Here is a 57671-nt window from a genome sequence, read left to right as displayed (position 1 = left end):
GCTGGTGTCGTCGTCGCTGATCGACCGCGTCGTCGCCGGGCTGGGGCGGCGGCTGGTCGAGGTGCCGGTCGGGTTCAAGTGGTTCGTGCCGGGGCTGCTCGACGGGTCGGTCGGCTTCGGCGGCGAGGAGTCCGCGGGGGCGTCGTTCCTGCGCCGCGACGGCGGGGTGTGGACGACGGACAAGGACGGCATCCTCCTGGCGCTGCTGGCCGGCGAGATCCAGGCGGTGACCGGCAGCTCGCCGTCGCAGCTGCACGCGGAGCTGACCGGGCGGTACGGCGCGTCGGCCTACGCGCGGGTGGACGCCCCGGCGAACCGCGAGCAGAAGGCGGCGCTGGGGAAGCTGTCGCCGGAGGACGTCACGGCCACCGAGCTGGCGGGCGAGCCGATCACCGCCAAGCTCACCCGCGCGCCGGGCAACGACGCCGCGATCGGCGGGCTGAAGGTGGTCACGGAGAACGCCTGGTTCGCCGCCCGCCCGTCGGGGACCGAGGACGTCTACAAGGTCTACGCGGAGTCCTTCCGCGGCCCCGACCACCTCGCACAGGTGCAGGAGGAGGCCCGCGCCGTCGTCGGCGCCGCCCTCGGCGTCTGACCCGAGCGGGCGGCAGAAATGGCCATTTCTGCCGCCCGGGTCAGGCGGGCAGCGCCGCCCGGACACGCCGGATGACGGCGTCCAGGACGCGGAGGTCGGCCGCGCTGAGGCGGATGACCCGCCAGCCGGCCGCGGTCAGCCGCGCATGGCGCTCGTCATCGCGGACGATCTGGACGCCGTCGAAGTGGTGCTCGCCCTCGTACTCGATCGCGAGCCGCGCCTCGGGGAAGGCGAGGTCGACCCGGGCGACGAAGCAGCCGGCGTGCCGGACCTCGAACTGCGGTTCGGGCGCGAGGCCGGCCGTCACGAGCGCCACCCGCACCCGGGACTCCGGACCTGACTCGGCCCGCGGGTCGACCAGGGACACCGCCCGGCGGACCCTGGTCACGCCCCACCGTCCCGAGCCCGCGCGCACGCCGGCCGACAGGTCCGCGCAGGAGACGGAGCCCGCCCTGACCATCGCGTCCAGGGCGGCGACCGCGGTCCCCGGGGGCTCGAGCGCGGCGACGTCCCAGGACGTGCGCAGCGCGGTGCTGAGCGGGATGTCGTCACGCACCTCGACCTCGTCGGGGCCGACCGACGTCCGGTGCACCCGCACCCCACGAGGGCCCTTCCACTCGACGTCGGCGGGCCGCAGGACGGTGACGGGGTCGTTCGGCCCGGGCCACGGAGCGCCGTGCCAGCCCGCTGCCGAACTGCCGCCGATGACCGCGCCAGGAGGCAGCAGGAGGGCCACCGCCTCACAGCGCAGCCGGTGGTCGAACGGCAGCGCGGGATCGGCGTAGACGCCCTGGACGACGCGGCGGAACGACCGCAGCTGCCGCGGCGTCAGGTCGCCGCTGGCCACGGCGTGGCTGCCGACGAAGACGCCGGTGACGAAGCGGGCGGCGCTGGGCACCGGGAGAGGGTGGACCGACCGGCCCACTCCTTGCTGCCGTCGTCCACAGGTGCGGCAGAAATGGCCATTTCTGCCGCTCTCGGGTGTGGACACGGGGCCGGGAGCGGAGGGCGCGGGTGCGGCGGCCGCAGACTGGGCGCATGACCGGTCAGCCGTACGAGCAGGAGTGGGACGTCGTCCCGCCCGGGTCCGTCCCCCCGCCCCCGCCGCCCGCGTACGGCAACCAGCCCACGTACGGCGCCCAGCCGCTCTACGGCGCCCACCCTCCCTACGGCGCACCGCCCCCGTACGGCGCCGTGCCGCCCTACGGGCAGGTCCCGCCCTCCCTGCCGCCGGCCCCGTACGGCCCCGGCTGGGCGGCGGTGCCGCTCGCGCCTCCGGCGTGGCCGCACGGCCCCGGGCGGCCGGGGACGGCGACCACCGCGGCCGTGCTCGGCTTCGTCACCGGCGGCCTGACCGCGCTGGTCTCGCTGGCCTTCCTCGTCGCGGTGCTCACCGGCGCCGAGGACGACCCGATCACCGTCACGCTGCTGCTCGGGCTCCCCTGCGCGGCCGGGCTGGTCACCGGGGCGGCGCGGCTGCTGGGCCGGCACTCCCCCACGGTCCTGTTCGCCTCCGCGCTCGCCTCGGTCGCCGTCCTGTTCCTCGCCCTCGTCGTGGGGGCCGCGTCGCAGGACGCCGACGACATCGCCGGCTTCACCGTCTTCCTCGTGCTCGCGCTGCCGCTGCCGGTGCTGACCGCCGTGTTCGCCCGGCTGCCCGGCACGGTGGGCTGGGCCGGCTCGCGCGCCTGAGGGAGCCGCGCGCCCGAGGGGCTCAGCGGCGGCGGGCCTTGTCGGCGTACATCGCCGCGTCGGCCTCCCGGACCACCACCTCCTGCGCCTCCTCCGGGTCCACGCCGCCGTCGACCGAGCCGATGCCGATGCTCAGGCCCACCCGCACGGTGGTCGAGCCGATCGACAGCGAGCCGGGGAAGGCCTCCCGCAGCCGCGCGGCCAGCACCTCGGCGTCGGCCCGCTCGGTGTTCTCGCAGACGACGGCGAACTCGTCGCCGCCCAGCCGGGCCGCGGTGTCGCTGGCCCGCAGCACCGAGGCGAGGTGCCCGGCCACGGCCACGAGGACGGCGTCACCGACCGGGTGACCGAACTGGTCGTTGACCGCCTTGAACCCGTCGAGGTCGAGCACGAGCACGCAGGTCGGCGTGTGCTCGCGGTGCCCGCGCTCGAGCGCGTGCCGCAGCCGGTCGCGGAACAGCAGCCGGTTGGGCAGCCCGGTGAGCGGGTCGTGCGCCGACAGGTGCAGCAGCCGGGCCTCCATCGCCTTGCGCTCGGTGACGTCCTCGACCACGAGGACCAGGTGCGGCGCGGTGACGCCCGGGGTGCCGTCGACCCAGGACGACGTCACCTGGACCGGCACGACCTCCCCGCCGGACCGCACCATCCGGCACTCGTGCCGGGCCCGGCCGCGGCTCTCCTGCAGGCCGGCGCAGACGGCGACCGCCCCGGCCACGTCCTCGGGGTGGGTGACGGCGAACAGCGTCGTGCCGCGCAGCGTCCCGGGGTCCCGGCCGAGCAGCTCGCCGAGCGCGGCGTTCGCCTCGATCAGCACACCCTCCGGGGTGCTCAGCGCCACGCCCATCGGCGAGTTCGTGAACGCGCTGCCCAGGTCGGGGGGCGGCAGGGTGCCCGTGGCACCACCCAGGTCCACGGCGCCTCCCTCCCGCACCTCGGCTCGGTGTACCGACCCCAGTCATTACCTCCTGCGTTCCACGTGGAACCCCAACACGTAGCAGGATGGTCGGGTTCCCCCGTCCGGGCGAGCAGACAGGAGGGCAGCGGTGCCGTCGGACTTCGACCTGGTGCTGCCGACGGCGGTCGACGTCCGCGAGGTCGGCATGCGGGACGGGCTGCAGCTGGAGGCCCCCGTCCCGCTCGAGGGCAAGCTCGCGATGCTGGAGGCGCTGGTCGCCACCGGCGTCCGCCGCATCGAGGTGACCTCGTTCGTGTCGCCGAAGGCCGTCCCGGCGCTGGCCGACGCCGACCGGGTGGCCGCCGAGCTGTCCCGGTGGCCGGGCGTGCACTGGTCGGCACTGGTCGCCAACCCCCGCGGCGCGGTCCGCGCGGTCGACGCCGGCCTCGCGCACCTGGAGCTGGTCGTGTCCGCCTCCGACGGGCACAGCCGGGCCAACGCCGGCCGCTCCACCGCCGAGGCGCTGGCCGGCGTCGGCGAGGTGGCCGCGCTGGCGCACGGCGCCGGCGGCTCGCTGGAGGTCGTCGTCGCCACCGCGTGGGACTGCCCGTTCGACGGGCGCACCCCGATCGCCCGCACCGTCGACGTCTGCCGCGCCGCGGTCACCGCCGGCGCCGACGCCCTGTGCCTGGGCGACACCATCGGGACGACGACGCCGGCGCGGGTGGTCCGCCTGCTGCACGCCGTCCGCCGCGCCTGCCCCGGCACGCCGGTCGCGGTGCACTTCCACGACACCCGCGGCACCGGCCAGGCCAACGCGCTGGCCGCCGTCCAGGCCGGGGTGACCCAGCTCGACGCCTCCGTCGGCGGGCTCGGCGGCTGCCCGTTCGCGCCCGGCGCGAGCGGCAACATCGCCACCGAGGAGCTCGTCTACTGGCTGGAGGAGTCCGACGTGCGGACCGGGATCGACCTGGACACGCTGCTGGCGGCCGCGCGGGTCACCGAGTCCGCGGTCGGCCACGAGCTGCCCAGCTCCCTGTACCGCGCCGGCGGCCGCTCGGTCCCCCGGGCGGCGGCCGGGACGACGGCGTGAGCGGTCCGGCGGAGGTCGTCGACCCGCGGGTCATGCGGGACGTGCTCGGCCACTTCGCCTCCGGCGTCACCGTCGTCACCGCGGACAGCGACGGCGGCCCGATCGGCTTCACCTGCCAGTCGTTCAGCTCGCTGTCGCTGGACCCGCCGCTGGTGGCGCTCGCGCCCTCGCGCACGTCGAGCACCTGGCCGCGGCTGCGGGACATCGGCCGGTTCTGCGTCAACGTCCTCGCCGAGGACCAGTCCGGGCTGTCGGCGGCGTTCGCCCGCTCGGGCGTCGACAAGTTCGCCGGCGTCCCGTGGCGGCCGAGCCGGCACGGCTCCCCCGTGCTCGACGGCGTCGTCGCGTGGATCGACTGCACGCTGTGGGCGGAGTACGACGGCGGCGACCACACCATCGTCGCGGCCCGCGTGCTGGACCTCGGCGCCGACCCGGGCCGCCGCCCGCTGCTGTTCCACCGCGGCCGCTACGGGTTCGTGGAGGACAACGGGGGCTGAGCCCGCGTCGGGGCGGGCGGGACCCCGCGCCTAGCCGAAGCGGACGGCGATGAGCGCGACGTCGTCGCGGCCGTCGAGGGTGCCGCTGACCGCGGCGTCGCACAGCTCGCGGGGCGAGGCGTCGGCCGGGGTGGCCGACAGCCGCTCCACCAGCGCGGCGATGCCCTGGTCGAGGTCCGAGCCGGGGGTCTCCACCAGCCCGTCGGTGTAGGCGAGCACCGTGGAGCCCGGCGGCAGCCGCAGGGTCCGCGTCCGCCGCTCGGCGCTGGCGTCGACGCCGACCAGCAGGCCGGTCACGCCGTCGACCGGCGTCACGGACCCGTCGGGTGAGCGCAGGAGCAGCGGTGGGTGGCCGGCGTTGGCCAGCTGCGCGGTCCAGGCGCCGCCGGGCCCGTCCGGCGGGAGGGCGCGCAGGTAGGCCATCGTCGCCAGCGAGGCGACCCGCAGCCCCTGCACCAGCCGGTCCACGCGGGTGAGCACCGTGCTCGGGTACGGGTCGGGAGCGTCCCAGAGGCAGGCGCGGATGAGCCCGCGCAGGTGCCCCATCGCGGCGGCCGCGGCGACGTCGTGGCCGACGACGTCGCCGACGACCATCCCGACCGACCCGTCGGGCAGCTGCAGCAGGTCGTAGAAGTCCCCGCCGACGTCGGCGGCGGTCGAGGCGCTGACGTAGTGCGCGGCGGCCTCGAGCCCGGGGATCTCCGGCAGGTCCGGCAGCAGGGACCGCTGCAGGGTGTCGGCGACGGCGTGCTCCTGCTGGTAGAGCCGCACGTTGTCCATGACCAGGGCCGCCCGGCGGGCGAGGTCCTCGACCAGCCCGACGTCGTCGGGGGTGAACGGGCGCTCCGGCGAGGTGCGCACCAGCGTGATCGCCCCGCGGGTCCGGCGGCGGGCCACCATCGGCGCGCTCAGCGCCGACGCCGCGCCCAGCCGCCCGGCGATCTCCTGGGCCACGGGGGAGGCGGTGGCGTCGGCCAGCCGCTCGGGCAGCCGCTCGACCAGCACCGCGCGCGAGGTGGTGATGCTGCGCTGGCTCGGCGAGTCCGGCGGCAGCCGGAGGGCGTGCCCGGCGTCGAAGCGGCGCAGGTCGGTCCGCTGGTGCTCGCGGTCCCGGGAGACCAGCTCGCGGACCTCGCCGGACTCGTCGACGAGCGTGATGACCGTCCAGTCGGCCAGCTGCGGCACGCAGAGAGCGGCCAGCCGGTCGAGCACGTCGGCGATGTCGAGGGTGGCGATCAGCGCGCTGGTCGCCTCGGCCATCAGCGCGAGCCGGGCCTGGGCGCTCTCGGCGTCGCGCTGCGCCTGCTCGGCGTCCCGCTGGGCCTGCTCGGCGACCGACCGGGCGAGCTCGGCCTCCTGCCGGGCGGACTGCTCGGCGGCGAAGGCGGCCTCCCGCTCGGCCTCCACCCGGACCCGCTCGGTGACGTCGGTCTGCACGCCCACGAAGCTGACCAGCTCGCCGTCGCCGTCGAACACCGGGCTGATCGCGAGCTGGTTCCAGAAGGCGGTGCCGTCGCGGCGGTGGTTGAGCAGCGTGACGGTGACCGCCTCCCGCGTCCGCAGCGCCGCGCGGATCCGCTCGACGGTCGCCGGGTCGGTGCTGGGGCCCTGCAGGAAGCGGCAGTTGCGGCCCACCGACTCCTCGTAGGAGTACCCGGTGATCCGGGAGAACGACGGGTTGACCCAGACCAGCGGGTTGTCCGGCTGGCGGGGGTCGGTGATGGTGAACGCGATGTCGGTGGCCACCACGGCCCGCTCGCGCAGCGCCTGCAGCTCGGCGTCGGCGTCCTCGCCGCCGGCGTTCTCGACCTCCAGCAGCACCACCAGCGACAGCCGCCGACCGCTGCCCGGCTGCGACAGCGGGAAGCCGGTCACCCACAGCAGCCGGTCCGCGTCGCCGTCGTCCTCCCGGGCCCGGCCGGCGTCGGTGCTGCGGCCCGGCGAGAGCCGCACCGCCTCGCCGGTGACCGGCTGGCCCTGGGCCACCAGCGACAGGGGGCCGCTGGTGCGCGCGAGCGGCGCGCCGCCGAGGTCGGTGAGGCCGGCCGACGCGCCCCAGGTGTCGACGTCGACCGGGAGGCGGACGTTGCCGGCCATCTCGACCGCGGCGGTGTTCGCGTAGGTGACCGCGCCCGACTCCTGGTCGATGAGCAGGACCGCGACCGGGACGTCGGCCAGGACCGCGGGCAGGGCCGTGGAGGCGGAGTGGTCGCCGCGGTGCTCGGAGACGACGGCGGTGGCGGCGCTGACGATGCCGGCCTGCCGGTCGCCGGCGCCGTCACCGGCGGCCGCCGTGGCCTCGGCCACGGCGGCGCGGGTGCGCGGGGGGATGCCGTCACCGGGCGGGGAGTCGGTGGGACCGGTCGGGCCGGGGAGCACGCCGGGGGGCGGGCCCTGCCCCTCCCGCGGTCGGTGGCCGTCCGGTCGCACGCAACGAATCTACCGGCTGTCGACGGCGGACCGCTCCCGACCGGCAGGTGACCTGCCCGGACAGGTGTGCCCGGCGCCCTCATGGGCACCCCTCCGTGGACCACTCGGGAGGGAGACGCCATGGGACTGCTCGACCGGCTCCTCGGCCGGCGCCGCGCGCCGGAACCCCCGGCCTACGGGGGCTACGACGGCTACGCCACGCCCGCCGCACCGCCCGCCGCACCGCCCTCGCCCGCCGCCCCGCGGGCCTCCGGGGACCGCCCGCCGACCGACCAGCAGGCCATCGAGCGCTACCGCTACCTGCTCAGGACCGCACCGCCGGACCAGATCGAGCAGGCGCACGCGGAGGCCTTCGCCCAGCTCACCCCGGAGCAGCGGCAGGAGGTGCTCACCCAGCTCGCGGCCGGCGTGCCGGCGTCCGAGCGCCCGCGCAGCGACGACGCCCAGACCCTCGCCCGGGTCGCCACCCGCGCCGAGCTCCGCCAGCCGGGGTTCCTCGAGCGGACCTTCGGCGGCTACGGCGGGCCCGGCTACGGCGCGGGCTACGGGCCCGGCCCCGGCTACGGGGGCGGCGGGTACGGCTACGGCGGCGGCTACGGCCCCCGGATGGGCGGCTTCGCCGGCTCGATCGGCGGCAGCATGCTCGGCACCATCGGCGGCCTCGTCGTCGGGACGGCGGTCGCCGACGCGCTGTTCGACACGGGCCTCGGTGACGGCGGCCTGTTCGGCGGCGGCGACGAGGAGGCCTACGGCGAGGGCTACCAGGACGGCGCCGAGGCCGGCGACGGCGGCGGCGACTACGCGGCCTCCGAGGGGGACTACGGCGGCGACCCCGGCGCCGACTTCGCCGGCGGGGCCGACAGCGGCTACGACGGCGGCGGGGACTTCGGCGGGGGCGACTTCGGCGGCGGGGACTTCGGCGGCGACTTCGGGGGCGGCGACTTCTGACCGCTCAGGACCGGCCGGGACCGTCCTCGGGTACGGTCCCGGCCGCCTCCTCCCCCGCCGCCACCTCGGCCTGGTGGCGCAGCCACAGCAAGCCGAGCACCGGCAGCACCAGCGGCACGAACCCGTAGCCGCGGCCGAACGCCGACCACACCGTCTCGTCGGGGAAGGCCGCCCGGTCCAGCAGCGACAGCACGCCCACCACCAGCACGCCGGCCAGCTCCACGGAGCACGCGACGACGGCGGTCCGCCGTCCCGCCCGCCCGCCGCGGGCCAGCCCGACCGTGGCGACCACGTAGACCACCGCGGCCAGGGCCGACAGCAGGTAGGCCACCGGCGCCTCGTCGAAGCGGGTGGCCAGCTGCACGCCGGCGCGCGCGCCGGCGGCCAGCGCGAAGACCGCGTAGACGGCCACCAGCACCCGCCCGGGCCCGGCGGCGGTCCCGCCCGGCGAAGTGCCCCGCGCGTCCCGCTCAGGCACCCGGGGCCTCCCAGAGCTGCACCAGCCGCCACACCATGACCGCGGTGACCAGCGACGCCACGGCCAGCACCGTCCCCGCCCAGCGGCTGGGCTCGGTGCGCGACCACAGCACCCCCGCCACCGGCAGCAGGACGACGCCGGCCAGGTAGCCGACGAACGTCGCCGTCTCCGGGGGCCGCTGCCCGCCCGCCAGCGCCACCGCCGCCACCACCGCCTGGACGACGAGCAGCACCTCGAGCACCGCGGCGCCGGCCAGGTGCAGCAGGCCGATGCGCCGGCGGGCGAGGGTGGACGCCAGGCCGGCGAGGGCGACCAGCAGGGCCACCGCCGTGGCCGACCAGACGAGGAGGGCGTTCATCGCCTCCCATGATCGCGCGCCCTCCGGGGGAGCCGGGACCGGGCGCGGGGTAGGCATGGGGCCATGACCGTCCGCGACCTGCTGGTGGACCTGTGCACCGAGCACCTGGACGCCGTCACCGGCGACCCGGTGCCGCTGCAGGCCCTGGTCGGCCTCCTCGCGGCGTGCGGGGTGGCCGAGCCGAGCACGCGGGTCGCCACGTCGGCACTGCGCCGCGCCGGCTGGCTGTCCGCGTCCCGGCGCGGGCGGGAGACGCTGCTCGCCCCGACCGCGGCGCTGCGCGCGGCGATCGCCGCCCGCGACGAGCGGGTCCGGCGGCGGCTGGAGCCGTGGGACGGCGCGTGGCGGATGGTCGTCTACGGCGTCCCGGAGACCGACCGCGCGGCCCGCGAGCGGGTGCGGCGCGCGCTGGCCCGCGCCGGCTTCGGCCCCCTGGCGCCGGCCACGTGGGTGTCGCCGCACGCCGTCGCGCTGGAGGAGGTGCGCTCCGAGCTGGCCGGCGAGCGCACCTCCCGGCTGGACCTGCTCACCGCGCACGTGGCCGACCCGCGGCTGTCCGACGCCGACCTGGCCGCCCGCTGCTGGGACCTCCCCCGGCTCGGCGCCGCCTGGGTGCGCGTGCTCGACCGGCTGCGCGCGGTCGCCGGTGCGCCGCCCGAGGGCCCGGCCGCGCTCGGGTGCCACCTGCAGCTGCGCGCGGAGATGCGGGCGGTGCTCACCGGCGACCCGCTGCTGCCCCCGGCGCTGCAGCCGGAGGCGTGGCCGGCGCGCGAGGTCCGCGACGCGTGGGCCGACGTCGGCGCCCGGCTGGCCGCCGCCGCCCGCGCCCACGTCACCGACGTGCTGGGGACCGTCATCCCTCGCGCCGTCGCGTAGTCCGGCCTCCCTGCAGGGGCCCGCCGCGAGCGTGCGAGCGGTGGGGGGCAGGGAGGTCCTTCGTCACCGGTGGACGCCGGACATGTCCGGGTAGCGGTCGCCGACCGCGGCGCCGACCGGGGCGGCCTCGTCGAGCCGGCGCAGGTCGTCGTCGGAGAGGTCGACGTCGGCGGCCGCGGCGTTCTCCTCCAGGTAGCGCACCCGCTTGGTGCCCGGGATCGGCACCACGCCCGGGTTGCCCCCGCGGTCGCTCTGCGCCATCACCCAGGCCAGCGCGAGCTGCGACGCCGTCACGCCCTTCTCGTCGGCGATCTCCCGCACCCGGTCGACCAGGCGCAGGTTCTGCTCGAACGCCTCGCCCTGGAACCGCGGGTTGTGCCGGCGGAAGTCGTCGGGCGCGAGGTCGTCGACGCTGCGGATCCGGCCGGAGAGGAAGCCGCGGCCGATCGGCGAGTAGGCGACGAACCCGATGCCGAGCTCGGCGCAGGTGGCCAGGACGCCGTTCTCCTCGGGGTCGCGGCTCCACAGCGAGTACTCGGTCTGCACGGCGGTCACCGGCTGGACGGCGTGCGCGCGGCGGATGGTCTCCGGTGCGGCCTCGGAGATCCCGACGGTGCGCACCTTGCCCGCCTGGACCAGCTCGGCCAGCGCGCCCCAGGTGTCCTCGACCGGGACGGTGGTGTCCACCCGGTGCTGGTAGTAGAGGTCGATGACGTCGACGCCGAGCCGCTCGAGCGAGGCGTCGCAGGCCCGCCGCACGTAGTCCGGCCTGCCGTTGACCCCGCGGAACGAGCCGTCCTCGCCGCGCTCGTTGCCGAACTTGGTCGCCAGCACCACCTCCTCCCGGCGGCCGGCGATCGCCTTGCCGACCAGCCGCTCGTTGGTGAACGGGCCGTACATGTCCGCGGTGTCGAGGAAGGTGACGCCGAGGTCGAGGGCCCGCTGGATGGTGCGCTCGGCCTCGGCCTGGTCGCCGGTGCCGTAGAACTCGCTCATCCCCATGCAGCCCAGCCCCATGGCGGGGACGGACAGGGACCCGAGGGTGCGTGTCTGCATGCGCCGCTCCTGCCCGCCGGGGGACGGGGACAACCGGCCGCCGGCAGACCTCGCCGTTCCGTTGCTCCACCGGCTCCGGCAGGTCGGGCCGGTCCCACCCAGGGCAGCCGCGCTGCGCCAGGCCCGTCGACGTCCGCGAGATCGACGGCCGGCCGGTCGCCCTCTCCTACGGCTGAGCGCGCGCGGTGTCGACCTGCTGTCGCCTCCGCGCGCGGGAGGGGACAGCAGGTCGACACCCGGTCACGCCCAGCGGGCGAGGGCCGTGCTGGTCCCCGGGTCGACCACGGTGAAGCCCGCGTCGACCACCTCGACGTCCGCCCGCGGGCGCAGCGCCGTCCACCGCACGACGTCGGGGTGCTCGACCACCACCGGGAAGCCGGCAGCCGCCCACGCGTCGAACCGCCCGTCGGGCATCCGCATCGCCGACAGCTGCGCGGCGTGACCGCAGGCCGCGGCCGCCTTGCCCAGCGGGAGGAACGGCTCCGGGCAGACCGAGACGACGAGCGGGCCGCCCGGCTCCGGGTCGACCGCCGGCCGGGCGCCGGGGTCGTCGAGCTCGCTGCCGGTCAGCTGCAGCTTCGCGACCTCCGGGGGGATGGCGTCGGTCGGCCCCGGCACCAGCGCGCGGACCTCGGCGCCGGCCACCGCGGCGGTCACGCCCGGGAGCGTCCCGACCCGCTCCCAGGCCACTCCCCGGGCCCGCCGGCAGTGCTTGCGGATGGCCCCGTCGGTCCAGCGGCGGACCAGCGGCTCCCACTCCCCACCCGGCAGCGCCCGGTCGTCGGCGAGCAGGCGCACGACCGCCGTCGCCGCGGCCTCGCAGACGGCCGTGCGGGCCGGCGGCCCGACCCGCTCCACGCGCGCCACCAGCTGCATCGCCCAGGGCGCCTCTCCGGGCGGGTCGTCGTACACGCGCCCACCCTGACGGACGGGCGCGGCGCCCCCGGTACCCGGAACCCGACGACACGCCCGGGTGTCGCGCCGGCGTGACCGTCGTCGCACCCGCTCGTTTCCTCAGGTCGCACCGACCCGCCCTCGAAGAGGAGAGCCCATGAACCGGTCGTCCCGCCGCGTCCTCGGGGGAGGGAGCGTGGCCGCGTTGCTCGCCGGCGCGCTCCTGGCCTCCCCCGCCCAGGCCGCCCCGGGCCCGCTCGCCCCCGTCCAGGACTTCCTGGCCGACCAGCTGGCCGGCCTGGCCGGCGCCGACCCGACCGTCGTCCTGGTGCACGGCACCGACGCGCAGGCCGCGCGGGACGCGGTCGCTGCCACCGGGATGCGGACGGTCACCGAGTTCGAGCGGATCGGTGTCGTGGTCGCCCGCGGGACGGCCGCGCAGGTGGAGGCGGCGCGCAGCGAGCCCGGCGTCATCTACCTCGAGGGCAACACCCCGATCGAGTTCAGCCAGGAGACCTCCAACACCGCCACCCGCGGCGCCGAGGCGATCACCACGTTCACCGGCGCCAACGGCCAGCCGCTCGACGGCAGCGGCGTCTCGGTCGCCGTCATCGACTCCGGCGTCGACCCCACGCACCCCTACTTCCGTGAGGCCGACGGCAGCAGCGCCGTCGTCGCCAACCTCAAGAGCGTCTGCCTGGTCGAGACCAACACCTCCTCCGACTGCGTGGTCCCGGTCCCCGGCGTCGTCGACACCGACACCCTGGCGGCCGGCGGGCACGGCACCCACGTGAGCGGCATCGTCGCCGGCCGGCCCACCACGCTGACCGACGGCGGCCGGCTGCAGGGCGCGGCGCCCGGCGCGACCCTGGTGTCGATCGGCACCGGCGCGGTGCTGCTCATCGTCGGCGCCGACTCGGCGCTGAACTGGGTGCTGGAGAACCACGAGCACCCCTGCGGCGCCGACGTCCCGGCCGCCGAGTGTCCGCCGATCAGGGTCACCAACAACTCCTACGGCCCCTCCGGCGGCGGGGAGTTCGACCCGAACTCGGCGACGGTGAAGCTGCAGCGGGCGCTGGCCGCTGAGGGCGTGGTCACCGTCTGGGCCGCCGGCAACGACGGCGGTGACGGCTCGGCGTCGCTGACCAACCCGCCGGGTCAGGACCCGACCGGCGGCATCCTCTCGGTGGCCTCCTACTACGACCAGGACACCGGCACCCGTGACGGCGTGGTCAGCGAGTACTCCTCGCGCGGCGCCTCGGTCGACCCCTCGACCTGGCCGGACCTCTCCGCACCCGGTGAGAACATCACCTCGGCCTGCCGGCTGACGCTGCCGATCTGCGGCACCGGCCTCGACCCGCGCAACGGCCCCGGCCCGCTCGACATCGGCACGTTCAACACCATCAGCGGGACCTCGATGGCCGCGCCGCACATCGCCGGCATCGTCGCCCAGCTGTTCCAGGCCGATCCGACGGCCACCCCGGCCGAGGTCGAGGCCGCGCTGAAGTCGACGGCCTACCGCTACACCGACGGCGCGGCCTACACCGCGGTCGGTGGCTACACGACGTCGTTCGACAAGGGCACCGGCCTGGTCGACGTCGTCGCGGCGGTCCGGGCACTGACCGGCACGACGCCGGCGGCGACCGGCACGCACCCCCGCAAGCCGGGCAAGCCGCGCGGCTGATCCGCACCGGGAGGCGCACCGCCTCGGCCCGACACGGCCCGGTTCCACGTGGAACCGGGCCGTGTGACCTTCCTGTGAACTCCGCCGATCGCGTCGCGGTGATCGTCGGGCTGGGGTTGGATCGAACCCATGTGCGGCCTCTCCGGCGAGATCAGGTTCGACGGCTCCCTGGCCGACACCACCGCGGTGGCGCGGATGGTCGAGGCGCTGGTCCCCCGCGGGCCGGACGGCCAGGGTCAGTGGAGCGCCGGCCGGGTGGCGTTCGGCCACCGCCGGCTCTCGGTCATCGACCTCTCCCCCAGCGGCTCCCAGCCGATGGTGGACAGCGAGCTGGGCCTCGAGGCGGTCTTCAACGGCTGCATCTACGACTACAAGGAGCTGCGCGCCGAGCTCGAGGGCCACGGCTACCGCTTCTTCTCCACCAGCGACACCGAGGTCCTGCTCAAGGGCTACCACCACTGGGGCCTGGACTTCGTCGACCACCTGCACGGCATGTTCGTCGTGGTCATCCACGAGCGGGACACCGGCCGCGTCGTCATGGCCCGCGACCGGCTGGGCATCAAGCCGCTGTACCTCGCCGAGACGCCGGGCCGGCTGCGGTTTGCCTCCTCGCTGCCGGCCCTGCTGCGCGCCGGCGACGTCGACACCTCCATCGACCCGGTCGCGCTGCACCACTACCTGACCTGGCACGCCGTCGTCCCGGCGCCGCGCACCCTGCTCAACGGCGTGCGCAAGCTGCCGCCGGCCACCGTGCGGGTGATCGAGGCCGACGGCACCAGCCGCGAGCACCGCTACTGGGAGCCCACCTACGAGCGGCGCCCCGAGCACTCCGGCTGGTCGGACCGCGACTGGGAGGACGCGATCGAGGAGGCGCTGCGGGTCGCCGTCCGCCGTCGCCTGGTCTCCGACATCCCCGTCGGCGTCCTGCTCTCCGGCGGGCTGGACTCCAGCCTGATCGTCGGCCTGCTCGCCCAGGAGGGGCAGAGCGGCCTGGCCACCTACTCGATCGGCTTCGAGACCGTCGGCGGGCACGCGGGCGACGAGTTCCGCTACTCCGACGTCATCGCCGAGCGGTTCGGCACGGACCACCACCGCATCCGGGTGTCCTCCGACGAGCTCGCCGCCGCGCTCGGCCACGCCATCGGCGCGATGGCCGAGCCGATGGTCAGCCACGACGTCGTCGCCTTCGACCTGCTGTCCGAGCGGGTCAGCCAGTCGATCCGGGTGGTGCAGTCCGGGCAGGGCGCCGACGAGGTCTTCGCCGGCTACCACTGGTACCCGCCGCTGGCCGACGTCGGCCGCGAGGAGGCCGTCGAGCGCTACGCGGCGGCGTTCTTCGACCGCGGCGCGGAGGACGTGCGCGCGCTCGTCGGCGAGCGGTACGCCCTCGACGGCGACCCGAGCCTGGAGTTCGTCCGCGACCACATGTCCCGCGCCGGCGCGCAGACCGCCGTCGACGCCGCCCTGCGGCTGGACAGCGAGGTCATGCTCGTCGACGACCCGGTCAAGCGGGTGGACAACATGTCCATGGCGTGGGGCCTGGAGGCCCGGGTGCCCTTCCTCGACCACGACCTGGTCGAGCTCGCGGCCCAGTGCCCGCCGGAGCTCAAGCTCGCCGACGGCGGCAAGGGCGTGCTCAAGGCGATCGGCCGCCGGATCATCCCGCCGGAGGTCATCGACCGGCCCAAGGGCTACTTCCCGGTCCCGGCGATCACCCACCTGGAGGGCAAGGTGCTCGGCCTGGTGAAGGACGCGCTGTCCAGCGAGGCGGCGCGGGAGCGGGCGCTGTTCCGCCCCGAGTACGTGTCCCGGCTGCTCGAGGACCCCAACGGGGAGCTCACGCCGCTGCGCGGCAACAAGCTCTGGCAGCTGGGCCTGCTGGAGCTGTGGCTGCAGAACCACGGGGTCTGAGGAGGCGCACCGTGGCACCCCGGCTCGCCGGGCACCGCCGCCGCAGCGCGGTGGCCGGCATCCCCGACCTCACCGGACGCAACTGGACCAGGCCCTCCGAGCACCAGCTCGAGGGCATGGACGCCGACGTCGTGCTGGACCTGGCGTGGGGGCGCCTGGTCTTCGGCCAGACGTTCACCGAGATGCGCGACATCCTCGCCGCGCTGCGCGCCGAGGAGAGCGGCCAGCGCGACATCTGCATCTACGCCCGCGACCCGCACGTCCTCGTCGGCCTCGCGCCCGACGAGCTGTTCATCGACCCCAGCTACACCTACCGGCTGGACCTCTACCGCTACCGGCCCCGGCCCGAGCTCATCCGCGGCGTCTTCGTCCGCACGGTGACCTCGCTCGAGGACATGGTGGCGATCAACGAGATCTACGCCCGCAACGGCATGGTCACCGGCGACCCCGAGACCATGTGGGCCAACCACCGCACCCGCGCCTTCACCTACCTCGTCGCCGAGGACACCCGGACCTCCCGCATCGTCGGCACGGTCACCGGCGTCGACCACGTGTTGGCGTTCGGCGACCCGGAGAGCGGCACCAGCCTGTGGTGCCTCGCCGTCGACGGGCAGAGCGCGCCGCCCGGCGTCGGCGAGGCACTGGTGCGGGTGCTGGCCGAGCGGTACGTCGGCCGCGGCCGCTCCTACGTCGACCTCTCGGTCCTGCACGACAACAAGGGCGCGATCGCGCTCTACCGCAAGCTCGGCTTCGTGCGCGCGCCCGCGGTCTGCGTCAAGCGCAAGAACCCGATCAACACGCCGCTGTTCGCCGCCCGCCCGCCGGGGCTGACCCAGCTCAACCCCTACGCGCGGATCATCGCCGACGAGGCGCTGCGGCGCGGGATCCGCGTCCAGGTGACCGACGCCGAGTTCGGCGAGATGCAGCTGTCCCTCGGCGGCCGCCGGGTGCTGACCCGCGAGTCGCTGTCGGAGTTCACCACCGCCGTCGCGATGAGCCGCTGCGACGACAAGCGGGTCACCCGCCGCATCGTCGAGGCCGCCGGGGTGCGCGTGCCCCGCGGCGTGACCGTGCCCGGCGGCGACCTCGGCCCCGCCCGCGAGCTGCTGGCCGAGGCCGGGGAGCTGGTGGTCAAGCCCGCCCGCGGCGAGCAGGGCAAGGGCATCACCGTGGGCGTGACCAGCGAGGAGGAGCTCGGCCGGGCCGTCGACGCCGCGCGGCTGTTCTGCCCGGACGTGCTGGCCGAGGAGCTCGTCGACGGCGAGGACGTGCGCGTCGTCGTCATCGACCACGAGGTGGTCGCCGCGGCGGTGCGCAAGCCCGCGGAGGTCGTCGGCGACGGCCGCAGCACCGTGGCCCAGCTGGTCCGCGAGACCAGCCGACGGCGGGAGCGGGCCACCGGTGGCGAGTCGCGGATCCCGCTGGACGACGTCACCACCGACGTCGTCCGGGCGGCCGGCTACGCGATGGACGACGTCCTGGCCAACGGGCAGCGGCTGCGCGTGCGGCGGACGGCGAACCTGCACACCGGCGGCACCATCGAGGACGTCACCGACCGGCTGCACCCGGCGATCGGGCAGGCGGCGGTGCGGGCCAGCCGGGCGATCGGCATCCCGGTTACCGGTGTCGACTTCCTCGTCCCCGACATCGAGGGCCCCGACGCGGTGTTCGTCGAGGCCAACGAGCGCCCGGGGCTGGCCAACCACGAGCCGCAGCCCACCGCCGCCCGGTTCGTCGACCTGCTGTTCCCCGAGACCCGCCGGCGGTGAGGTCCCCGACGGCGGCCTATCCCCTGGCGGCGGTCGGCGGGGCGCTGGGGGCGCTGGCGCGGTGGGGCGTCGCCGAGGCGCTCCCCTCTCCCGACGTGGGGTGGCCCTGGGCGACGCTGCTGGTCAACCTCACCGGGTGCCTGCTGATGGGTGTCCTCCTCGGCCTGTTCACCACGGGCCCGGAGCCGGCGTGGGTGCGGCCGTTCCTCGCCGTGGGCGTGCTCGGCGGCTACACGACGTACTCCGCGTTCGCCGTCGAGGTCGTCGAGCTCACCGACCTCGGCCGGGTCCTGCTCGCCGCGGCCTACGTGGCGGCCTCGGTGCTCGGCGGGGTGCTCGCCACGGCCGCCGGGCTGCTCGGGGTGCGGCGGAGGCGGCCGTGACGCCGCTGCTGGTCGCGGCCGGCGCGCTGGTCGGTGCGCCGCTGCGGCTGCTCGCCGTGCGCCTCGCGGGCCGTGCGGGACGGGACCCCTCGGCCGGCACCCTGGCGGTCAACGTCGCCGGCTCGGCCGTGCTCGGCGTGCTGCTGGGTCTCGGCGACGCGCCCGCGGCGGTGGTCGCGCTGGTCGGCACCGGGTTCTGCGGGACGCTGACCACCTTCTCCAACTTCAGTGCCGACGTCGTCCGGCTGGTCGAGGAGCGTGCCGTCGGCCGGGCGGCCGGATACCTCGCGGCCACGCTGGTGCTCGGCCTCGGGGCCGCGGCCGCCGGGTACGTACTGGCCCGCTGACCCGGCCCCCGGGTGACGTGGCCGCGGCGCCTCAGTAGGGTCGACGGCGTATGGCCAGGACAGGCGCGGGAGACGTGGGGGCGGACAGTCCCGTCGTCGTGGTGGCCAACCGGCTGCCGGTCGACCAGGTGACCGACCCCGACGGGACGACGCGGTGGCAGCGCAGCCCCGGCGGCCTGGTGACCGCGCTCGAGCCCTTCGTCGCCGGCCGCGGCGGCGCGTGGGTGGGCTGGTCCGGCTCGGCCGGCGAGGCGCCCGAGCCCTTCGAGTCCGGCGGGATGTCGCTGATCCCCGTCGAGCTCTCGGAGGAGGAGGTCGACCGCTACTACGAGGGCATGTCCAACGCCTCGCTGTGGCCGCTGTACCACGACGTGGTCGAGAAGCCGGAGTACCACCGCACCTGGTGGGACACCTACGTGCAGGTCAACAAGCGCTTCGCCGAGCGGACCGCGGAGGTGGCCGCCGAGGGCGCGATCGTCTGGGTGCACGACTACCAGCTGCAGCTGGTGCCCGCGATGCTCCGGCAGCGCCGGCCCGACCTCACGATCGGCTTCTTCCTGCACATCCCGTTCCCGCCCTACGAGCTGTTCACCCAGCTGCCGTGGCGGTCGGCGATCGTCGAGGGGCTGCTGGGCGCGGACCTGGTCGGCTTCCAGCGGCCGAGCGCGGCGGCGAACTTCGTCCAGCTGGCCCGCCGGCTGCACGAGCTGCCCACCCGCGGGGCGACGGTCGAGTACGACGGGCGCACGGTGACCGCGCGCGCGTTCCCCATCTCCATCGACGTCGCCGCCTTCGACGAGCTGGCCTCCTCGCCGGAGGTGGTCAGCCGGGCCGCGGAGATCCGCGCGGAGCTGGGGAAGCCCGACAAGATCATCCTGGGCGTCGACCGGCTGGACTACACCAAGGGCATCAGCGTCCGGCTCAACGCCTTCCAGGAGCTGCTCGAGGACGGCGCGGTCGAGGCGCCCGGGACGGTCATGGTCCAGGTGGCCACGCCCAGCCGCGAGCGGGTCGAGCACTACGTGCACATGCGGGAGACGATCGAGCAGCAGGTCGGCCACATCAACGGGGTCTTCGGCTCCATCGGCGGCCCGGCGGTGCACTACTTCAACCAGTCGATGCCCCGCGAGGAGCTCGCCGCCCTCTACCGCGCGGCCGACGTCATGCTGGTGACGCCCTACCGCGACGGCATGAACCTCGTGGCCAAGGAGTACGTCGCCGCCCGCGGCGACCTCGGCGGCACGCTCGTCCTGTCCGAGTTCGCCGGCGCCGCGGCCGAGCTCAAGCAGGCGTTCCTGGTCAACCCGCACGACATCGCCGGCGTGAAGAACCAGCTGCTGCGCGCGCTGCGGATCGAGCCGGACGAGGGCGCCCGCCGGATGCGCGCCATGCGCCGGTACCTGGCCAAGCACGACCTCGACCACTGGGCGTCGTCCTTCTTCGACGCCCTGCGCGCCCAGGCGTGAGCGTCCCGGAGGGGACGGCGGCCGCGCTGGCGGCGGTGGCCGCCCGCCGTCCGCTGCTGGTCGCCTCCGACTACGACGGCGTGCTGGCCCCGCTGGTCGGCGACCCGAGCGCGGCGGTCCCCTCCCCCGGCACCGCCGAGGCCCTCGCCCGGATCGCCGCCGCCGACGGCGTGACCGTGGCGCTGGTCAGCGGCCGCGGGCTCGAGGACCTGCGGACGGTCAGCGGCCTCACCGGTCCCTACCGCTGGGTGGGCAGCCACGGCGCCGAGTTCGACGGCCCGCTCACCGGCGAGCTGGCCGGCCGCCGGGACGTCCTCGCCGGGCAGCTCGCCCCGCTGGTGGCCGCCGTCCCCGGTGCGCGGCTGGAGGTCAAGCCCGCCAGCGTGGCCGTCCACGTCCGGCAGGTCCCCGATCCCGCCGCGGCCACCGCGCTGCTGGAGTCCGCGGATGCGATCGCGGATCCGTCACTGACGAAGAAGCCGGGCAAGGCAGTGCTCGAGCTCGTCCTCGTGGATGCCGACAAGGGCAGCGCCGTGCGCCGGCTGCGCACCGAGCTCGGCGCCGCCGCCGTCGTCTACCTCGGGGACGACCGCACCGACGAGGACGTCTTCCGCTCCCTCGGCCCGGACGACCTCGGCGTCAAGGTCGGCGAGGGCGAGACGGCCGCGACGCAGCGGGTGGCCGACCCGGCCGCCGCCCTCGCCCTCCTCCGGCTGCTCGGCGACCTGCTCGCCTGACCCCCGCCGCGGCGCGTCGCGCGGCGGTCCGGGACGACCGCTCCCCCGTCGCGCGGTCACCGCCCGCGGCGGGTCGACACGGCGCCCCTCCCCCGCTCCGACCAGCGCGGACGCCCGCCGAGCCGACCGGTCACCCCCGACGTGCGTCGACTCGGCGACGGCACCGCGGGTGGTCACCGCCTCTTCCGCAACGATCCGTCCCGGGGCGTTTCCGGCAGCCGGGCGCGGGCACCGGCCGCCGCCACCATTCCTGCTGCACGCCCGTCACACCCGTCGCAGCGTGCACAGGAAGCCCAGGAGGCTCTCGTGGACGCCACATCCCGCCCGCGTGCCGGTTGGTTCGCCGACCGCCCGCTGTCCGTCAAGTTCGGCGCGCTGGTCGCCGTCGGCACGCTGTCGCTCGGGGGGCTGCTCGGCGCGACGCTGCTCGGCAACGCCGCCGTCCGCGACGCCCAGGAACGCGTCGAGGCGCTGGAGGAGGCGCAGGAGCTGGTGCTCCAGCTGGACACCCGGGCCAGCGAGCTCAAGGTCGACGGGTTCAAGGCGATCGTCCGCGAGGACCCGGCCGAGCAGCTGGCCGAGCTCGCCGACGACGTCGCCACCCCGCGGGAGCTGCTCGCCGGGCTCGGCGGGATCGAGCTGACCGGGGACAGCGCCGCCGCGGTCGCCGCGCTGCAGGACACCTACGGCGACTACACCGACGCGATCACCGTCTTCGTGAACGGCGCCGTGGCCGACCAGGCCGGCGCGCGGGTGCGCTGGGAGGACATCCAGGCCGCCAACGACCTCACCGACGCCGCCGTCGGCACCGCCGAGGACACGCTGGAGACGGAGGCGGAGGCGGCCCAGGGCGAGCTGCAGGACACCGTCTCCCGCTACGAGACGATCGCCCTCGTCGTCGCCGGGCTGGGCTTCCTGCTGCTGGTCCTGCTCAGCTGGCTGACCGCCCGCTCGGTGATCCGGCCGGTGCGCACCGTCCAGGCCTCCCTCGAGGCGCTGGCGCAGGGCGACCTGACCCGCAGCACCGGCATCCGGTCGCGCGACGAGGTCGGCCGGATGGCCGACGCCCTCGACCGCGCCCAGGGCAACCTGCGCGAGGTGCTCGACGCCGTGGCCGCCTCCGCGGACGCGGTGGCGGCCTCCAGCGAGGAGCTGTCGGCGTCCTCCGCGCAGATCTCCGCCTCGGCGGAGGAGACCTCCGCACAGTCCGGCGTGGTCGCGGCGGCCGCGGACGAGGTGTCGCGGTCGGTGCAGACGGTCGCGGCCGGCGCGGAGCAGATGGGCGCCTCCATCCGGGAGATCGCGACCAACGCCGCGGAGGCGTCGGCGGTGGCCGCCCGGGCGGTCACGGCGGCGGAGACGACGACGGCGACCGTGGCCAAGCTGGGCGAGTCCTCGGCCGAGATCGGCAACGTCGTCAAGGTCATCACGAGCATCGCGGAGCAGACCAACCTGCTGGCGCTCAACGCCACCATCGAGGCGGCCCGGGCCGGGGAGGCCGGCAAGGGCTTCGCGGTCGTGGCGAACGAGGTCAAGGAGCTCGCGCAGGAGACGGCCAAGGCGACCGAGGACATCGCCCGCCGCGTCGAGGCGATCCAGAAGGACACCGGTGCCGCCGTCGGGGCGATCGGTGAGATCAGCCAGATCGTCGCCCAGATCTCCGACCGGCAGACGACCATCGCCTCCGCCGTCGAGGAGCAGACCGCCACCACGAGCGAGATGTCCCGGTCGGTCGCCGAGGCCGCCCAGGGCTCCGGCCAGATCGCCGACAACATCTCCGGCGTCTCGGCCGCGGCCGACTCCACCACCCAGGCGCTGGCGCAGACCCGGGTCGCCGTCGACGAGCTGTCCCGCATGGCCGCCGGCCTGCGCACCAGCGTCAGCCGCTTCACCCACTGAGACCCCACAGAACCTCCGGAAAGGCACCACCGTGCACCTGTCCTGGCTCTCCTCCCTGCGGATCGGCCGCCGGCTCGCCCTCGCCTTCGGCGTGGTCGGCGTCCTGGTCGCCGTCAGCGCCGGCGCCGGCCTGTCGGCCGTCGCCGAGCAGCGCGACCTCGCCGGGGAGCTCAGCCGCGCCGACGCCGTCCTGGCCGAGGCCGAGACCGCCCGCTTCCAGATCGCCGACGTCACCGGGTGGCAGGGCCTGGTGGTCGCCGACGCGGTCACCTTCGGCCCCGGGGTCGCCCTGGCGCCCGACGCCTACAACCGCTCCGGCCTGCTGGAGGCGAAGGACGGCGTCTACGCCTGGTTGGGCGACGTCGACACCTCCGCCATGAACGAGGAGGAGGCCGCCGCCTTCGCCGGGCTGCGGCCGGCGTGGGACGACTACTTCCGGTGGGACGACCAGGTCGTCACCTGGCTGTCGACCGGCACTCCCGAGGGCTACCGCACCGCGCTGGAGAGCATCAACGGCGGTGAGGCCGGCGAGGGCTACGGCGCCGTGCTCGACCTGGCCGACCGGATGCAAGCCTCGGCGACGGAGCGGGCCGCGCAACTGCGTGCCGAGCAGGACTCCGCGCAGACCCGCGCGACGGTGCTGCTGAGCGTCGTGGGGCTGGCTGCGCTCGTGCTCGCCGGGCTGTGCGCGGTGCTGGTCGGGCGGTCCGTCGTCCGCCCGCTGCGCCGGGTGCAGGTGGTGGCGGCCTGCCTGGCCGCGGGTGACCTCACGGCGCGCACCGGCATCGAGCGGGGCGACGAGGTCGGTGACGTGGCCCGCGCCCTCGACGCCGCCCAGGACGAGCTGCGCGCGGTGCTGTCCGCCGTGGCCGCCTCGGCCGACGCCGTCGCCGCCTCCAGCGAGGAGCTGTCCGCGTCCTCGGCGCAGATCTCCGCCTCGGCCGAGGAGACGTCGGCGCAGTCCGGTGTGGTGGCCGGCGCGGCGGAGGAGGTGTCGCGGTCGGTGCAGACCGTGGCCGCGGGCGCGGAGCAGATGGGGGCGTCCATCCGGGAGATCGCCACGAACGCCGCCCAGGCCAGCGCCGTCGCCGCGCGTGCCGTGACCGCCGCGGAGACCACCACCGCCACCGTCGCCAAGCTGGGCGAGTCCTCCGCGGAGATCGGCAACGTGGTCAAGGTCATCACCTCGATCGCGGAGCAGACGAACCTGCTGGCGCTCAACGCCACCATCGAGGCCGCCCGGGCCGGCGAGGCCGGCAAGGGCTTCGCGGTGGTCGCCAACGAGGTCAAGGAGCTCGCCCAGGAGACGGCCAAGGCGACCGAGGACATCGCCCGCCGGGTGCAGGCGATCCAGGGCGACACCACCGCCGCGGTGGCCGCGATCGGTGAGATCAGCCAGATCGTGGCGCAGATCAGCGACCGGCAGACCACCATCGCCAGCGCGGTGGAGGAGCAGACGGCGACCACGAGCGAGATGTCGCGCTCGGTGTCGGAGGCCGCGCAGGGCTCGGGCCAGATCGCGGACAACATCACCGGCGTGTCGACGGCGGCGGACTCCACCACGCAGGCGCTCACCCAGACGCGGACCGCCGTCGACGAGCTGTCCCGCATGGCCGCCGAGCTCAGGACGAGCGTCGGCCGTTTCACGCACTGACCCGTGGTCACCGGTCGCCGGGAATGGTCATCCGTCCCGGCGGCCGGTGACCACGGTCCAGTCCGGTGCCATTCCCGCGACAATGTCGACGGCGTCGGCGGCTGCCCCTGCCCGGAGCGGCAGAAATGGCCATTTCTGCCGCTCGCATGCACCGTCACCTGCGCGGATGTCTTGTCGACTTGGTCGTCCGCGCTGGTCGTCGCGGCTGTGCCGCTTGTCGACTTGGTGCCGGGAATGGTCCCGGCGTCGCTTCTCGCACCCCATTACGGCCGTGTTCGGATCGTTACCGACACGCCATTTCCGGACGACGTCAGTTCCTTTTCGGATCCGTCACTCTCCTGTCCCGAGAGCGCCCGCTTCCCCACCCCCCGGCCACACCCAGAACCCAGGAGCACTCCCCATGAGCACGCAACGCGCCGGCCGCACCGGCGGCTGGTTCGCCGACCGCCCGGTCGGTGTCAAGATCGGCGCCGCCGTCGCCGTCCTCGCGCTGGTCGCCGTCGCGATGACCGTCCTCGCCGTCAACCGGCTGTCGGCGGTCCAGGACGCGGCCGCCCGGATCAACGACAACGTCGTCCGGCTGTCCGACCTGGCCGACATCCAGCGCTCCTGGCAGGGCGACCGGTCGCGGTACAACACGTACCCGATCGCGGACGCCCAGCAGCGCGCCGCCCTGCGGGCCGACCTGAGCGAGCGCCGGGACACCATCGACGGCCAGCTCGACGCCTATGCCGAGGTGACGGTCAACAAGGAGGCCTTCGAGGAGTTCCGCGGCACCGTCGAGGACTACTACAGGATCGCCGACACCCAGCTGCTGCCCGCGGCCGACGCCGGGAACCTGGCCGTCGCGGCCGCCGTCATCACCGGCCCGCTGCAGGACCGCTCCGACGTCCTCATGGACCAGTACAACGCCATGCAGGAGCGGCGGGTCGACGCCGGCCAGGCCGACACCGACGACGCCGTGGACATCGTCTCCTCGGCCACCACCACCCTGTGGGTCTCCCTGGTGCTGGGCACGCTGGTCGCCGGCGGGCTGACCGTCCTCGTCGTCCGGCGGCTCGTGGGCACCGTCCGCTCGGTGCAGCGCTCGGTCGAGGCCCTGGCGGCCGGCGACCTCACCGTCACCCCCGAGGTCCGCGGGCGCGACGAGCTCGGCCGCATGGCCGCCGCCCTGGGCGAGGCCCAGGAGAACCTGCGCGCGGTGCTGTCCGCCGTGGCCGCCTCGGCCGACGCCGTCGCCGCCTCCAGCGAGGAGCTGTCCGCGTCCTCGGCGCAGATCTCCGCCTCGGCCGAGGAGACCTCGGCGCAGTCCGGCGTGGTGGCCGGCGCGGCGGAGGAGGTCAGCCGGAACGTGCAGACCGTCGCCGCAGGTGCCGAGCAGATGGGCGCCTCGATCCGCGAGATCGCCACGAACGCCGCCGAGGCGTCGGCGGTGGCCGCCCGCGCGGTGACCGCGGCCGAGACGACGACGGCGACCGTGGCCAAGCTGGGCGACTCGTCGGCCGAGATCGGCAACGTCGTCAAGGTCATCACGAGCATCGCCGAGCAGACCAACCTGCTGGCGCTCAACGCCACCATCGAGGCGGCCCGGGCCGGGGAGGCCGGCAAGGGCTTCGCGGTCGTGGCGAACGAGGTCAAGGAGCTCGCCCAGGAGACCGCCAAGGCGACCGAGGACATCGCCCGCCGCGTGCAGGCGATCCAGGGCGACACCACCGCCGCGGTGGCCGCGATCGGTGAGATCAGCCAGATCGTCGCGCAGATCAGCGACCGGCAGACCACCATCGCTAGCGCGGTGGAGGAGCAGACCGCCACGACCAACGAGATGAGCCGGTCGGTGTCGGAGGCCGCGCAGGGCTCGGGCCAGATCGCGGACAACATCACCGGCGTGTCGACGGCGGCGGACTCCACCACGCAGGCGCTCACCCAGACGCGCACCGCCGTCGACGAGCTGTCCCGCATGGCCGCCGACCTGCGCACCGGCGTCGCCCGCTTCACCTACTGACCGGCCCTCCCGTGGCCGGCCGCTCCCGGCCGGCCACGGGAGGCACCCGAGCACCCCCGCGGCCGCCCGGCGCTCACCTTGAGTCGGACGGCGGGCCGCCGAAGACCATTCGGGGACGGATCCGTCCCCCGCACGCGAGAGAGAAGGCAACGGTGGACGGTCTGGACGACATCGTCGAGGAGTTCCTCGTCGAGAGCCATGAGAACCTCGACCAGCTCGACACGGACCTGGTCGCCCTCGAGCAGGAGCCCGACTCCCGCGAGCGGCTCTCGAGCATCTTCCGCACCATCCACACGATCAAGGGGACCAGCGGATTCCTCGCCTTCGGCCGGCTCGAGGAGGTCACCCACGTCGGGGAGAACATGCTCTCCCGGCTGCGGGACGGCGTCCTCGCGCTGACCCCCGAGCGCACGAGCGTGCTGCTGCGGATGGTCGACACCGTCCGCTCGCTGCTCGCGTCCATCGAGGCCACCGGTGGCGAGGGCGGCGTGGACGTCTCCGCCGTCGTCGCCGAGATCAGCGCGGCCATGGAGGACTCCCCCGCCCCGGCCCCCGCCGCCGCGCCCGCGCCCGCCGCCGTCGGAACCGAGGCCACCCCCGCCGCGGTCGCCCCCGCGGTCGCCGCCGAGGTCGTCGCGGCCGCCGAGGCCGTGGTCGAGGCCGCCGCCGAGACGGTGTCCGAACCCGAGCCGCAGCCCGAGCCCGCCCCCGTCCACGACGAGGTGCACGACGAGCACCACGACGAGGTGCACGACGACCACGCCGACGGCGGCCTGCCCGCCGGCGCCGCCCGCCCCGAGGGCCAGGGCGCGCAGCAGCGCCGCGCCGTCGCCGACTCGACCATCCGTGTCGACGTCGACCTGCTCGACTCGCTGATGCTGCTGGTCGGCGAGCTGGTGCTGACCCGCAACCAGATCGTCCAGTACGTGGGCCGCTCCACCGACACCGACCTGGTGCGCGCCTCGCAGCGGCTCAACCTCATCGCCAGCGAGCTGCAGGAGGGCGTCATGAAGACGCGCATGCAGCCGATCGACCACATCTGGTCCAAGCTGCCGCGCGTCGTCCGCGACCTCGGCATCCAGTGCGGCAAGAGCGTCCGCCTGGAGATGGAGGGCCGGGACACCGAGCTGGACAAGACGCTGCTCGAGGCGGTCAAGGACCCGCTGACCCACCTGGTCCGCAACTCCGTCGACCACGGCATCGAGGCCCCCGACCGCCGCCGCACCGCCGGCAAGCCCGCCGAGGGCGTGCTCACCCTGCGCGCGAAGCACGAGAGCGGGCAGGTCGTCGTCGAGGTCGCCGACGACGGCGCCGGCATCGACCCGGCCAAGGTCGGCGCCAAGGCCGTCGAGCGCGGCCTGGTCACCGCCGACCAGCTCTCCCGCATGGGCCCGCAGGACGTCCTGCAGATGATCTTCCTGCCCGGCTTCTCGACGGCGGCCGCGGTCACCAACGTCTCCGGCCGCGGCGTCGGCATGGACGTCGTCAAGACCAACATCGAGTCCATCGGCGGCACGATCGAGGTCGAGTCCGAGCCCGGCCGCGGCACCGTCTGCCGGCTGCGCATCCCGCTGACCCTGGCGATCGTCCCCGCCCTCACCGTCGAGTGCGCCGGCGACCGCTACGCCATCCCGCAGATCAGCCTGCAGGAGCTGGTCAGCCTCGACGCCGAGAAGGCCGCCAACGCCGTCGAGGAGGTCGGCGGCGCGCCGGTCTACCGGCTGCGCGGCGAGCTGCTGCCCCTCGTCCGGCTCACCGACGTCCTGGGCCTCGCCTCCGACCGGCACGACGGCCACGTGGTCATCGCCGTGCTGCGGTCGGAGGGCCGGCGCTTCGGCCTCGTCGTCGACCGGGTGATCAACACCGAGGAGATCGTCGTCAAGGCCGTCGGCGGCCAGCTCAAGGCGATCGGCCTGTACTCCGGCGCGACCGTCCTCGGCGACGGCGCGGTGGCGCTCATCCTGGACGTCCAGGCCCTGGCCCGCCGCGCGCTGCGCACCGAGAGCAGCGAGCGGCAGGAGTCCCGCGAGGCGGCCGCCGCCGGCACCACCGGCGCCGAGACCGAGCGCCAGCGGATGCTGCTGGCCGCGATCGGCGAGGGCCGCCGCGTGGCGATCCCGCTGGACACCGTCACCCGCCTCGAGCAGGTGCGCGCCGAGGCCGTCGAGCGGGTCGGCAACCGGGAGGTCGTGCAGTACCGCGGCGCGATCCTGCCGATCGTCCGGCTCGACCGGCACCTGGGCGCCTACGGCACGAGCCAGCGCGAGGTGCTCGAGGTCATCGTCTACAGCGACCACGGCCGCAGCGTCGCGATCGTCGTCGAGGAGATCCTCGACATCGTCGACGGCGGGGCCGCCGTCCGCAGCGACATCGACGACCTGGGCCTGCTCGGCTCCGCCGTCCTCGGCGACAAGGTGACCGAGCTCCTGGACGTCCGCGCCGCGATCCTCGCGGCCGACCCGGCGTTCTACGCCACCGACACCCACTCCCCCGCGTCCGCTCTGCTGGAGGTCTGACGTGACCACCGAGACCGCCACCCGCGCCACCAGCGGGCAGCTGGCCACCTTCCGGCTCGACGGCGACCTGTACGGCGTCGAGGTCGAGCACGTGCAGGAGGTGCTGCGCAGCCAGAAGCTCACCCGGGTGCCGCTGGCGCCGCCGGCCGTCGCCGGGCTGATCAACCTGCGCGGCCAGGTGGTCACCGCCATCGAGCTGCGCGAGCGGCTGGGCCGCCCGCCGCGGCCGGCCGGCACCGACGCCGTGGTCATCGTCGTGCGGCTGCACGGCGAGGCGGTGAGCCTGCTGGTCGACTCGATCGCCGACGTCGTCGACGTCGACGCGGCCGACTTCGAGGCCCCGCCGGACACCCTCGACGGGCAGGCCCGCGAGCTCATCCGCGGCGCCTACAAGCTCGACGGGCAGCTGCTGCTCGCCCTCGACGTGCAGAAGGCCGTCGGCGCGTGAAGAAGGACCCCCCTGCCCCCCACCGCTCGCACGCTCGCGGCGGGACCCTGCAGGGGGGCAACCTCTGGTGACCTTGCGTCACCTCCGTGTCACCCGACGGAGCGCGACACGCGGCCGTCACCCTCCGCCCCTCCGGCGATCGGGTGACGGCCGCGTGGCGTTGCGGGGTGATCACCGCGAGCATGGGCTGACCGCCTGCTCCACGGCGGTGCCGTCGGAGGGGGAGACGTGCCGTACTCGCTGGTCAGTGCCGCGACGCTCGGGTTCGACCTGGTGCGGCTGCCCGCCGGCCGCGCGGTCGCCGACGTGCTGCTCACCGGGCTCACCGCCGGCCCCGCCGAGCTCACCGCGCTCGCCGACGGGGCCCGCTCCCGCGGCGCCGACCGCGACCACCGCACCGTCCTGGCCGTCCGCGCCCGTCGCGCCCGCGAGCTCGCCGCCGCGGTGCCCCAGCTGCGTTCCGTGTCGCCGGAGCCGGGGGAGGACCGCGCCGCCGTCCTGGTCGCCCAGCTCGAGCGCGGCACCATCGGCAACGCCGCCGCCCTGGAGCGGCTGCTGCGCGAGGACGTCCTCGGCCCCGAGCACGGTGCGTTCGCCCAGGCCGACGACGACGTCCGCGGGCAGGCCGCCGAGGTCCTCGCCGACGCCGCGGTGGGGGAGTGGGCCGCCGACGTGCTGCCCCGGCTGGTCCGCCGCGAGCTGGTGACCCCCTTCGCCGCCGTCGTCCCGGACGCCGCCACCCGCGGCGCGGACGCCGACCTCGGCCCGGCCACGCCCGAGCTGAGCTCGCTGCTGGCCACGTTCGCCGGCCTGGACGCCCGCGGCCGCGAGCGCTGGCGGGCCGCCGTCGACGAGGGCCGGGCCACCCAGCGCCCGTGGGCGGCCGCCATGCACGAGGCCGCGTGGGCCGCGCACGTCTCCGGCCGCACCCGGACGCTCGCGACCGCCCAGCTGCTCGCCGTCCGCGCGTTCGCCGACGGCGGCCTCGACGCCCACGACGGCGCCACCGGCTCGTGGAACGCCCTCGCCGGCGTCGTCCAGGCGCTGACGATGGGTGACCTGCTCGACTCCAGCGCCCTGGGCGTGCTGCTCGAGCCCCGGCACCGCGCCACCGGCCGCTGACCCGCGGGGTGTCGATCCCCGGTTGATCATCGGCTGCGTGCACGGGACACGAGGCGACACGCCGTCCGGGCGTGCACGCGTCCGATGATCGACTCGCAGCACTCCTGATCCGCCCAGGTCAGCGCGGCGGGCGCCCAGCAGCCACCCGTGCGGGCCGGTCGACATGTCCCCGCGGGCCCCCTGGTCACCGCCTCCCCCCGTAACGGTTGCGCGGCCCGCGTCAACCCGGCGGGTGGGGCCGCCGACAACTCCTGGGACAGGCGATGCGGGTGGGACGCCCGAGGACGTTCCGGAACAGCACCGGAGCTGACCTTGAGGCCCCCCGCCGCGCTGCCGAGACCCCGACGACGGCCCCCGCCGGCCGTCGCCGCCGGAGCAGGAGGACGTGTGGACCCGATCCGCGTGCTGGTGGTCGACGACTCGGTCGTCGTCCGCAAGATCGTGACCGACGTGCTGTCCTCCGACCCCGCCATCGAGGTCGTCGGCACGGCGGTCAACGGCAAGCTCGCGCTGACCAAGCTCGACGCGCTCCAGCCCGACCTGGTCACGATGGACATCGAGATGCCGGAGATGGACGGCATCGAGGCGGTCCGCGCCATCCGCGCCCGCCGCAACCGCGTGCCGATCGTCATGTTCAGCACGCTCACCGAGCGCGGCGCCTCGGCCACCCTGGACGCCCTGTCCGCCGGCGCCAACGACTACGTGACCAAGCCGGCCAACGTCGGCAGCGTCGCGCAGTCGATGGAGAGCGTCCGCGAGCAGCTCATCCCGAAGATCAAGGCCCTCACCGGGCGCCCGGTCGGCCTCGGCGCGGCCCGCCCCGTGGCGGCGGCCCCGGCCGCCCCCCGCCCGCCCGCGCCGCGCAGCACGCCGCACAAGGCGCCCGCGGTGCTGGTCATCGGCTCCTCCACCGGCGGCCCCGAGGCGCTGGCCAAGGTCCTGCCCGCGCTGCCGGCCACGCTCCCGGTGCCGGTCCTGCTCGTGCAGCACATGCCGCCGGTCTTCACCCGCCAGTTCGCCCAGCGGCTGGACCGCCTCTCCGCGCTGCGCGTCGTCGAGGCCGCCGACGGCTCGCCGCTGCTGCCCGGCACCGTCCACCTCGCCCCCGGCGACCACCACCTCACCGTGCGCGGCAGCGGCCGCGGCGCGACGACGGTGCTGTCCCAGGGCCCGCCGGAGAACTTCTGCCGCCCCGCCGTCGACCCGCTGTTCCGGACGGCGGTGACCGCCTACGACGGCGCCGTCCTCGCCGTGGTGCTGACCGGCATGGGCGCCGACGGCCGCAGCGGCGCGAGCGCCGTCCGCGACGCCGGCGGCACCGTCGTCGTCCAGGACCAGGCCACCTCGGTCGTGTGGGGGATGCCCGGCGCCGTCGCCTCCGCCGGCCTCGCCGACGAGGTCCTCCCGCTCGACCGCGTCGCCGAGGCGATCACCCGCCACCTCGGCCGCGCCGTCCCCGGCACCCCGCCGCAGCCCGCCCCCCTGATCCACGCGACGGGAGCACTCCGATGACCCTCACCGCCACCCGTTTCGACTGGGTGCGCCAACTGGTGCACCGGGAGAGCGCGATCGTCCTCGCGCCGGGCAAGGAGTACCTCGTCGAGGCCCGGCTGCTCCCCCTGGCCCGCAAGATGGGCCTGACCGACGTCGACGCGTTCGTCGACTCCGTCCGCAGCCGCCCGCGCCCGGACGACACCCGCTCGATCGTCGAGGCGCTCACCACCAACGAGACCTCGTGGTTCCGCGACGGCGACCCGTTCACCGCTCTCACCTCGACCGTGCTGCCCTCGCTGCTGTCCGCCCGCGGCCCCGCCGAGCGGCTGCAGATCTGGTCGGCCGCCTGCTCCAGCGGCCAGGAGCCCTACACGGTCGCGATGCTGCTCGAGGACGCGTTGCCCACCGCCTCGACCCGGGTCTCGATCACCGCCACCGACATCTCCCGCGAGATGGTCGAGCGCACCCGGGCCGGCCGGTTCAGCCAGCTCGAGGTCAACCGCGGCCTGCCCGCGCCGATGCTGGTCCGCCACTTCCAGCGGGCCGGCAGCGAGTGGGAGGTCGCCCCGGCCCTGCGCCGCATGGTCACCGCCCGCGAGTGCAACCTGGCCGCCCCGCTGCCGCGGATGGGCCCGTTCGACGTCGTCTACCTGCGCAACGTGCTCATCTACTTCGACCTGCCCACCAAGCAGGCGATCCTCCGCCGGGTGCGGGAGCTCATGCGCCCCGACGGCTGGCTGTTCCTCGGTGCCGCCGAGACCACCCTCGGCGTCGACGACTCCTGGAGCCGGGTCGTGCTCGGCCGCAGCTCCGCCTACCGCCCGCTGAAGGGGGCATGACCGTGCGCGCTCTGGTGATCGACGACTCCCGCGCCATGCGGCGCATCGTGACCGGGACCCTCGAGGGGTTCGGCTACGAGACCCGGCAGGCCGCCCACGGCCAGGAGGCGCTCGACGTCCTCCACGAGGGCTGGGCGCCCGACCTCTGCACCATCGACTGGAACATGCCGGTGATGGACGGCCTGCAGTTCGTCAACGCCGTCCGCACCAACCCGGCCTGGCGCGCGGTGACGCTGATGATGGTCACCTCCGAGAGCGAGCACGGCCAGATCGTGCGCGCGCTGGCCGCCGGCGCCCACGAGTACGTGATCAAGCCGTTCACCGCCGACGCCATCCGCGACAAGCTCGCGCTGCTCGGCCTGCTCCCGCAGGAGGTCTCGCTGTGACCCGTCCGGACACCGGGCTGCGCCGCCGCGCGTCCGACCGCCCGCCGGCGCTCCCCGACCTGATCGACGAGGCGACGGTCCAGGAGATCGCCGAGCAGGCGTGGCTCGCGCTCGTCGGCGAGGACGAGGTGCTCGTCCCGCTGCCGGCGCCGCTGCCCGCGGACACGCACAGCGCCTGGGTCGAGATCGTCGGGCCGTGGACCGGCGCCGTCGTGCTCACCTGCGGCCGCGGGACGGCGGTGGAGCTGACCCGGGCCCTGCTCCGCGGGCACGCCCCCGCGGTGCTCGAGGACGAGGACGTCGACGACGCGCTGGGCGAGCTCGCCAACGTCGTCGGCGGGAACGTCAAGGCCGTCCTCCCCGGCCCGTCGGTGCTCGGCCTGCCCGAGACCGGCGCCACCCCGCCTGCCGGCCGCGAGGCCGACACCTGCCGCGTCGCCGTCCTGTGGCGCGGCGAGCCCCTGACCGTCTCCGTGCAGTCGCACGCCGAGGAAGAGAACGAGGTGCCCCTGTGAAGATCCTGGTCGCCGACGACAGCCGCGTCATGCGGCAGATCGTCATCCGCACCCTGCGGCAGGCCGGCTACGACGACCACGACATCGTCGAGGCCGAGGACGGCCGCGACGCCTACGACAAGGTGCGGAGCGAGAGCCCGGACCTGGTCCTGTCGGACTGGAACATGCCGAACATGACCGGCCTGGAGTGCCTGCAGGCGCTGCGCGGCTCGGGCTCGACCGTGCCGTTCGGCTTCGTCACCTCGGAGGGGTCGGCGGAGATGCGGGAGAAGGCCGCCGACGCCGGCGCGCTGTTCCTCATCGCCAAGCCGTTCACCGCGGACACCTTCACCGAGCACCTCGACGGGGTGCTCGCGTGACCGCCCCGCTCACGGTCGTCCTGCCCGACGCCAAGGCCGTCAAGGACATGCTGACCGGCCTCGTCGGCAAGCCCGTCGCGGTGACGCCGGGCGCCCCGGTGACGCCGACCGAGAAGGACCCCGTCTCGGTGGCCGTCTACGTCAGCCCGACGATGGCCGTCAACGCGCTGTGCGTCATGGACCTGCCGCTGTCGGCCTGGACCGGCGGCGCGCTGGCCCTGCTGCCGCCCGGCGGCGTCCAGGACGTCGTCGAGGAGGACGGCGAGCTCACCGCGATGCTCACCGAGGCCCTGCACGAGGTCGTCAACGTGCTCTCGGCGCTGTTCAACGTGCCCGGTGCCCCGCACTCGAAGCTGTACCAGCTCTACGCGCCGGGCGACGACCTGCCGGGCGACGTCGCCGGCATGCTCGCCGCCTTCAACCGGCTCGACCTCGCCGTCGAGGTCCCCGGCTACGGCAAGGGCCGGCTCTCGCTGGTCGTCCCCGGGTGAGGTGACGGGGTGGCCCCCCTGCAGGGTCCCGCCGCGAGCGTGCGAGCGGCGGGGGCAGGGGGGTCCCTCGTCCGTTCCCGCCGCCCCGGGCGCACCCACGTCGTCAGGACGCGGTGGCCGCGCGCTCCTCGAAGGTGGTCGGCAGGCAGGCCCACACGTGCTTGCAGCCGTCGTCGACGTACCAGCCGTGGGCCACCGACAGCCGCGCCACCAGGTAGAGGCCCAGCCCGCCCTGCGAGGGGTCCCGGCCGACCGCGGGCGCCGGCATGGTGTCCGGGTCGCGGTCGCTCACGTCGAGCAGCCAGCCGCCGGAGCCGGCCACCACGGTCGCGACGACCGGCGAGACGCCGTGCCGCAGCGCGTTGGAGGCCAGCTCGTCGAAGGCCAGGATCATCCGGTCGGCCGCCGGGTCGTCGGCGTCGCGCGGGAAGCCGACGCTGCTGAGGTGGTCGCGGAGGCCGGCCCGGGCGGCGGGCAGCTCGGCGAGGCCCCCGAGGTCCCGGCGCCACAGCTCGCCGCGCCCGTCGGGCAGCGGGCGCAGCGGCCAGGTGAGTCGGCCCATGACCTCTTCTCCGTCGTGGTCCTGTTTCTCGGACGACGACTCGGGTGCCCAGCCGGCCGGCGGCCCAACCCTGCCGGGGCCCACCTGCCTCGGCGGGGTGAGCCGGATCTCGGCTCAGCCCGCCCCCGCGCGCACCGCGAGCAGCGCGACGTCGTCCTCGGGCGGGTCCGGCACCAGGCGGGCGAGCAGCCCGTCGCACAGCTGCGGCAGCGGCCGGCCGGCGAGCCCGGCCAGCACCCGGTGCAGCCGGGCGGTGCCCGCGTCGAGCGTGGTGCCGCGCCGCTCGACCAGCCCGTCGGTGTGCAGCAGCACCGTCGACCCCGGGACCAGGCCGACCGCCGACTCGCGCCGCTCGGCCGTGGCGTCCACGCCCAGCGCCAGGTCGCCGACCGGGTCGCCGTGGTCGAGCGCGACGACCTCGCCACCGGGCAGGAGCAGCACCGGGGGCGGGTGCCCGGCGTTGGCCCACCGCAGCCGCCGCCCGCCGTCCTCCAGCCGGGCGACCGCGGCCGTGGCCAGCGTCTCCGGGTGCATGTCCGCCATGGCCGCGTCCAGGCCGTGCAGCACCTCGGCGGGGCCGGCGCGGCGGGCGTGCGCGATCCCCCGCAGCAGGCCGCGCAGCTGGCCCATCGTCGCCGCGGCCGCGGTGTCGTGGCCGACGACGTCGCCGATCGCCACGACCGGGTCGCCGGTGGGGGAGGAGAAGGCGTCGTACCAGTCCCCGCCCACCCGGGCCGCCTCGGCCGCCGGCACGTACCGCACCGCGACCTCCAGGCCGGGGAACGCCGGCGGGTCGGTGAGCAGGCTGCGCTGCAGCGCCTCGGCCAGCTGGATCTGCCGGTTCTGCCGCCCGACCCGGTCCACCGCGCGACCGGCCTGCACCGCGACCGCCCGCGCGGTGGCGAGGTCGGCCTCGCCCAGCGTGCGGCCGGCGTCGAGGTAGAGGGTGAGCACCCCGACGGTCCGCGACTCGGCGGGCAGGGGGAGGACCACCACCGACTCCGCGCGCAGGCCGCGCAGCATCCCGCGCGTGTCCTCGTCGGTCATGTCCCCCAGGACGTCGGCGATCGAGGTGGTCAGCGGCGTGCCCGCGCGCAGGGCCTGCGCCACGGGGGAGGACGGCGGCATGCGCTCCAGCCGCACCCGGGTGTAGCGGGCCAGCAGCTCGCGGCGCTCGGGGTCGGCGTGCCAGGAGCCGACGTCGCGGGCGCGGCCCTCCCTGTCGACGACGGTGACCACGCAGCCGTCGGTCAGCACCGGCACCACCAGCCGCGCCAGCCGGCCCAGCGCCGAGACGCCGTCGAGCGCGCCGGAGAGCTCCGCGCTCACGCGCACCAGCAGGGTGGCGCGGGCCGCGGCGCGGTCGGCCCGCTCCTGCACCGCGCGCCGGGCGGTGACGTCGGTGACCGTCACCGCGAGCCCCTCGGGCCCGGGCAGGGCCCGCACCTCGTACCAGCCCTCCCCGGCGGCGACGGTCACCTGCTCGCCGGTGGCGGCGGCCTCGGCGCAGGCCTGGGCGAGGACGTGGCCGGTGTTGCCGGGCACGCCGTCGTCCAGCGGCCGGCCGGTCAGCCCGGCGGCGGTGCCGCCCAGCAGCCGCGCCCCGGCGGCGTTCAGCCAGGTCAGCCGGCCCGCCGGGTCGAGCGCGAGGACGGCGGCCGGCAGCCGGTCCACCAGGGCGCCGAGGGCCACGGGGTCGGGCACCCGGCGACCGAGGGGAACGGTCGGCCGGGGACCCGCCTCCCACGGCCACCCCGCTCCCGGACCGGCAGGCGGGTCCGGCAGCGGATCGGCCATGCCCGCACCTCCTCGCCGGCCGTCCGCGCCGGCGGACGGGTGCCGGGCGCCAGGGACCGGCCTCGATCGTCCCGTGCCCCGCTCCGGCTGCCAACGGGCCCGCGCCGGACCGTTCCCCACGACGGGGGACCGCAGGCGGGCAGGCCGCCCGGGATGCGGCAGCATGGCCCCATGACCCCGGACGGCGCCGCCCCGCCGCCCCGTGACCTGCTCGTGCAGGCCGTGGAGGGCATGGACCGGCCGCTGTTGGTGCTCGACGACGGCTGGCGGTTCCGCTACGTCAACCCGGCCGGGGCCGCGGTGCTCGAGCACACCGTCGCCGGGCTGCAGGGCCGGGGCATCTGGGAGGTGTTCCCGGAGGGGATCGGGGGACCGTTCGAGGAGCTGTACCGGCACGTCCGCGAGACCGGCGAGTCCGGCTCCACCGAGGCGTTCTTCGCCCCGCTGGGGCGGTGGTTCCGCGCCGACGCGTTCCTCACCGAGGCGGGCCTGGTGGTCACCTACGACGACGTCACGCAGCGCCGGCGCACCGAGGAGGAGCGCGCCGCGGCCGTCGCGGCCCGCGAGTCCGCCGCCGCGGAGGCGGCCGCGTCCGCGGCGCGGGCCGAGGTGTCGGCCCGGCACCTGGTGCTGCTCGGCGACGTCAGCCAGGCGATGACGTCGACCACCGACGTCGACGAGGCCGTCGCCCGGTTCGCGGACCTGGCCGTGCCGCTGCTGGCGGACTGGTGCCTGGTCAGCGTCGTCGACCCCGACGGCACCCGCCGCGACGTCGGCCGCGCGCACAGCGACCCGGCGATGGTCCCGGCCATGCACCGCTACGCCGACCTGCGGGTGCGCAGCAACCGGCCCACCGCGCCGGTGCCCACGGCGCTGGCCAGCGGCCGGCCGGTGGTCCTCCCGCAGGTCACCGACGACGACGTCCGCGCCATGGTCGCCGACGACGCCAGCCGCGAGGCGCTGGCGCCGCTGCGGGTGGCCGCCGTCGCCACGTTCCCGCTGCTCGCCCGCGGCGAGGTGTTCGGCGCGTTCACCCTCGTCAACGGGCCCGAGCGGGGGCCGCACACCGACGTCGAGCTGCGGACGGCGGAGATCGCCTCCCGGCGGGCCGCGCTGGCCCTGGACAACGCCCGGCTGGCCAGCGCCGCCCAGCAGGTGGCCGAGCGGATGCAGCACAGCCTGCTGTCCCCGCCGGTGCAGCCCGACCACCTCGAGCTCGCCGTCCGCTACCGGCCCGCCACCCGCGGGGTGTCCATCGGCGGCGACTGGTACGACGCGTTCCTGCAGCCCGACGGCGACACCGTGCTGGTGATCGGCGACGTCATGGGCCACGACATCGAGGCCGCCGCGGCCATGGGGCAGGTCAAGACGCTGGTCCGCGCGATCGCCTTCGACCGGCTGGAGGAGCCCGCCGGGGTGCTGCGGCGGGTCGACCACGCCCTGGTCGGCCTCGCCGTGCCCGCGATGGCCACCGCGCTGGTGTGCCGGGTCGAGCAGACCCCGGCCGAGGCGGCCGTGGGGCTGCGCCGGCTGCGCTGGGCCACGGCCGGCCACCCCGAGCCGATGCTGCTGCTGCCCGACGGCACCGTCCGCGACCTGTCCGCGCCGGTCGGCCCGCCGCTGGGGATCGGCTGGCGCGGCCCGCGCGCCGACGGGCACGCCGTCATCCCGCCGGGCAGCACGCTGCTGCTGTTCACCGACGGGCTGTTCGAGCGGCGCGGCGTGCCGCTGGACGAGAGCCGCGAGGAGCTGGGCCGGCTGGTCGAGGCCGCGGCCGGCTCCTCGCTGGCCGACCTGTGCGACGGGCTGCTGGCCAGCATGCTCGGCGAGGGCGCCGAGGACGACGTCGCGGTGCTCGCCGTCCGGGCGCACCCGGTGGGCGGGGAACGCCCGTCCGAGGCCGGCCCCGAGGTGCTGCCCCCGCTGCTCGGCCACCCCGCCTGATCAGACGCGGGCGGCGGCCGCCCGGACCTCGTCCGCGATCGCCGCGACGCCCTCGTCGGCCCACAGCACCGAGTAGTGGTTGGTGCCGGGCACCTCGCGCGCGGTGATGCCGGCCGCCTCCAGCCCGAGCGAGGCCAGGCGGACCTCGTCGTAGAGGCCGGGTGTCTGGTCGAGCAGGCCGCGCGTGGCCCACAGCAGCGTGGCGGGGACCGGCAGTGCGGTGGTGGCCTCCAGCACGCGCTCGTTGAGCAGCACGTCCCCGCCGTCGACGCGGACCGCCTCGGGCACGCAGGCGCTGCGCAGCGGCGGCCCGCCGGGGGCGAGGTCGCGGGCGAGGTAGGCGGCCACCGAGGGCACGTCCACCCACGGGCCGACGGCGGGGTGCCGCGCCCAGAACGCGCGCACGGCGGCGAGGTCGGGGAACGACGTCGACAGCCGGTCCAGCGACGGGCCGAGGACGGCGGAGAGCATCGCGTCGACGTCGGCGCCCGGGGGCTGGGCGAGGGCCGGCCCGCCGTCGACCAGGACCAGGCCGTGCACCTCGTCGCGGGCCGGGCCGGCCGCGGCCAGCGCGGCGACGAACGCGCCCATCGAGTGGCCGACGAGCACGGTGGCGTCGGCCCCGGCGTCGTCGTCGGCGCCGAACCGGTCGAGCAGGGTGGCGACGTCCTGCGCGTGCCGCTCGAGGCCGTAGGGGCCGGGCAGCCCGGCCGAGCCGGCCCGCCCGCGCAGGTCGGGGGCGACGACCTCGAACTCGCCGGCCAGCGCGGCTGCCACGCGGGCCCAGGCCATCGCGTTGGCGGTGATGCCGTGGACCAGCACGGCGATGGGGGAGCCGGGGGCGTCGGCGGCCCAGTGCAGGGCGGACAGCTCGCCGCCGTCGACGGGGACGCTGATCTGGACGGGGTCGCGTGCCTCTGCCACGGGCCCACCCTGCCCGCTCAGGCGCCGAGCCGCTCGATCGCGAAGGCGACGAGGAACCCGGTGGCGGTGATCAAGCCGGTCCAGGTGCGGGTCCGCTCGAAGGCCTCCGGGATCATCGTGTCGGCGATCATCGTGAGGATCGCGCCGGCCGCGACGGCGGTGATCACGGCGATCGCCTCGGGCGGGGCGCCGCCCAGGGCCGCGTAGCCGACCAGCGCGGCCAGGCCGCTGGCCAGCGCGATGCCGCCCCAGACCCCGAAGACGTAGCCGGCCGACCGCCCGCTGGCCTTCATGCCGGCGGCGCTGGACAGCCCCTCGGGCACGTTGGAGATGAAGACCGCCGCCAGCACCGGTGCGCTCACCGCGCCGCCGCCGAGCAGGCCGAGCCCCAGGACCACCGACTCGGGCACGCCGTCGAGCAGCGCGCCGACGGCGATCGCCGCGCCGCTGCCGCCCTGCTCGCCCTCCGACGGCTGCTGCTCGGTCCCCGTCCCGCCCGACCGCTTGCGGTGCCGGGCGCCGCGCCGGGCCAGCGCCGCGTTCGCCGCGAGGTAGGCGACCGCGCCGCCGATGAAGCCGATCGCGGTGGGCCCCAGCCCGCCGGTGTCGGCGGCCTCCTCCATCAGGTCGAAGGCGACGGCGGAGATGAGCACGCCCGAGCCGAACGCCATGACCGAGGCGATCACCGCCTGCGGCACGCGCACGAACCAGGCGACCAGCGCCCCGAGCACGAGGGCGGCGCCGCCCAGCAGACCCCACAGACCGGCTTCGATGACGTCGGGCACGGGCCGCTCCCTGCCCCCCGTTGCGCAGCGCAACCGCCCGGGCGGCAGAAAGGGCCACTCCCGCGGCGCCGGTCCGGCCCGCGGGGATGGCGCCGCCCCTACCGTGGACGTGCGGGGGGACGACTCCGGGAGGCCCCGTGTCCGGGACGACGCAGACCCTCACCCCGCGCACCGTGACCCTCCCCGGCGGGTTGCGGCTGGAGACGGTCGAGCAGGGGGACCCCGGCGGGCCGGTCGTCGTCCTCGTCCACGGCTGGCCCGACTCCTGGTTCTCCTGGAGCCGGGTCCTCGCGCACCTGGACCCGCGGCTGCACGTCGTCGCCTACAGCCAGCGCGGGTTCGGGGGGTCCGACCACCCGCGGGCCGGCTACACGATGGACCGGCTCGCGGAGGACCTGGTGGCCCTGTGCGACGTGGTGGGGATCGGGCGCGCGCACCTGGTGGGCCACTCCCACGGCAGCTTCGTGGTGCGGCGGGTGGCCGAGGAGCACCCCGGGCTGGTCGACCGGATGGTGCTCGTCGACTCGGCCGACCGGGTGGGCGAGCGGCTGGCCGCGGAGGTGCGGGCGGCGATCGCCGACCTGCCCGACGACGTCCCCGAGGAGTTCGTGCGGGAGTTCGCCGCGAGCGCGGTGCACCGACCGGTGGAGCCGGCGTTCTTCGACGCGCTGGTCGCGGAGGGCCGCCGGGCGCCGGGGTGGGTCTACCGGGACGCCTGGGAGGAGATGGTCGCCGTCGACGACCGCGACCGGCTCGGGGCCGTGACCGCGCCCACGCTGCTGGTGTGGGGCGACCGGGACGCGCTGTTCGACCGCGGCCAGCAGGACCGGCTGCTGGCCGCGCTCCCCGCCGCCCGGCTGGTGGTCCATGAGGGCACCGGGCACTGCCCGAACTGGGAGTGCCCGCGGGACCTCGCCGCGGACCTGGACGCCTTCCTCCTGCGCGCCGCTAGTCCGGCTGGCGCAGGAGGTAGCGGCCGAAGTGGGGGACGGTGAAGGCGATCTGCCCGCGCTCGGCCGAGTAGACCAGGCCCTTCTTGATCAGCGAGTCGCGCGCCGGTGACAGCGACGCCGGCTTGCGGCCCAGCGCCGCGGCCACCTCCGACGTCGCCACCGGGGCGCCGGCGGGACCGCCGAGCTCGGCCATCGCGTGCATGTACTCGCGTTCGGCCGGGGTGGCGCGGTCGTAGCGGGAGCCGAAGAACCCAACCGCGAGCTCGGCCTCGGCGACCGGCGCGGCCATCGCGACGTCGTCGGCGGTGATCGGGGAGGCCGCCGCGACGTCCCAGGTGACCTTGCCGTAGGCCTGCACGAAGTACGGGTAGCCGTCGGCGGCCGCGTAGAGGGCGTCGAGGGCGGCCGGCTCGAAGGTGACCTCCTCGCGCTCGGCGGGCGCCAGCAGCGCGCGGTCGGCGGCGGGCCGGTCCAGCCGGTCGATGCGCAGGTAGCGGAACAGCCGCTCGGAGTAGCTCTTCGACGCCGACAGCACCGCCGGCAGGTGGGGGAGCCCGGCGCCGACGACGATCAGCGGCGCGCCCTGCTGGGACAGCTCGTGGCAGGCCGCGCAGATGGCCGAGACGTCGGGGGCCTGCACGTCCTGCATCTCGTCGATGAACAGCGCGACGCCCTTGCCGACGTCGGCGGCCAGCCCGGCGGCGTCGCTGAGCAGCTCGACCAGGTCGATCTCCATGTCGCCGGAGTCGGCCCGGCCGGTGGTGGCGGGCACGTCGATGCCGGGCTGCCAGCGGTCGCGCAGCTTGGCGTCGGCCGGGGCCAGCCGCTGGGCGAAGGCCTTGAGCGTGCCGAGGACGGCGTCCATCGACTCCTGGTCGGGGTGGCGCAGCTCCCGCAGCGCCATGTGCAGCGCCGAGGAGACCGGCCGGCGCAGCGACTGGTCCGGCCGCGCCTCGATCTTGCCGGTGCCCCAGCCGCGGCCGATCGCCGCCGACCGCAGCTGGTTGAGCAGCACCGTCTTGCCCACGCCGCGCAGCCCGGTGAGCACCAGCGACCGCTCGGGCCGGCCGCGGGCGATCCGCTCCAGGACGACGTCGAAGGCCGACAGTTCGTCGTCGCGGCCGGCGAGCTCCGGCGGGCGCTGCCCGGCGCCGGGGGCGTAGGGGTTCCGGACGGGGTCCACGTCGAGCACCGTATGGCCCCGTCTAGCCCCCGCCGTAGAGATCGGTAGAACGAGCTAGGGCGTGTCGGCCAGGGAGCGCAGGTGTGCCGCGAGCACCTCCCGGGCCCGGTCCGGCGGGAGCGCGGACGGGCGGGTGGCGGCGTGCACGGCCAGGCCGTCGAGGACGGCGTACAGCCGCTCGGCCTCCAGGTCGGGGTCCAGGCCGGTGCGCGCCTCCCCGGCCGCGACCAGCGCCTGCACGCCCTGGGCACAGAAGGCGCGCAGGTCGGCGGCCGACCGGTCGCGCAGTTCCGCCAGGCGGGGGTCGACCAGGGCCCGCGCGGTGAGCGCCAGCCAGACCTCGGTCTCGGCCTGCCGCTCCTCGTCGAGGGGGAGGGTCTCCTCCAGCACCCGCAGCAGGGTCGGCACCACGGGCCCGCCGGCGGCCGCCACTGCCTCCGCCCGTTCCCGCGCGCGCTCGATGACGAGGGTCATCGTGAAGTGCAGGAGCTCGTCCTGGGTGGCGAACCAGTGCCGCAGCGAGCCCATCGACGTGCCGGCCTCCCGGGCGACGTTGCGCACCGATGCGCCCGAGACGCCGTCACGCCGGATCACCCGCCAGACGGCCTCGGCGAGGTGCCTCCGGCGCACGTCGGCGTCCACGGTCCTGGGCACGGCCTCGTTCTAGCACACCTGTGCTACCTTCGCTTGGCAGCACACCTGTGCTGCCAAGACACCGGAGGAGCCGTGGACGCCACCCTGCTGCTGCCGCTGGCGGGCCTGGCCCTCGTGGACAGCACCAGCGTCGGCACGCTCGTCCTCCCGCTGTGGCTGCTGCTGGCCCCCGGCGGGGTGCGGGTGGCCAGGGTGCTGCTCTTCCTCGGCGCGGTGGCCGGCACGTACCTGCTGCTCGGGATCGCGCTCGTCCTCGGCGCCGCGGTGGTGCTGGAACCGCTCGGCGCAGCCCTGGAGAGCACAGCCGGCCGTGTCGCCGAGCTCGTCGTGGGGGCCGTCCTGGTCCTGCTCGGGCTGACCGTGGAGCCGTGGACACGAGAGGGCAAGGAGCGCCGGCGCGCCACGCGGGCCGCCCGGGGGCCGGGGCGGCTGGCCCGGTGGCGCGACCGGGCCCGTGGCGACGGCCCGCCCGGTGCGGTGGTCTTCCTCGCCCTCACCGCGGTGGGGATCGAGGCGGCCTCGATGGTGCCCTACCTCGCCGCGATCGCCCTGCTCGTGACGGCGGCACCGGGTCCGGCGGCGACGGTGGCCCTGCTCGCGGGCTACTGCCTGCTCATGGTGCTGCCGGCGCTGGTCCTGCTGGCCCTCCGCACGGCGCTGCACGAGCGGCTCACGCCCGCCCTGGCCCGGATGGAGGGCTGGCTGTCGCGCACCTCGGGGGAGGTGGTGGCCTGGGTGCTGTTCCTGCTCGGCGTCTGGCTGGTCGCCGACGCGCTGCCGATCACCTGACGGCGTCGCCGGGGCTGGACGCCCGGCACCGGCGCGGGCCAGGGTCGGGCGCATGGCGACCCACACCGAGACCTACACGGCGACCGAGGTGCAGACCGAGCTCCTCACCCTGGAGCGGCGGGGCTGGGAGGCCCTGTGCGACGCGACCGGCGGGGACTTCTACGGCGAGGTGATGACCGACGACGGCCTGATGGTGCTCGCGGACGGGACGGTGATGGGCCGCGCCGCCGTCGTCGCCGCCCTGGCCGCCTCGCCGCCGTGGCTGCGCTACGAGCTGGACGACGTCCGGCTGGTGCGCGCCGGCGCGGACGCGGCGGCGCTGGTCTACACCGGCCGGGCCTGGCGGCACGAGCAGGAGCCGCCGTTCACCGGGGCGATGAGCAGCCTGTACGTCCGCGACGGCGACCGCTGGCGGCTCGCGCTCTACACGCAGACGCCCGCGCGCTGACCGCCGGTCAGCCGTCGCCGGCCTCGCCGCGGACCTGGGCGGCGCGCGCCTCCGCCCGCTCGGCCGCGCGCAGGTGCTCGTCCCGCCCGTCGGTGCCGAGCTCGGCCAGCCGGCGGTGCACCGAGGCGATCTCCAGCAGCTTGGACGCGGCGTTGTAGACCGCGCCCTCGACGGCCTGCCGCTGCGCCTCGAGCAGGCTCTGCGCCGACCACGCGTGGCCGACGTGGCAGGCCCAGCTCACCGATCCGTCGGCGGTGTTCTCGAACATGCCGCCCTGGCACTCGGGGCAGCCGAGGGCGGCGGGGACCCCTCGGTCGGTGACGGCTGTCGGTCCGCCGGCCATCTGCGGGCTCCTCTCGTCGGACGGGGCGCCGACGGCGGGCGCCGGGGGGAGGGGGGCGCGGGCGAGCTCGGCGACCAGCGGCCCGAGCTCGGCGGTGGGGGCCGCGCGGGCGCGGCGCACGACGGCCAGTGCCGCCCGGGGCATCGCGGACACGCGCGCCTCGCCGGGGTCCTGCACCAGCACGCGGCCGTCCTGCGCGGCGACCGCGGCCGCACCGAGGGCGCCGTCGTCGAGCGCGCCGGACAGGACGACGGCGACCACACCGGCGCCGTGGGAGACGGCGGCGCTGCGGAAGAGCACGTCGACCGCCGGCCGCTGCCGGTTGACCCGCGGCCCCCGGGTGACGTGCACCCGGCCGTCGCGCACGACCAGGTGCCGGTCGGGCGGTGCGACGACGACCTGCCCCGGCACCAGGACCCCGCCCTCGGTGGGGTGCCGCGCGGGCAGCGGGCCGGCCCGGGACAGCAGCTCGGGCAGCCGGCTCTCGCCGGTGGGGGACAGGTGCAGCACGACGGCGACGGCGGCCGGCAGGTCGGCGGGCAGCGCGCTCAGCAGCCGCCGCAGGGGGTCCATGCCCCCGGCGGACGCACCCACGACCACCAGCCGGTCCACCACGGCGCACCACCTCACCGTCCGCAGTGCCCACGCGAGCGCGCCCGCACGCACGTCGAGGCCGGTCTACGGGTCTCTAGCGCGGACGCCAGAGACCGGTAGAAGAACGCAGAGCCAGGGGACTGCGGGGTCCGGCCACTAGCGTGGACGCGTGATCAGGTTCGCGCTCAAGGTCGTCGTCATGGCCCTGGCCTTCTACGCCCTCACGCGGCTGCTGCCGGGCATCGAGATCGACGGCAACGAGGACGGGGCGCTCGGCATCAGCGGCACGTTCCTCTGGGTGGGGCTGCTGTTCGCCGTCGTCAACGCGGTGGTCGGGCCGATCCTGCGGTTCCTGTCCTTCCCGGCGATCCTGCTGAGCCTCGGGCTGTTCCTCCTGGTCGTGAACGCCGCGCTGCTCGGCCTCACCGCCGCGCTGTCGGACCGGCTCTCGGTCGACGGCTTCGGCACCGCGATCCTGGGCGGGCTCGTCCTCGCCGTCGTCGGCTGGGCCGCCGACCAGCTGCTGGACCGCTGAACGGCGCGCCGCGCGGACCGGGTCGCACTGACGGGGCGGCCCGGGCGGGTTAGCGTCGCCGGACATGAGCACCACCGGCGTGGACACCGTCGTCCCCGACCGGCCGGAGGACGACGTCCCGCCGGCACTGGTCGCCCTCGAGGCCGCCAACGAGGAGAAGCGGGCGCTGCTCGCCGAGGCCGCGCGCGCCGCTGCCGACGACACCGACGACGGGCCCGGCCTGCCCGCGGGCTGCGGCACCGGCGACCTCCCGGCCCTGCTGCAGCGCTACTACTGGAGCGAGCCGGCCGCCGAGGTCCTCGGGCACGACCCGGCCGACCTGGCCGGGCTGGCGCTGCGCCACCTCCGGCTGGCCGGCGTCCGGGCGCAGGGCGCGGCCACCGTCGTCGTCGAGCGGCTGACCGACGGGCGCGGGCTGCTGCTCGTCGTCACCGACGACATGCCCTTCCTCGTCGACTCGGTGACCGCCGAGGTGGTCCGGCAGGGCGGGGGGCTGCAGCACGTCGTCCACCCGGTGGTCGTCGTCCGGCGGGACGTCACCGGCGCGCTGCGGGCCTTCTGCGACAGCCCCGGCACGGACGCGGCCCGCTGCGGCCCGGACGCGCTGGCCGAGTCGTGGATGGCCGCCGTGCTCGACGGCCCGCTCGACGACGAGGCCGCCGGTGACCTGGTCGCCGGGCTGCGCACCGTGCTCGCCGACGTCCGCGCCGTCGACGAGGACGCCCCGCGCACCGCCGCCCGGGCGCTGGAGCTGGCCACCCGGCTGGAGGAGCGGGGCAGCGTCGACACCGCCGACCCGGCCGACGACCCCGCCGAGGCCGCGGCCCTGCTGCGCTGGCTGGCCGACGGCAACTTCGTCTTCCTCGGCGCCCGCGAGGTCGAGGTCGGGACCGCCGTGCGCGCCGTCCCCGGCACCGGCCTGGGCGTCCTGCGCAGCGACACCGGGACCGCGCTGCCCGAGGCGGCCGGCCCGCTGGGCCCGGCGCTGCTGACCGTCACCAAGGCCGACATCCGCTCGACGGTGCACCGCCGCGCCTGGCTGGACCTGGTCGCGGTGACCGAGCCCGCCGACGGCGACCGCCCCGCCCGCCAGCACCGGCTGGTCGGGCTGTTCCCCTCCGCGGCCGCGGCGGCGAACGTCCGCGAGGTGCCGCTGGTCCGCCGCCGCGTCGCCGAGGTCGTCGAGGGCTCCGGCGTGCCGGCCGACAGCCACACCGGCAAGACGCTGGTCGACGTCCTGGACACCCTCCCGCGCGACGAGCTGTTCCAGGCGCCGGCCGCCGAGCTGCTGCCGGTGGCGCTGGCCGTGCTGTACCTCCAGGAGCGCCGGCAGACCCGGCTGTTCCTGCGCCGCGACCCCTACGGCCGGTTCTGGTCGGCGCTGGTCTACCTGCCGCGCGACCGCTACACGACCGAGGTCCGCCTGGCGATGCAGCAGCTGCTGCTGTCCCGCCTGGGCGGCCGGGACATCGAGTTCACCGCGCGGTCCACGGAGTCGGTGCTGGCCCGGCTGCACTTCGTCGTCCGGCTGCCGGTGGGCCGGGGCGGGACCCCGGCGCTGCCCGACGTCGACGCCGAGGCGCTGCAGCAGGAGCTCGCGGCGGTCGCCCGCAGCTGGACCGACGACCTGTCCGACGCGCTCGCCGGGCGGTACGGCCCCGAGGCCGAGCAGGTGCTCGCCCGCGTCGCGGACGCCTTCCCGGCCGCCTACCAGGAGGACTTCCCGGCGACGACGGCCGTCGAGGACCTCGCCCGGCTCGACGCGCTGCCGCCCGGCGAGCTCGGCCTGCGGCTGCGCCGCCCGCGCGGGGCCGACGCCGCCGAGCCGCGGCTGACCGTCTACCGGGTGGGGGAGCGGCTGCTGCTGTCCGACGTGCTGCCGGTGCTGCAGCACATGGGCGTCGACGTCGTCGACGAGCGGCCCTACGAGATCGACCGGATCGGCGCCCCGGTGGCGTGGATCTACGACTTCGGGCTCACCGCCCCCGGCGGGGAGCTGCCCTTCCCCGGCTCGCTGCCCGAGCGGTTCACCGAGGCGGTCGCCGCGGTGTGGCGCGGCGACGCCGAGGACGACGGCCTGGGCGCGCTGGTGCTGCTGGCCGGGCTCAACTGGCGGCAGGTGACGGTCGTGCGCGCCTACGTGCAGTGGCTGCGCCAGGCCGGGCTGCCCTTCGGCCAGCGGTACGTGGAGACGACGCTGGCCGCCCACCCCGACGTCGTCGCGCGGCTGGTCGCGCTGTTCGAGACCCGCTTCTCGCCCGGGCGCGAGGCCGGCCGGGCCACCCGCCAGGAGGCGCTGGCCGCGTCGCTGCGCGAGGCGATCGGCCGGGTCGACACCCTCGACGCCGACCGCGTGCTCACCAGCCTGCTGGCCGCCGTCCTCGCCACCCAGCGCACCACCTACTACGCGGGCGGGCCGCTGGCGATCAAGCTCGACTGCCGCACGGTCCCCGACCTGCCCGAGCCGCGTCCGGCCCGCGAGGTGTTCGTCAGCTCCCCGCGGGTGATGGGCGTGCACCTGCGCTTCGGCGCGGTGGCCCGCGGCGGGCTGCGGTGGTCCGACCGCCGCGAGGACCTGCGCACCGAGGTCCTCGGCCTGGTCAAGGCGCAGATGGTGAAGAACACCGTCATCGTGCCCACCGGCGCCAAGGGCGGCTTCGTCGTCCGCACCCCGCCGCCGGAGGGCGCCTCCCGCGAGGAGGTCCTGGCCGAGGGCCAGGCCTGCTACCGCCTGTTCATCGGCGCGCTGCTGTCGCTGACCGACGACCTGGTCGGCGGGAAGGTCGTGCCCCCGGAACGGGTGGTCCGCCACGACGGCGACGACGCCTACCTCGTCGTCGCCGCGGACAAGGGGACGGCGACCTTCTCCGACCTCGCCAACGCCGTCGCGCTCGAGCGCGGGTTCTGGCTGGGCGACGCCTTCGCCTCCGGCGGTTCGGTCGGCTACGACCACAAGGCCATGGGCATCACCGCCCGCGGCGCGTGGGAGTCGGTGACCCGCCACTTCCGCGAGCTCGGCGTGGACGTGCAGAGCCAGGAGTTCACCGTCGTCGGCATCGGCGACATGAGCGGCGACGTCTTCGGCAACGGGATGCTGCTGTCCGAGCACATCCGGCTGGTGGCCGCCTTCGACCACCGGCACGTGTTCGTCGACCCCACCCCCGACGCCGCGACGTCGTACGCCGAGCGCCGGCGGCTGTTCGGCCTGCCCCGCTCGTCGTGGGCCGACTACGACCCCGCGCTGATCAGCGCGGGCGGCGGCGTGTGGCCGCGGACGGCCAAGGCGATCCCGGTCAGCGAGCCGATGCGGGCCGCGCTCGGCCTCGACGCCGACGTCGACACGGTCTCCCCGGTCGAGCTGGTCCGCGCGGTGCTGCTCGCCCCGGTGGACCTGCTGTTCAACGGCGGCATCGGCACCTACGTCAAGGCCGCCACCGAGAGTCACCTCGACGTCGGCGACAAGGCCAACGACGCCGTCCGGGTCGACGGCCACCAGCTGCGGGTGCGCGTGGTGGGGGAGGGCGGCAACCTCGGCCTCACCCAGCGCGGGCGGGTCGAGTACGCGCTGGCCGGCGGCCGGGTGAACACCGACGCCATCGACAACTCCGCGGGCGTGGACACCTCCGACCACGAGGTGAACATCAAGATCGCGCTCAACGAGGTGGTCGAGGCCGGCGTGCTCGACGCCGACGGCCGCGCCGCGCTGCTGGCCGAGATGACCGAGGAGGTCGCCGCGGCGGTCCTCACCGACAACCACGCGCAGAACGCCACGCTGGCCGTCGAGGTGAACTCCGCGCGCAGCCTGCTCGACGCGCACGAGCGGTTCATCCGGGCGCTGGAGCGGTCGGGGCGGCTGGTGCGCGCGGTCGAGGCGCTGCCCGACGACCGGGCGCTCGCCCAGCGGCGCCGCGACGGGCACGCGCTGACCGGCCCCGAGCTGTCGGTGCTGCTGGCCTACGCCAAGCTCGAGGCGGGCGACGCCGTCCTCGCCTCCGACCTGCCCGACGACCCCGCCCTCGCCCGGCTGCTGAGCGACTACTTCCCGGCCCCGCTGCGGGAGCGGTTCCCCGACGCGGTCGAGGCCCACCCGCTGCGCCGGGAGATCGTGGCCACCGCGCTGACCAACCGGGCGGTCAACACCGCCGGGGTGACCGGGCTGTTCCGGCTGACCGAGGAGAGCGGGCTCGACCTGGCCGCCGTCGTGCGGGCGCACGCGGTGGCCCGTGCGGTGTTCGACGTCGACCGGCTGTGGGACGCCGTCCGGCCACTGGACAACCGGGTGCCCGCGCCGGTGCAGGTGGAGCTGCGCACCGAGGCCACCCGGCTGGCCGAGCGGGCCGCGCGGTGGCTGCTGCGGCTGCCCGAGATCGGCGCGCACCCCGCGGCGGGGATCGCCGCCCTCACCGAGCGGTTCGCCGCCCCGGTGGCGGCGGTGCGGGCCGGCCTGCCGGGGTGGCTGCTGGGCCACGAGGCGGCCGCCTACGCCGAGCGGGCGCGGCGGCTGCAGGCCGCGGGCGTGCCGGCCGGGCTCGCGGGCGAGCTGGCGGCCGCCCCGCTGCTGCCGGCGGCCCTCGACCTGGCCGTCGTCGCCGAGCGCACCGGCGCACCGATCGAGCTGGTCGGGCGGGTCACCGAGGAGCTGGCCGAGCGGCTGGCCCTGGTGCCGCTGCGGGAGCTCGTGACGGCGTTGCCGCGGGACCGGCGCTGGCCGTCGATGGCCCGCGCCGCGCTGCGCGACGACCTGGCCGCCGAGCAGGCCGAGCTCGCCGTCGAGGTCCTGGCCGGGCGGGGGAGCGGCGACGACGCCACGGCCCTGGTCGCGGGCTGGGTGGAGGGCTGGGACCCCGCCCAGCGGCGGGCCGCGGCCCAGCTCGCCGACATCGCCGCGGGCGACCGGCACGAGCTGCCCGAGCTGCTGGTCGCCGTCCGGACCCTGCGGGGCCTGCGCCGGCGCTGAGCGCGGGCTGGGAGGTGGCTGTGCGGTCACTGTGAGGGGTCGGTCCGTCACGGTCCGACCGGACCGGCTGGGACCCGGAACTCCGGTGGCGCGTTCCCCTCTCGGGTGACCCGTGTCACACCCCACGGTGGGTCGTCCCCGGACGGTGCGACCAGCCGGCCGGGGTTCCCCGGCGACGAGAGGACGACCATGACCGACCCGAGGACAGGACGGCGGCTGCGGACGGCCACCGTGGTGGCGGTGGCCGGCGGCACGCTCGCGCTGCTGCCGCTGACGGGGGCGTTCGCCGGTGGCGGCGGACCCGCGCACGGCGGCGGCGGGCACGGCGGCGGCCACGCGAACGGGCACCCGCGCAGCGTCATCTTCGTGAACGGCGACGGCATGGCCGCCGCCCACCGCGAGGCCGCCCGGCTCGACCAGGAGGGCTTCGACGGGCAGCTGGCCATGGACGCGCTGCCGATCGCCGGCCTGCAGACCACCGACGCGCGGGACCCGGAGGACACGGTCACCGACTCCGCGGCCTCGGCGTCGGCCTGGGCCACCGGGGTGAAGACCTACAACGGGGCGATCAGCGTCGACGTCGACGGCGACCCCCTGCCCACCATCGGGCAGCAGGTCGAGGACGCGGGCCTGGCCGGCGGCATCGTGACCACCGCGCAGGTCACCGACGCGAGCCCCGCGGCGTTCTTCGCCAACAGCACCCAGCGCTCCGCGCAGGACGACATCGCCCGCCAGTACCTCGAGCGCAGCCGGCCCGAGGTCATCCTCGGCGGCGGCGAGGACTGGTGGCTGCCCGCCGGGGACGAGGGCACCTACCCGCCCCGCACCGGCGACACCGAGGACCCGGAGGTCTCCCGCAGCACCCAGGGCGACCTGGTCGCGCAGGCCCAGGCGCAGGGCTACGAGTACGTGAGCACCGCCGAGGAGTTCGCCGCGGCCGACTCCGACCTGCTGCTCGGGCTGTTCGCCAACGAGGAGATGTTCCAGCAGCGCCCCGAGGGCGAGGGCGACGAGTTCGACCCGGTCGTGTCGCTCGCCGACATGACCACCCGGGCGCTGGAGGTCCTCTCCCAGGACGAGGACGGCTTCTTCCTCCTCGTCGAGGAGGAGGCCGTCGACGAGATGGCGCACAACAACAACGGGACCCGGATGCTCGAGGCCATGCGCTCCCTCGACGCGGCCGTCGAGGTGGCCCGGGCCTACGTGGCCGAGCACCCCGACACGCTGCTGATCGTCACCGGCGACCACGAGTGCGGCGGGCTGACCATCGAGGACGTCGACCCCGAGGACGAGAGCGGCCCCGGCGGCACCCTCGACCCGTCGATCGCGGGTGACACCGAGTCCGGCGAGGACGGCCCGTTCACCGTCGCCGGCACCGGGGGTGCCTACGACTTCGCCCTGGACTGGACGACGACCGCGCACACCGGCGCCCCGACCGTCGTCACCGCGGAGGGGCCGGGCAGCGAGGACCTGACCGGCTACTACCCGAACACCCACCTGTACGACGTCGTGTCGTCGGTGCTGTTCGACTGAGCGCACCGCCCCGGGGCCCGGGGGCCGGCGACGGCCGGTCCCGGCCCCGCTGCGGAGGGGTTCCCCGGGGCGTCGCGGGATCTCCGCACCGGCGTCCCCCCGGCGGACACCCCGGGACGGCGTCGTCGTCGCGCACGTGCTCGAGTCCGGGGCGCCCGCACTGTCGCGCCCCGGGCGTGCCCGGTCCAGGGTGGGGTACGGCCGGTCACGGACGTGACCGACCCGGGAGGGGGACCCCGTGCAGCCCGACACCGCCGTCGACCGCGAGCCCGTGCAGGACCAGGCCGTGCAGGACCGGGGAGGTGACCCTCCCGGCACCACCGAGGCGCCGAAGGAGGCCGAGGTCCTCGACCTGAGCCGCTGGCGGCTCAACGCCCTGCCCGACGAGGACAGCGACGAGGACTGGGACGACGACCGCGAGCTGTTCGGCCCCGACGGACTGCGGGTCGAGACCTGGCGCGAGGGCTATCCCTACACCGAGCGCATGGAGCGCCGGGAGTACGAGATCGAGAAGCGCCGCCTGCAGATCGAGCTGCTGCACATGCAGAGCTGGGTGAAGGAGACCGGGCAGAAGCTGGTCGTCGTCTTCGAGGGGCGGGACGCCGCGGGCAAGGGCGGCACGATCAAGCGGTTCACCGAGCACCTCAACCCCCGCGGGGCGCGGGTGGTGGCGCTGGACAAGCCGTCCGAGCGCGAGCAGACGCAGTGGTACTTCCAGCGCTACGTGCAGCACCTGCCCGCGGCCGGCGAGATCGTGATGTTCGACCGGTCCTGGTACAACCGCGCCGGCGTCGAGCGGGTGATGGGCTACTGCACCGACGAGCAGTACCGGCAGTTCCTGCAGGACGCGCCGGAGTTCGAGCGGATGCTCGTCGACAGCGGGATCCTGCTGTTCAAGCTCTGGTTCTCGGTGTCCCGCGGGGAGCAGCGCAGCCGCTTCGTCGTGCGGCAGATCGACCCGGTGCGGCAGTGGAAGCTCTCGCCCACCGACCTCGCCAGCCTCGGCAAGTGGGACGCCTACACCGAGGCCAAGGAGGCGATGTTCCTCCACACCGACACGCAGCACGCGCCGTGGACGGTCATCAAGAGCAACGACAAGAAGCGCGCCCGGCTCGAGGCGATGCGGCACGTGCTGTGCCGGCTGGACTACGACGACAAGGACTGCGACGTCGTCGGCGACCCGGACCCGCTCATCGTCGGCTCGGCCGCCGACGTGCTGGAGGAGTCCTCCGACACCCCGGTCGCCCCGCCGCCGCCCCGGACGGTCCGTCGCTGAGGTCGTCGCTGCCCTCGTCTGCGGCTCTCTAGCGCACCGGCTAGAGAGCCGCAGACGGCGTCAGAGCGCGGGCAGGCGGGGCGTCCCGAGCGCCTGCTCGAGCGCCGCGGCCACCTCCAGCAGGCGCAGGTCGGCCCGCGGTGCGGCGACCACCTGCAGGCCCACGGGCAGGCCGTCGCCGGTGTACCCGCCGGGCAGCGACAGCGCCGGGCAGCCGGTGGCCGTGATCAGCGTGCAGGAGCGCATCCAGCCCACGTAGTCCTCCTGCGGCACGCCCGCGACCTCGGTCGGGTACTCCTGCTCCACCGGGAACGGCAGCACCTGGGTGGTCGGCGCCAGGAGCACGTCGAAGCGGTCGAAGAAGCCGACCACCTCCTCGTGCAACCGGGTGTGCGCGAGCTCGGCCCGGGCGACGTCGGCCCCGCTGAGCGCCGCCCCCCGCGCGGCGTTGCGCCGGATGGCCTCCTTCACCTGCTCCGGCGAGCGGCGCACCACCTCGCCGTAGGTGGCCTCGAACAGCCAGGCCCGCAGCGTGCCGAACACCTCGTCGGCCTCGCGCAGGTCGGGGCAGGCCTCCTCCACGACGGCGCCCTGCGCCTCGAGCAGCCGCGGCACCCCCGCCAGCGCGCCGGTGACCTCCGGCTCGACCGGCACCAGCCCCCCGAGGTCCGGCGCCCAGGCCACCCGCAGGCTGCGCAGCTCCGCCGGCCGCGGCGCGGCGAAGGAGGCGCCGTCCTCGGACAGCGCGATCGGCACCCGCGGGTCCGGCCCGGCGATCGCCGACAGCGTCAGCGCGACGTCGCCGACGGTGCGGCCCATCGGCCCCTGCACCGACAGCGTCGCCCAGCCCAGCCCGGCGGGCCAGGTCGGCACCCGCCCGGGCGTGGGGCGCAGCCCGACCACGCCGCAGAACGCCGCCGGGTTGCGCAGCGAGCCGCCCATGTCGCTGCCCTCGGCCACCGGCACCAGCCCGGCGGCGAGCGCGGCCGCCGCGCCGCCGCTGGACCCGCCGGCCGACAGCCCGTGCCGCCACGGGTTGTGCGTGACTCCGAACAGCGGGTTGAACGTGTGCGAGCCGGCCGCGAACTCCGGCACGTTGGTCTTGCCCACCCGGACCGCGCCCGCCCGGCGCAGCCGCTCGACGACGAGCTCGTCGCGCGCCGGGACGGTGTCCGCGTGCAGCGGCGAGCCCCAGGTGGTCCGCATGCCGCCGGTGGCGTGGGTGTCCTTGTGCGCCACCGGCAGGCCGTGCAGCGGGCCGACCTCCTCCCCGGCGGCCAGCGCGGCGTCGGCGGCGTCGGCCGCGGCCCGGGCGCCCTCGGCGTCCAGGGTGACGATCGCGTTGACCTGCGGGTCGATCCGCTCGATCCGCGCCAGGTGCGCCTCCAGCAGCTCGCGGGCCGAGACCTCCCGCGCGCGCACGAGCGCGGCCAGCTCGGTGGCCGGGCGCAGGCAGAGGTCGTCGGTGGCGGGTGCGGGGGTCACCGGGGGAGGGTGCCATGCCGGGGTGCCGTGCCGGGGGCGGGCTGCCGTGCCGGACACTGGGCGCGTGGACGGCGAGGACACCCTGCAGCAGGCCGACGAGACGGTTGCCCCCGACGGCGGGACCTTCGCCGACCTCGGCCTGCGGCCGGAGCTCCTGGCGGCGCTGACGCGGCTCGGCTACGAGGAGCCCACCCCGATCCAGCGCGAGGCGGTGCCGCCGATGGTCGCCGGCCGCGACCTGCTCGGCCAGGCCGCCACCGGCACCGGCAAGACCGCCGCCTACGCGCTGCCGGTGCTGCAGCGGCTGCCCGACGACCGCCCCGGCGGCGACCCGCTGGCCCTGGTCCTCGTGCCGACCCGCGAGCTGGCCATCCAGGTGTCGGAGGCGCTGCACCGCTACGGCCGCGACCTCGGCGCCCGGGTGGTGCCGGTCTACGGCGGCCAGCCGATCCCGCGGCAGCTGCGGGCGCTGGAGGCCGGCGTGGACGTCGTCGTCGCCACCCCCGGCCGGGCGCTGGACCTGCTGCAGCGGGGCAGCCTGCACCTGGGCGGCGTGGCCACCGTGGTGCTCGACGAGGCCGACGAGATGCTCGACATGGGCTTCGCCGAGGACCTCGAGGCGCTGCTGGAGGAGGTGCCCGAGGAGCGGCAGACGGTGCTGTTCAGCGCCACCATGCCGCGCCGGCTGGACAGCATGGCCCGCCGCCACCTGCGCGACCCGCTGCGCATCCAGGTCGCCCGCGAGGTGCCGGTGGAGGGCGAGGCGCCGCGGGTGCGCCAGACGGCGTTCGTCGTCGCCCGGGCGGCCAAGCCGGCGGCGCTGGGGCGGGTCCTCGACGTCGAGAGCCCGACCGCGGCCATCGTCTTCTGCCGCACCCGCGACGAGGTCGACGACCTCACCGAGACGCTCAACGGCCGCGGCTACCGCGCCGAGGCGCTGCACGGCGGGATGAGCCAGGAGCAGCGGGACCGGGTGATGGGCCGACTGCGGTCGGGCACCGCGGAGCTGCTGGTGGCCACCGACGTCGCCGCCCGCGGGCTGGACGTCGAGCAGCTCACCCACGTCGTCAACTACGACGTCCCGGCCGCGGCGGAGACCTACGTGCACCGCATCGGCCGGGTCGGCCGGGCCGGGCGCGAGGGCGTGGCGATCACGCTGGTCGAGCCGCGGGCGCACCGGATGCTCAAGACGATCGAGCGGGTCACCGGCGCGCCGATCCACGTCGAACGCGTGCCCACGGTCGCCGACCTGCGGGCCCGCCGGCTGGAGCTGACCCGCGCCGCGCTGCGGGAGAGCCTGCTCGGCGACGACCTCGAGCGGTTCCGCGCCGTCGTCGAGACGCTCACCGACGAGTTCGACGTCATGGAGGTGGCCCTGGCGGCGGTCAAGCTCGCCCACGAGGCCACCACCGGCCCGGACGACGACGAGGAGATCCCCGAGGTCACCCTGCGCCCGGAGCGGCCGGCCCGGCGGGACGGCGACCGCGGCGACCGCGGCCAGGGCCGCCCGCCCCGGTCCCGCTCCGGCGGCGGGGACACCGAGCGGGTGTTCATCGGCGCCGGCCGCAGCGCCGGCGTCCGCCCGGGCGACCTGGTCGGCGCGATCGCGGGGGAGACCGGGCTGCGCGGCCGCGACGTCGGCGCGATCGAGATCGCCGAGCGGTTCAGCCTGGTCGAGGTCCCCGCGGCCGCCGCCGAGGAGGTCATCACCGCGCTGCGGGCCAGCACGGTCAAGGGCCGCAAGGTGACCGTCCGCCGGGACAAGCAGCGGGACTGACCGCCCCGGTCAGGAGGTGGCGGTGCGCACCAGCGCGGTCACCCGCTCCTCCACCGCGGGGCTCCAGCCGGTCAGCGCGAACGACACCGGCCAGAGGTCGCCGTCGTCGAGCCGCGCGGGGTCGTTGAAGCCGAGGGTCGCGTAGCGGGAGCCGAACTTGCCGGCGTCCTGGAAGAAGACGACGACCTTGCCGTCCGCGTTCGCGTAGGCGGGCATGCCGTACCAGGTCTTCGGGGCCAGCCCGGGGGCGGTCGTGGTGACCACCACGTGCACCCGCTCGGCGAGCGCCCGGTCCTCCGGCGCCATCTCCGCGATCCGGTCCAGGACCGCCTGCAGGCCGTCGGCCCGCTTCGCGCCCCTCCTCCCCTCGGCGCGCAGCTCGGCGGCGCGCTCCTTCATCGCGGCGCGCTCCTCGGCGGTGAAGCCGGTGGTCTCCTGCTCGGCGTCCCTCGTGGGCATCTCAGCTCCCCGTCGGTCGGCGGTCTCTCTGTGCCGCAGACGCTAGGGAGGGGCGCGTGCGGGGGGCTTCTCGATTCCTGACCGGATCCGGCGAGGGGTCAGCGGTAGGAGGGGCTCGCCGGGTCCTCGGGGACGACGTCGGGCACCCGGTTGGGGCCGGCGTCGGGCGGGCGCGGGCGGTCCTGCGGGTGCAGCCGGACCGCGACGAGCGCGACGTCGTCCTCCGGGCGGCCGTCCACCAGCCGGTACAGCACCTCGTCGAGCAGGTCGTCCAGCCGCCGGCCGGCGAGCTCGCGCAGCGCCTCGCGCAGCCGGGCCATGCCGGCGTCGAGGTCGGCGTCGCGGCGCTCGATGAGGCCGTCGGTGAACAGCAGCACGGTGGCGCCGCGGTCGAGGGTGACCACCGACTCCTCGCGGCGGGCGTCCGGGTCGACGCCGAGCAGCAGGTCGCCGCGCCAGGTGGCCAGCTCGGCCACGCTGCCGTCGGGGTTGATGACCAGCGGCGGCAGGTGCCCGGCGTTGGCCCAGCGCATCCGGGTGACGCCGCGCTCGCGCTCGTCGTCGGTCTGCTCGAAGCGGGCCACGGTGGCGGTGGCGAGGACCCGGGTCTGCAGCACGGCCATCGAGGCGTCCAGGCCGCGCAGCACCTCGCCGGGGCCGGCGTCGCTGTAGGTGGCGATGCCGCGCAGCAGGGCCCGCAGTTGCCCCATCGCGGCGGCGGCCTCGGTGTCGTGGCCGACGACGTCCCCGATGACCAGCATCGTCGACCCGCCCGGCTGCAGGAACGCGTCGTACCAGTCCCCGCCGACCCGCGCGGCCTCGGCGGCCGGGAGGTAGCG

The 57671-nt window shown here is 76.0% G+C and carries 51 protein-coding genes (2 of these 51 cut by a window edge); 34 read left to right on the top strand and 17 right to left on the bottom strand.

Annotated elements, in window-relative coordinates; genetic code table 11:
* Positions 1 to 595, top strand: the end of a protein-coding gene (pgm, locus tag ACI8AR_RS13960; protein WP_457051559.1) for a phosphoglucomutase (alpha-D-glucose-1,6-bisphosphate-dependent). It extends 1040 nt beyond the left edge of the window; 595 of the gene's 1635 nt are visible here — the last part of the coding sequence; the start codon falls outside the window, past its left edge; it ends in the stop codon at positions 593 to 595.
* 40 nt (positions 596 to 635) lie between these two features.
* On the opposite strand, the gene ACI8AR_RS13955 is transcribed toward pgm, so the two are convergent.
* The gene (locus tag ACI8AR_RS13955) at positions 636 to 1493 is read right to left on the bottom strand and encodes a DUF559 domain-containing protein (RefSeq protein ID WP_457051558.1); all 858 of its coding nucleotides are present in this window, start codon (positions 1491 to 1493) and stop codon (positions 636 to 638) included.
* 140 nt (positions 1494 to 1633) lie between these two features.
* Between ACI8AR_RS13955 and ACI8AR_RS13950 the strand changes: the two genes are divergently transcribed.
* On the top strand, positions 1634 to 2287 hold the full coding sequence (locus tag ACI8AR_RS13950) for a hypothetical protein (RefSeq protein WP_457051557.1): 654 nt from the start codon (positions 1634 to 1636) through the stop codon (positions 2285 to 2287).
* A gap of 22 nt (positions 2288 to 2309) precedes the next feature.
* On the opposite strand, the gene ACI8AR_RS13945 is transcribed toward ACI8AR_RS13950, so the two are convergent.
* On the bottom strand, positions 2310 to 3200 hold the full coding sequence (locus tag ACI8AR_RS13945) for a diguanylate cyclase domain-containing protein (RefSeq protein WP_457051556.1): 891 nt from the start codon (positions 3198 to 3200) through the stop codon (positions 2310 to 2312).
* Positions 3201 to 3330: 130 nt separating this feature from the next.
* Here ACI8AR_RS13945 and ACI8AR_RS13940 point away from each other — a divergent pair, with 130 nt between their 5' ends.
* Both ACI8AR_RS13940 and ACI8AR_RS13935 read left to right on the top strand, forming a co-directional pair.
* The gene (locus ACI8AR_RS13940; RefSeq protein ID WP_457051555.1) at positions 3331 to 4275 is read left to right on the top strand and encodes a hydroxymethylglutaryl-CoA lyase; all 945 of its coding nucleotides are present in this window, start codon (positions 3331 to 3333) and stop codon (positions 4273 to 4275) included.
* Complete coding sequence (locus ACI8AR_RS13935; RefSeq protein WP_456937164.1) at positions 4272 to 4772, top strand: flavin reductase family protein; 501 nt, start codon at positions 4272 to 4274, stop codon at positions 4770 to 4772. The genes ACI8AR_RS13940 and ACI8AR_RS13935 overlap by 4 nt, the downstream gene beginning before the upstream one ends.
* A 30-nt stretch (positions 4773 to 4802) precedes the next feature.
* On the opposite strand, the gene ACI8AR_RS13930 is transcribed toward ACI8AR_RS13935, so the two are convergent.
* Entirely contained in the window at positions 4803 to 7079 is a 2277-nt protein-coding gene (locus tag ACI8AR_RS13930) for a SpoIIE family protein phosphatase (protein WP_457051554.1), read from the bottom strand.
* Positions 7080 to 7322: 243 nt separating this feature from the next.
* On the opposite strand from ACI8AR_RS13930, the gene ACI8AR_RS13925 reads away from it, so the two are divergent.
* Positions 7323 to 8150: a hypothetical protein gene (locus tag ACI8AR_RS13925; RefSeq protein WP_457051553.1), complete on the top strand. Its 828-nt coding sequence runs from the start codon at positions 7323 to 7325 to the stop codon at positions 8148 to 8150.
* A 4-nt stretch (positions 8151 to 8154) separates the two neighbouring features.
* On the opposite strand, the gene ACI8AR_RS13920 is transcribed toward ACI8AR_RS13925, so the two are convergent.
* Both ACI8AR_RS13920 and ACI8AR_RS13915 read right to left on the bottom strand, forming a co-directional pair.
* On the bottom strand, positions 8155 to 8628 hold the full coding sequence (locus ACI8AR_RS13920) for a hypothetical protein (protein WP_457051552.1): 474 nt from the start codon (positions 8626 to 8628) through the stop codon (positions 8155 to 8157).
* Positions 8621 to 8986, bottom strand: a complete 366-nt coding sequence (locus ACI8AR_RS13915; RefSeq protein WP_456927667.1) for a hypothetical protein — start codon at positions 8984 to 8986, stop codon at positions 8621 to 8623. The genes ACI8AR_RS13920 and ACI8AR_RS13915 overlap by 8 nt, the downstream gene beginning before the upstream one ends.
* Before the next feature lie 63 nt (positions 8987 to 9049).
* On the opposite strand from ACI8AR_RS13915, the gene ACI8AR_RS13910 reads away from it, so the two are divergent.
* Positions 9050 to 9862 carry a PaaX family transcriptional regulator C-terminal domain-containing protein gene (locus ACI8AR_RS13910; protein WP_457051551.1) on the top strand — a complete coding sequence of 271 codons (813 nt, stop codon included), beginning with the start codon at positions 9050 to 9052 and terminating at the stop codon, positions 9860 to 9862.
* A 63-nt stretch (positions 9863 to 9925) separates the two neighbouring features.
* Here the strand turns inward: ACI8AR_RS13910 and ACI8AR_RS13905 are convergent, their stop codons facing one another.
* Both ACI8AR_RS13905 and ACI8AR_RS13900 read right to left on the bottom strand, forming a co-directional pair.
* Positions 9926 to 10918 carry an aldo/keto reductase gene (locus tag ACI8AR_RS13905; RefSeq protein ID WP_457051550.1) on the bottom strand — a complete coding sequence of 331 codons (993 nt, stop codon included), beginning with the start codon at positions 10916 to 10918 and terminating at the stop codon, positions 9926 to 9928.
* 240 nt (positions 10919 to 11158) lie between these two features.
* Complete coding sequence (locus tag ACI8AR_RS13900; protein WP_457051549.1) at positions 11159 to 11830, bottom strand: hypothetical protein; 672 nt, start codon at positions 11828 to 11830, stop codon at positions 11159 to 11161.
* Between the two features lie 139 nt (positions 11831 to 11969).
* On the opposite strand from ACI8AR_RS13900, the gene ACI8AR_RS13895 reads away from it, so the two are divergent.
* From ACI8AR_RS13895 to ACI8AR_RS13805, 19 genes are all read left to right on the top strand, one after another.
* Entirely contained in the window at positions 11970 to 13496 is a 1527-nt protein-coding gene (locus tag ACI8AR_RS13895) for a S8 family serine peptidase (RefSeq protein WP_457051548.1), read from the top strand.
* A gap of 129 nt (positions 13497 to 13625) precedes the next feature.
* Positions 13626 to 15407 (top strand): N-acetylglutaminylglutamine amidotransferase, encoded by a 1782-nt coding sequence (locus ACI8AR_RS13890; protein ID WP_457051547.1) that lies wholly within the window; start codon positions 13626 to 13628, stop codon positions 15405 to 15407.
* 11 nt (positions 15408 to 15418) lie between these two features.
* Positions 15419 to 17176 (top strand): N-acetylglutaminylglutamine synthetase, encoded by a 1758-nt coding sequence (ngg, locus tag ACI8AR_RS13885; RefSeq protein ID WP_457051546.1) that lies wholly within the window; start codon positions 15419 to 15421, stop codon positions 17174 to 17176.
* Positions 17173 to 17559 carry a fluoride efflux transporter FluC gene (locus ACI8AR_RS13880; protein WP_457051545.1) on the top strand — a complete coding sequence of 129 codons (387 nt, stop codon included), beginning with the start codon at positions 17173 to 17175 and terminating at the stop codon, positions 17557 to 17559. The genes ngg and ACI8AR_RS13880 overlap by 4 nt, the downstream gene beginning before the upstream one ends.
* Positions 17556 to 17906: a fluoride efflux transporter FluC gene (locus ACI8AR_RS13875; protein WP_457051544.1), complete on the top strand. Its 351-nt coding sequence runs from the start codon at positions 17556 to 17558 to the stop codon at positions 17904 to 17906. The genes ACI8AR_RS13880 and ACI8AR_RS13875 overlap by 4 nt, the downstream gene beginning before the upstream one ends.
* 74 nt (positions 17907 to 17980) lie before the next feature.
* Positions 17981 to 19372: an alpha,alpha-trehalose-phosphate synthase (UDP-forming) gene (locus ACI8AR_RS13870; RefSeq protein ID WP_457051543.1), complete on the top strand. Its 1392-nt coding sequence runs from the start codon at positions 17981 to 17983 to the stop codon at positions 19370 to 19372.
* Entirely contained in the window at positions 19369 to 20109 is a 741-nt protein-coding gene (gene otsB / locus ACI8AR_RS13865) for a trehalose-phosphatase (RefSeq protein ID WP_457051542.1), read from the top strand. Before ACI8AR_RS13870 ends, otsB begins: the two co-directional genes overlap by 4 nt.
* Before the next feature lie 306 nt (positions 20110 to 20415).
* On the top strand, positions 20416 to 22008 hold the full coding sequence (locus ACI8AR_RS13860) for a methyl-accepting chemotaxis protein (RefSeq protein ID WP_457051541.1): 1593 nt from the start codon (positions 20416 to 20418) through the stop codon (positions 22006 to 22008).
* Positions 22009 to 22039: 31 nt separating this feature from the next.
* On the top strand, positions 22040 to 23662 hold the full coding sequence (locus ACI8AR_RS13855) for a methyl-accepting chemotaxis protein (RefSeq protein WP_457051540.1): 1623 nt from the start codon (positions 22040 to 22042) through the stop codon (positions 23660 to 23662).
* A gap of 400 nt (positions 23663 to 24062) precedes the next feature.
* Positions 24063 to 25664 (top strand): methyl-accepting chemotaxis protein, encoded by a 1602-nt coding sequence (locus tag ACI8AR_RS13850; RefSeq protein ID WP_457051539.1) that lies wholly within the window; start codon positions 24063 to 24065, stop codon positions 25662 to 25664.
* 152 nt (positions 25665 to 25816) lie between these two features.
* A complete protein-coding gene (locus tag ACI8AR_RS13845) occupies positions 25817 to 28180 on the top strand; it encodes a chemotaxis protein CheA (RefSeq protein WP_457051538.1) in 2364 nt (787 codons plus the stop codon).
* A gap of 1 nt (position 28181) precedes the next feature.
* Positions 28182 to 28628: a chemotaxis protein CheW gene (locus ACI8AR_RS13840; RefSeq protein ID WP_456927647.1), complete on the top strand. Its 447-nt coding sequence runs from the start codon at positions 28182 to 28184 to the stop codon at positions 28626 to 28628.
* Between the two features lie 228 nt (positions 28629 to 28856).
* Positions 28857 to 29750 (top strand): hypothetical protein, encoded by an 894-nt coding sequence (locus ACI8AR_RS13835; protein ID WP_457051537.1) that lies wholly within the window; start codon positions 28857 to 28859, stop codon positions 29748 to 29750.
* A gap of 387 nt (positions 29751 to 30137) precedes the next feature.
* Positions 30138 to 31262: a protein-glutamate methylesterase/protein-glutamine glutaminase gene (locus ACI8AR_RS13830; RefSeq protein ID WP_457051536.1), complete on the top strand. Its 1125-nt coding sequence runs from the start codon at positions 30138 to 30140 to the stop codon at positions 31260 to 31262.
* Complete coding sequence (locus ACI8AR_RS13825; protein WP_457051535.1) at positions 31259 to 32083, top strand: CheR family methyltransferase; 825 nt, start codon at positions 31259 to 31261, stop codon at positions 32081 to 32083. Before ACI8AR_RS13830 ends, ACI8AR_RS13825 begins: the two co-directional genes overlap by 4 nt.
* Entirely contained in the window at positions 32080 to 32469 is a 390-nt protein-coding gene (locus ACI8AR_RS13820) for a response regulator (protein WP_457051534.1), read from the top strand. Before ACI8AR_RS13825 ends, ACI8AR_RS13820 begins: the two co-directional genes overlap by 4 nt.
* Positions 32466 to 32984 (top strand): chemotaxis protein CheX, encoded by a 519-nt coding sequence (locus ACI8AR_RS13815; protein ID WP_457051533.1) that lies wholly within the window; start codon positions 32466 to 32468, stop codon positions 32982 to 32984. The genes ACI8AR_RS13820 and ACI8AR_RS13815 overlap by 4 nt, the downstream gene beginning before the upstream one ends.
* Positions 32981 to 33343 (top strand): response regulator, encoded by a 363-nt coding sequence (locus ACI8AR_RS13810; protein ID WP_456927641.1) that lies wholly within the window; start codon positions 32981 to 32983, stop codon positions 33341 to 33343. Before ACI8AR_RS13815 ends, ACI8AR_RS13810 begins: the two co-directional genes overlap by 4 nt.
* A complete protein-coding gene (locus tag ACI8AR_RS13805; protein WP_456927640.1) occupies positions 33340 to 33834 on the top strand; it encodes a hypothetical protein in 495 nt (164 codons plus the stop codon). Before ACI8AR_RS13810 ends, ACI8AR_RS13805 begins: the two co-directional genes overlap by 4 nt.
* 103 nt (positions 33835 to 33937) lie before the next feature.
* On the opposite strand, the gene ACI8AR_RS13800 is transcribed toward ACI8AR_RS13805, so the two are convergent.
* Positions 33938 to 34396 (bottom strand): ATP-binding protein, encoded by a 459-nt coding sequence (locus ACI8AR_RS13800; RefSeq protein ID WP_457051532.1) that lies wholly within the window; start codon positions 34394 to 34396, stop codon positions 33938 to 33940.
* Positions 34397 to 34510: 114 nt separating this feature from the next.
* The gene (locus tag ACI8AR_RS13795; protein WP_457051531.1) at positions 34511 to 36100 is read right to left on the bottom strand and encodes a SpoIIE family protein phosphatase; all 1590 of its coding nucleotides are present in this window, start codon (positions 36098 to 36100) and stop codon (positions 34511 to 34513) included.
* A 264-nt stretch (positions 36101 to 36364) separates the two neighbouring features.
* Between ACI8AR_RS13795 and ACI8AR_RS13790 the strand changes: the two genes are divergently transcribed.
* Complete coding sequence (locus ACI8AR_RS13790) at positions 36365 to 38137, top strand: SpoIIE family protein phosphatase (RefSeq protein WP_457051530.1); 1773 nt, start codon at positions 36365 to 36367, stop codon at positions 38135 to 38137.
* Here the strand turns inward: ACI8AR_RS13790 and ACI8AR_RS13785 are convergent, their stop codons facing one another.
* Positions 38138 to 39061: an alpha/beta fold hydrolase gene (locus tag ACI8AR_RS13785; protein WP_457051529.1), complete on the bottom strand. Its 924-nt coding sequence runs from the start codon at positions 39059 to 39061 to the stop codon at positions 38138 to 38140.
* A gap of 17 nt (positions 39062 to 39078) precedes the next feature.
* Positions 39079 to 39846, bottom strand: a complete 768-nt coding sequence (locus ACI8AR_RS13780; RefSeq protein ID WP_457051528.1) for a ZIP family metal transporter — start codon at positions 39844 to 39846, stop codon at positions 39079 to 39081.
* Positions 39847 to 39983: 137 nt separating this feature from the next.
* Here ACI8AR_RS13780 and ACI8AR_RS13775 point away from each other — a divergent pair, with 137 nt between their 5' ends.
* Positions 39984 to 40841, top strand: coding sequence for an alpha/beta fold hydrolase (locus ACI8AR_RS13775; protein WP_457051527.1), 858 nt, complete (start codon positions 39984 to 39986; stop codon positions 40839 to 40841).
* Here ACI8AR_RS13775 and ACI8AR_RS13770 read toward each other — a convergent pair.
* Positions 40795 to 41982: an AAA family ATPase gene (locus ACI8AR_RS13770; RefSeq protein WP_456927633.1), complete on the bottom strand. Its 1188-nt coding sequence runs from the start codon at positions 41980 to 41982 to the stop codon at positions 40795 to 40797. The genes ACI8AR_RS13775 and ACI8AR_RS13770 overlap by 47 nt on opposite strands.
* Positions 41983 to 42036: 54 nt before the next feature.
* Positions 42037 to 42636, bottom strand: a complete 600-nt coding sequence (locus tag ACI8AR_RS13765) for a TetR/AcrR family transcriptional regulator (protein ID WP_457051526.1) — start codon at positions 42634 to 42636, stop codon at positions 42037 to 42039.
* A 72-nt stretch (positions 42637 to 42708) separates the two neighbouring features.
* Between ACI8AR_RS13765 and ACI8AR_RS13760 the strand changes: the two genes are divergently transcribed.
* Complete coding sequence (locus ACI8AR_RS13760) at positions 42709 to 43425, top strand: GAP family protein (RefSeq protein ID WP_457051525.1); 717 nt, start codon at positions 42709 to 42711, stop codon at positions 43423 to 43425.
* A 52-nt stretch (positions 43426 to 43477) separates the two neighbouring features.
* Positions 43478 to 43873 carry a nuclear transport factor 2 family protein gene (locus tag ACI8AR_RS13755; protein WP_457051524.1) on the top strand — a complete coding sequence of 132 codons (396 nt, stop codon included), beginning with the start codon at positions 43478 to 43480 and terminating at the stop codon, positions 43871 to 43873.
* 7 nt (positions 43874 to 43880) lie between these two features.
* Here the strand turns inward: ACI8AR_RS13755 and ACI8AR_RS13750 are convergent, their stop codons facing one another.
* Entirely contained in the window at positions 43881 to 44831 is a 951-nt protein-coding gene (locus ACI8AR_RS13750) for a chemotaxis protein CheB (protein ID WP_457051523.1), read from the bottom strand.
* A 148-nt stretch (positions 44832 to 44979) separates the two neighbouring features.
* On the opposite strand from ACI8AR_RS13750, the gene ACI8AR_RS13745 reads away from it, so the two are divergent.
* From ACI8AR_RS13745 to ppk2, 4 genes are all read left to right on the top strand, one after another.
* Positions 44980 to 45345, top strand: coding sequence for a phage holin family protein (locus ACI8AR_RS13745; protein WP_456937129.1), 366 nt, complete (start codon positions 44980 to 44982; stop codon positions 45343 to 45345).
* A gap of 64 nt (positions 45346 to 45409) precedes the next feature.
* A complete protein-coding gene (locus ACI8AR_RS13740) occupies positions 45410 to 50302 on the top strand; it encodes an NAD-glutamate dehydrogenase (RefSeq protein ID WP_457051522.1) in 4893 nt (1630 codons plus the stop codon).
* A 189-nt stretch (positions 50303 to 50491) separates the two neighbouring features.
* Entirely contained in the window at positions 50492 to 51835 is a 1344-nt protein-coding gene (locus ACI8AR_RS13735; protein WP_457051521.1) for an alkaline phosphatase, read from the top strand.
* A 238-nt stretch (positions 51836 to 52073) separates the two neighbouring features.
* Positions 52074 to 53111 carry a polyphosphate kinase 2 gene (gene ppk2 / locus ACI8AR_RS13730; protein WP_457051520.1) on the top strand — a complete coding sequence of 346 codons (1038 nt, stop codon included), beginning with the start codon at positions 52074 to 52076 and terminating at the stop codon, positions 53109 to 53111.
* A 60-nt stretch (positions 53112 to 53171) separates the two neighbouring features.
* Here ppk2 and ACI8AR_RS13725 read toward each other — a convergent pair whose 3' ends face one another.
* A complete protein-coding gene (locus ACI8AR_RS13725) occupies positions 53172 to 54596 on the bottom strand; it encodes an amidase (protein WP_457051519.1) in 1425 nt (474 codons plus the stop codon).
* A 64-nt stretch (positions 54597 to 54660) separates the two neighbouring features.
* Between ACI8AR_RS13725 and ACI8AR_RS13720 the strand changes: the two genes are divergently transcribed.
* A complete protein-coding gene (locus ACI8AR_RS13720; protein WP_457051518.1) occupies positions 54661 to 56373 on the top strand; it encodes a DEAD/DEAH box helicase in 1713 nt (570 codons plus the stop codon).
* 9 nt (positions 56374 to 56382) lie between these two features.
* On the opposite strand, the gene ACI8AR_RS13715 is transcribed toward ACI8AR_RS13720, so the two are convergent.
* A complete protein-coding gene (locus ACI8AR_RS13715) occupies positions 56383 to 56832 on the bottom strand; it encodes an iron chaperone (RefSeq protein ID WP_457051517.1) in 450 nt (149 codons plus the stop codon).
* A 98-nt stretch (positions 56833 to 56930) separates the two neighbouring features.
* Positions 56931 to 57671, bottom strand: partial view of a SpoIIE family protein phosphatase gene (locus ACI8AR_RS13710; RefSeq protein ID WP_457051516.1) — the final stretch only. The gene runs 1872 nt beyond the window's last position; the window shows 741 of its 2613 coding nt (coding positions 1873-2613); its start codon lies off the right edge, out of view; its stop codon occupies positions 56931 to 56933.

This window comes from Geodermatophilus sp. SYSU D01036 (genome assembly GCF_054050435.1).
Note: the sequence above shows the minus strand (reverse complement) of the source record. Positions and strands in the feature narration are given on the sequence as shown.

Excerpts from the sequence above, each read along its gene's own strand:
- ACI8AR_RS13950 (WP_457051557.1), top strand. The coding sequence starts at position 1,634 with ATGACCGGTCAGCCGTACGAGCAGGAGTGGGACGTCGTCCCGCCCGGG.
- ACI8AR_RS13925 (WP_457051553.1), top strand. The coding sequence starts at position 7,323 with ATGGGACTGCTCGACCGGCTCCTCGGCCGGCGCCGCGCGCCGGAACCC.
- ACI8AR_RS13915 (WP_456927667.1), bottom strand. The coding sequence starts at position 8,986 with ATGAACGCCCTCCTCGTCTGGTCGGCCACGGCGGTGGCCCTGCTGGTC.
- ACI8AR_RS13910 (WP_457051551.1), top strand. The coding sequence starts at position 9,050 with ATGACCGTCCGCGACCTGCTGGTGGACCTGTGCACCGAGCACCTGGAC.
- ACI8AR_RS13905 (WP_457051550.1), bottom strand. The coding sequence starts at position 10,918 with ATGCAGACACGCACCCTCGGGTCCCTGTCCGTCCCCGCCATGGGGCTG.
- ACI8AR_RS13895 (WP_457051548.1), top strand. The coding sequence starts at position 11,970 with ATGAACCGGTCGTCCCGCCGCGTCCTCGGGGGAGGGAGCGTGGCCGCG.
- ACI8AR_RS13890 (WP_457051547.1), top strand. The coding sequence starts at position 13,626 with ATGTGCGGCCTCTCCGGCGAGATCAGGTTCGACGGCTCCCTGGCCGAC.
- ACI8AR_RS13850 (WP_457051539.1), top strand. The coding sequence starts at position 24,063 with ATGAGCACGCAACGCGCCGGCCGCACCGGCGGCTGGTTCGCCGACCGC.
- ACI8AR_RS13825 (WP_457051535.1), top strand. The coding sequence starts at position 31,259 with ATGACCCTCACCGCCACCCGTTTCGACTGGGTGCGCCAACTGGTGCAC.
- ACI8AR_RS13820 (WP_457051534.1), top strand. The coding sequence starts at position 32,080 with ATGACCGTGCGCGCTCTGGTGATCGACGACTCCCGCGCCATGCGGCGC.
- ACI8AR_RS13800 (WP_457051532.1), bottom strand. The coding sequence starts at position 34,396 with ATGGGCCGACTCACCTGGCCGCTGCGCCCGCTGCCCGACGGGCGCGGC.
- ACI8AR_RS13790 (WP_457051530.1), top strand. The coding sequence starts at position 36,365 with ATGACCCCGGACGGCGCCGCCCCGCCGCCCCGTGACCTGCTCGTGCAG.
- ACI8AR_RS13755 (WP_457051524.1), top strand. The coding sequence starts at position 43,478 with ATGGCGACCCACACCGAGACCTACACGGCGACCGAGGTGCAGACCGAG.
- ACI8AR_RS13740 (WP_457051522.1), top strand. The coding sequence starts at position 45,410 with ATGAGCACCACCGGCGTGGACACCGTCGTCCCCGACCGGCCGGAGGAC.
- ACI8AR_RS13735 (WP_457051521.1), top strand. The coding sequence starts at position 50,492 with ATGACCGACCCGAGGACAGGACGGCGGCTGCGGACGGCCACCGTGGTG.
- ACI8AR_RS13715 (WP_457051517.1), bottom strand. The coding sequence starts at position 56,832 with ATGCCCACGAGGGACGCCGAGCAGGAGACCACCGGCTTCACCGCCGAG.